We start from the raw sequence: 56,817 nt of genomic DNA, 5'->3' as shown, positions 1-56,817 counted from the left end.
CGGGTCGGCATCCTCATCTCCGGTCGCGGCTCGAACATGTCGGCGCTGATCGAGGCCGCCAAGGCCCCGGATTATCCGGCCGAGGTCGTCGGCGTGCTCTCTAACCGTGCCGCTGCGCCGGGCCTGGCTATCGCTGCCGCCGAAGGCATCGCAACGGCTTCGCTGGCACAGAGCAGGTTTCCCAGCCGCGAGATGTTCGAAGACGTCATGACCCAGACGCTTGAGAGCTGGGAAGTCGACATTGTCTGCCTGGCTGGTTTCATGCGCATCCTGGGAGACGAGTTCGTCAACCACTGGGCCGGGCGGATGATCAACATCCACCCCTCCCTCCTGCCGCTCTATAAGGGCTTGCATACCCACGAGCGGGCGTTGGCCGATGGCGCGACGATCCATGGCTGCACCGTGCATTTCGTCACGCCCGGCCTCGACGAAGGCGCGCCTATCCTCAAGGCCGAAGTACCGGTCCTGCCTGGGGATACGCCCGAAACGCTGGCTGCCCGCGTGTTGGTGGAAGAGCATCGGATCTATCCGGAAGCACTGAGGCTGCTGGCGTCGGGCGACGTCTAGCGACAAGCTTCCTCTGTTCGTGCCCATCACGAGAATTGATCGGCCCCATCGTCAAAATCGGTTCGACCTTTGTTCTCATGGGGCGTAGTTTTCCGGCTCAACCTGGGAGGCCGCCATGGCGCAACGCGACTGGTTTTGGATCATTTTCCTCGGCGCCATCTGGGGCTGTTCGTTCATCTTCAATGCTGTCCTGATTCGCGAGATCGGCCCGCTCTGGGTCACCTCGTTCCGCGTTGGCATTGGTGCGCTCGGCTGCTGGGCAGTCATGGTCGCGCTGCGCAAGCCCATTCCCCGTGATCCGGTGCTGTGGTTCAAGCTCGGCGCGTTGGGCGTCCTGGCCTATGCCATTCCCTTCGCGCTGTTCCCGCTGGCCCAGGCCAACCTCGCCAGCGGCGTGGCCGCCATCATCAACGCCCTGACCCCGATCATGACAGTGATCGTCAGCCACTTCTGGATCGGCGGCGAGAAGGCTACCCCCATCAAGAGTGCCGGCGTCGTGGTCGGATTTGCCGGTGCGGCGATCCTGGCCTCCCCCGCCCTCACCTCGGGCGGACAATCACAGCTCTGGGCCGTTGGCGCCTGCCTCCTGGCTACGCTCTGCTATGCCCTGACGCTCAACATCACCCGCAGCTTCAAGGCCGTCGAGCCCACGGCGCTCGCCGCTATTGCGCTGACCGGAGCAACTATCGTTGCTGTACCGGTCGCCTTCGCCACCGAAGGTACGCCGGTCATGCTGCGCATGGAAACCTGGCTGGCCGCGGCAGCCATTGGCCTGATCTCGACTGCCTTCACCTTTCAGATCATGTACCGGATCCTACCGCGCGTCGGCGCCACCAACTTCGCCACTACAACCTTCATCGCCCCGATCTCTGCCGTCATCCTCGGCGTCACCATCCTGCGTGAGACGGTCCTGCCGATCCAGATCCTGGGGATGTTCGTGATCTTCGCCGGGCTGCTGCTGATCGATGGCCGCATTGGCAAGCTCTGGCGCCGCGTCGCCGCCTGACGCGCCGGGTGGCAATCCACCTTGTCCCGGCGCGCCCGCTACCAAATGGCGGAACTGTCGGACGCGCCGTTCGTTCTGCTCGGACAAGGAGCGTCACCATGAATCAGCCCAGGCCAGATATCGACCCGCGTCCGATACCCGAGATCGTGCCGCAGCCTCAACCGACGCAGCCCGAGCCGACAAATCCGACGCCGCCATTCCCCCAGGAGCTTCCGGACACGCCCGAACCCGTTGAAGACCCGACGCCCGGCCAGCCCATGCCCGAACCCGGACCCGGCTCGGATCAGCCGCCGACAAGGGCTTGAGCCAGATCCGGCCGCAATTGCCGTCCCCGATACCGGGCGGGTTTGGTCAGCGGGCGTTGAGTTCCAGACACTTTTGCACACGACGCGCCAGGGTAAGTACGTCGCCATAGTCCAGCCCAACAGTTATTTCGGCACTGTTCGCGTGTGCCAATCCAATCGACTTCATCGTCGCTCGAATGGCAGAGTGGCCAGTGCTGTCGGTGGGCGAAACCTGCAGGCGAAGCCGTGAAGGCCCGAAGGCGTTCGTCAGGACGGCCTCATCGGCTTGCCCCGCCAGCAACGTCTCCAAGCCAACCACGAAGACGCGCAGATCTGCTGGCGGGAAAAACTCGTGAGCGGCGCCGGAAAAGTCTCCGGACGTCGCACGGCCACCGACCTGCGCTCCGTAAATGAACGGGTCTGGGTCCAGATAGAGCTCAAGCTCGGCACCAATGCCGCTGCATCGAAATTCAAGCCGACGGTGCTCGTCACTCAATGCCCAGTTTCTTCTTCATCAGGTCGCTCAGGGCCTGCGGGTTGGCCTTGCCGCCCGAGGCCTTCATGGCCTGGCCGACAAACCAGCCGATCATGGTCGGCTTGGCGATGACCTTGGCGACCTGGTCGGGATTGGCGGCGATGATTTCGTCGACGATCGCCTCGATCGCCCCCATATCGGTCACCTGCTTCATGCCGCGGCGCTCGACGATATCCGCCGGTTCACCCTCAGGCTCCTCGGCGATGATCACCTGCAGTAAGTCCTTGGCGCCCTTGGATGAAATCGTCCCGGATGCCACGAGGTCGACGATGCCGGCGATCTGGCCGGGCTTGAGGTGGGTTTCCCACACCGCCAGGCCCTGGCTGTTGGCATAGGCGGCGACGTCGGCATTGAGCATGTTCGCCACGGCCTTGCCGTCACGCTTGCTGCCGCCGAAGGCGACACAGGATTCGTAATAGTCGGCCGTCTCACGATCGAGGGTCAGCACCATGGCGTCGTAGGCGGTGACGCCATAATCCCTGACGAAGCGCGCCTTCTTCTCGTCCGGCAATTCGGGCAAGCCTGCCGCAAGATTGCTGATGAACTGCTCGTCGAATTCGAGCGGCAGCAGGTCAGGATCGGGGAAGTAGCGATAGTCATGCGCTTCTTCCTTGGAGCGCATCGAGCGCGTCTCGCCCGTCTTGGGATCGTAGAGGCGGGTTTCCTGGTCGATCGTGCCGCCGTCCTCCAGGATGTCGATCTGGCGACGGGCCTCGTATTCGATGGCCTGGCCGGCAAAGCGGATCGAGTTGACGTTCTTGATCTCGCAGCGTGTGCCGAACGCGCCGCCCGGCTTGCGCACCGAGACGTTGACGTCGGCGCGCATGGAGCCCTGCTCCATATTGCCATCGCAGGTGCCGAGGTAACGCAGGATGGTCCTGAGCTTGCCGAGATATTCCTTGGCCTCCTCGGACGAACGCAGGTCTGGCTTGCTGACGATCTCCATCAGCGCCACGCCGGAGCGGTTGAGGTCGACGAAGCTCATGTTGGGATGCTGGTCGTGGATCGACTTGCCGGCGTCCTGTTCCAGATGCAGACGCTCGATTCCGATCTCGATCTGCCCGTCGGGCATGTCGAGCAGCACCTTGCCCTCGCCCACGATGGGGTCCTTGAACTGGCTGATCTGGTAGCCCTGGGGCAGATCCGGGTAGAAGTAGTTCTTGCGGTCGAACACGCTGCGCTTGTTGATCTGCGCCTTGAGCCCGAGGCCCGTGCGCACCGCCTGCCGCACGCATTCCTCGTTGATCACAGGGAGCATGCCCGGCATTGCCGCGTCGACGAAGCTGACATTGGAATTGGGCGGATTGCCGAACTCGGTCGAGGACCCCGAAAACAGCTTGCTCTCTGAAGTCACCTGGGCGTGGACTTCCATGCCGATGATGACTTCCCAGTCACCGGTCGAGCCATGGATGAAGCTCTTGGGATTGGGCGTGCGCGTGTCGATAAGGGTCAATTGAGGGTCCTGCGAGGCAAGGCAAAAGGTAGGTATGTGATTACTTAGGCTGGGCCCGCGATGCAATGCCCAACCACCGCGCGCGTCACCCTCGGGCCTGACTTGCCCGGCGCTCAAAAAGTGAAGAGCCCTCGGGGTCAGGCCCTGATGTGACGATCGAGCATGCGGAGGTTTCGCTTCAATCCTCGTCGTCGAGATCGCCCTCGAAGGGCAGCAGGCGCTTTTCGAGATGCACGCTCATGAAGGGCTCATGCGCGGCGCGGCCGTCGGGCCGCAGCGCCAGGATGCGATAGCCCTGCTTTTCGTAGAAGCGCACGGCGCGGACATTGTCGGCCGGAGTTTCGAGTTGCACCCGGTCGGCGCCTTCGAGTTCCAGCATCGATTCCATGCGCCGCAGCAGCATCGAGCCCAGGCCATGGCCCTGCAATTCCGGCATGACGAAGAGGAATGGAATATAGGCCCGCCGCGCCGAGCGTGAGCACCAGGCGACGACGATACCGTCCACCTCGGCCACGATGATGCGGCTCAGCGTTTCGGCTACGGCCTGCGCCAGGCGGCGCTGTTCGGCCTGCTTGATGCCGGGTTGTTCGGTCAGGAGCGGGAAGATGCCGCTTTCCCAGGCGCGGTAGGCTATGTCGGCCAGCCTGCGGGCGTCTGCGGTCTCGGCCTTGCGAATGGAAATGCCTGCCATGGTGACCTCCTGCCCCCGCCTAGAGCGTTAGCTGCGGCGCCGCGCCGCGATGATGCCCTTCTCGTAATTGATGTTCCAATCGATCAGGGTCCGCCACACAAGTTCGGCCTGATCCTCGTCAAGATCAAGAGCCAAACTGCGGTCGCGGACTTTGGCAATAACGGCCTCGATGCGAGCCGGGTCGCGCGCCTCATGCGGATCGGTCTTGATCTGGGCCATGCGCGTCACATAGCGGTGGCGCTCGGCAAAAAGGGCCAGCAGCGCATGATCGATACGGTCGATTTCGGCGCGGACATCGTCCTTGGTTTCGCAGGCGTCAGGCGATTTCGTTGCGGTCACGGCAGGTTCCAGTCACGTTTGCTGTTGCTGGTTTGCACCGCTCCGGCGGCGATTTCAACCGCCTGTCTTGCGCAATTCGTCCAGTCGGCGCTATCAAACCGATATGTCTAGTCAGTCTGAAACCGCCTGAAGCCCCGTCCAACGGCGACGGGGCATGAATGAACCAGTCGACCGCCGCGCGTGACGCCGGTGATCGATATTGTTTGTTCGCGGGGTTCTGCCCCGCCCATAGGCGACAGACTTTTCCATGGATATCTCACGAGACGAACAGCGGGTGCTGCACGCCCTCGCTCAGGGCGGCCGTATCGCGCTGCTCAAGAACGAAGCCGGCAAGGTAACCGGGCTCGAATTCTTCAATCGCGATGGCTGGCTGATGACCAATTGCAGCCTGATGCTGTTCAGGAAGCTCAAGGCCAAGAAGGCGATCAAGAGCTCGGGCGGCCAACCCTACCGCATTACCAGGCGCGGTCTGGAGCTGGTGCGGAGCGAGTTTGATAATCGGTAGATGCTGACCTCTCCCTTGGGGGAGAGGTCGACCCTCTTGGGTCGGATGAGGGGGCCTACCAAGCACTCCACATCCGGTAGAAGGCCCCCTCACCCGGCGCTTCGCGCCGGCCTCTCCCCCAAAAGGAGAGGTGAAGAGGAGCCCGCTGCTAGTGCCGCGTTACCTCGCTCAGCGCGGCGGCGATGTGTTCCCATTCGCTGGCCACGCTTGATGTGGCGCGGCGCTTGCCGGCGCGGCGATACCAGTAATCGGCATTGCCCATGTCGGCTTCGATCCAGTGCATCAGTGCATGCACCCAGTCGAAAGCCTGCACGCCTTCCATGGCCTGGACGATGGTGTGCGCCTGTTCCCATTCGGGGCCGACGCGCAGCTCGCCCTTCTTGAGCCACCACAGCGCCTGCAGCGGCTTGCTCATGTCCTTGGGCGGCTCGGACCAATCGAGCGAGGTGAAGATGTCAGCGGCCATCGGAGAAACCCTTGTCGGCCCGGACGCCACGCGCGGCGACGTCACAACCAATTTCAATTTGTGCATTGGGGCCAAATAAGGCGGAATGCGGTGTGGATCAAGAGACTCTCGGCGATATGCGGAGTCCTAGAGTGCCTTGCTCAGGATCAAATCAACAAGGCTATCAATTATGAGGTCGCCGCAGACGTCGTCGGATACATAGCAATATGACACCATCCACCCGTTTCTCGGATCACTATGCGTCATGCTGTATGGGTGCTGCATCGGCTGCATAGCTTTGCCAAAGACCCAGGACGGGAGCGATGGGAAGTCCGCAGTAACACCGTCAACAAGCGTAGGATACTGAGATACGCAGGGAGCGCCCTCTAATTCGAATCTGGCTCCGACATAATAGTATGTAGTAGTCTTGCTTGCATCGATTAGGCGCGGCTGCCGGCCATCTATGATCTCATAGGTTTGCAGTCCTGCTTCTTCGAATTTCTGGCGGGTGACTTCTAAATAGTAGTCGGGATTGCTCGAGCAGATGACAATCTGCACGCCTAGTTCGTTCTCAGCCAGTACCGGGGTGCCGAGCGTCAGCGGGCTCAGCAGGCCAAATAGCCCGAAGAGTGTGCGAACTCGATATCTGGACTGAGCGTGACAAGCCACTACCACCACGCCTTGGGCGCAAAATCCCCGCCGGCGGCCTTCTCGATCACCCGCGCCGCCGCGAACAGCGTTTCCTCGTCGAACGGCTTGCCGATGAGCTGGAGGCCCAGCGGCAGCCCTGCCCCGTCCTTGCCGGCTGGCACGGCGATGCCCGGCAGGCCGGCCATGTTCACCGTCACCGTGAAGACGTCGTTGAGATACATGGCGACCGGATCGGCGGCCAAGGCCTCATCGCCAACGCCGAAGGCGGCCGATGGCGTCGCTGGGGTCAGGATGGCGTCGACGCCGGCATGGAAGGCGTCCTCGAAGTCCTTCTTGATCAGCGTGCGGACCTTCTGCGCCTTGACGTAATAGGCGTCGAAATAGCCGGCCGAGAGCACATAGGTGCCGATCATGATGCGGCGCTTCACCTCGCGGCCGAAGCCGGCGGCGCGGGTGAGCTCGTACATGTCGGTGATGTCCTTGCCGGACACGCGCAGGCCATACTTGACGCCGTCATAGCGGGCCAGGTTGGACGAGGCCTCGGCCGGCGCCACGATATAATAGGCCGGCAGGGCGTATTTGGTGTGCGGCAGGGAGATGTCCTTGACCGTGGCGCCCTCGGCCTTGAGCCATTCGAGCCCCTGCTGCCAGAGCTTTTCGATTTCCTGGGGCATGCCGTCCATGCGGTATTCGCGCGGGACGCCGATGGTCAGCCCTTTGACGCCACGCTCCACGGCAGCGGCAAAGTCCGGCACGGCCAGGTCGACGCTGGTCGAATCCTTGGGGTCGAAGCCCGACATGGAGGTCATCATGATCGCCGCGTCTTCCACGGTGCGGGCAATCGGGCCGGCCTGGTCGAGCGAGGAGGCAAAGGCCACCACGCCCCAGCGCGAGCAACGGCCATAGGTCGGCTTGATGCCGACAGTGCCGGTAAAGGCGGCCGGCTGGCGGATGGAGCCGCCGGTATCGGTGGCCGTGGCGCCGGCGCAGAGCCAGGCCGAGACCGCAGCGGCCGAGCCGCCCGACGAGCCGCCGGGCACCAGGTTGGCATTGCTGCCTTCGGCACGGAATGGGCTGATGACCGGGCCGTAATAGCTGGTCTCGTTGGACGAGCCCATGGCGAACTCGTCCATGTTGAGCTTGCCCAGCATGACGGCGCCATCGCGCCACAGATTGCTGGTGACAGTCGATTCGTATTCCGGCTTGAAGCCGTCGAGGATGTGGCTGGCCGCCTGGGTATGAACGCCCTTGGTGCCGAACAGGTCCTTGATGCCAAGCGGAATGCCTTCAAGCGTGCCGCCCTGCCCCTTTGCGAGCTTCTCGTCGCTGGCCCTGGCCATGTCGAGCGCCTGCTCCGGCGTCACTGCCACATAGGCGTTGAGCGCGGGATTGGCCTGCTCGATGGCCGTGAGGTAGGCGCCGGTCAGCTCGGTGGCAGTGAAGCTCTTGGCCTTGAGGCCCTTGCGGGCGTCGGCAAGGCTGAGTTTGGTCAGGTCAGTCAAGGGGGATCTCGCTCAGATTGTCGCAGCGGTGATAAATCGTGGTGCCCCCGGGATAGGGGCTGTCGGTGTCCGGCTCTACGCCATTGATCATCGAAAACATGGCATCGTTGCTGGACGAAACGCGGATGGCATTGTCATCGTGCGGCGCGATGGCCAGCATGTCGGGATAGAGGTCGCCGGGTATCTCGCAGACTGCCTCGACAAACAGCACCGGTGTATTGGGCCGGCTCTTGATGTCATAGAAATTGCAGTGAAATTCCATGGACTGGATGCCACTGGTAAAGCTCAGGCTCAGGAAGTCCATGTCCATCCAGGCATCGACGCCCTGCTTTTCCAACGCCTGGCACGCGGCCGGATCGCTGACATAGAGTTTGGTCTGGTCGATAACCATGTCTTCCTGCGCCAGGACGGGCGCGGCGAGCAGGAACAGGCCTGCGATCAGATGCGCCTTCATGCGTCCGTCTCCACCTTGAGGGGCATTTCGAAGAAGGCCGACCATTCGCTGTCGGGGTAGTCGAGGAATGGGCCACGGGTAACGAAGCCGCTCCGCGTATAGAGCCGGTGGGCTTCGGCCATGCCCGGGCCGGTGCCGGTTTCGAGCATCAGCACGGGCAGGCCCTTGTCGCGCGCCAGCGCCACGATGGCTTCCAGCAGCGCCGAGCCGATGCGCTTGCCGCGCACTTCGGGGTCGGTGAACATGCGCTTGACCTCGCCCAGCTCGGCCGAATGGACCTTGAGCGCGCCCATGCCGACCGCCCTGCCGGCCTCGTCCCGCGCCACGAACAGCGTGGTATCGGACCCGGCCATCTGTTCGACCGTCATCTTGAACTGGAATTCCAGCGGCGACAGCGGCAGCAGGTGGTCGTTGAGCTTGGCGACGAGGCCACGCACGTCGTCCTGCAATGGCGTCTCGATGGCGATGGAAACCGCCATTTACTCGACCACCTTGGGTACCATGAAGAAGTTGTCTTCGCTCAGCGGCGCATTGCTGACGATCTTGTCGGCATAGCCACCATCGGAAATTACGTCGTCGCGGCGGCGCAACGTCATAGGGGTCACCGACGTCATCGGCTCGACGCCCTCGACATTGATTTCATTGAGCTGCTCGACAAAACCCAAAATGGCGTTGAGCTCGGTCTGGTAGCTGGCCACTTCGCTCTCTTCGATGCGGATACGCGCCAGGCGCCCGATGCGCTTTACGGTTGCGGCGTCGACAGACATGGGAAACTCCAGAAACAGCGGCTCGTTTGCGGCCGTTATTAGCAACCGTCCGCTAGAAAAGACAATGAAAATGGCTGATGCGGCGGATCAGATTTCCAATGCCAGCCCGGCTTCAAGCGCGACCAGGCCGGTTCCGTCCAGCTGGCCGCGCAAAGCGGAGATGGCGCCGTCGACCGCGGTCTCGTCGCCGGCCAGCGCCAGGAGCCGCGGCGGCGTGTCGTCGAGGATGGCGCTACCCAACGCCGCAAGCCGTTCGCCGGGCCCGAACAGCGCCACCACGGCGCTTTCCGCCCAGCGGCCCAGGGGCGGCGCGACGGCGCTGACCAGCAGCAAGGGCGGCTCGCCAACGGCCTCCACCAGCACGGCCCCTGCCCCGACAGACCAGGCGTCGACACTTGCGGGGATGTCCGCTTCATCCAGCAGCCGTGGCGGCTTGCGCGGTTTCCAGTGCGCCGAGTCGATTGCCGGCAAGTCTGTGCCAAAGCCGGCAATCACCCGGTCGGCGCCCGAAACCAGTTCTGCCGGGTCGATTCCAACCGGCGCGTCGGCCGGGTCCAGCACCAGAATTGTGCCACCAATGTGGATGCGGATGGTCGTGCCGCCGAACCAGGTGAGTTTCACGGACGCCCACCTCCGGGCTTGAAGGTCAGTTCGATGCGCGACGCGCCCTCGATAAGTCGTTTGATCGAGGATCGGCTCAGCAGGAACCGGCCCAACCCGGCCAGCAGTGCAGACGGAACCAGCCGCAGGACGGGCGCCATGGCCTGCATCCGCGGCAGCCTCTGCGTAGCGTCGTTCTGCTGGGACTGGATCTTGCTCACTTCCGGTCGCCTCTCTGCCTCAAAGGCCTGTGCCGCCGAATCCAGTTCATCGGGCTTCGCGCCGCCCAGCAGGACCGGACCCAGGTGATTGGCCAGCGCAATCGAGTCGCGCAGCGCGATGTTGATACCCTGCGCCCCAACCGGCGACATCGGGTGCGCCGCATCGCCCATCAGCACCAGGCCGGGCACCGACCACTTTGGCAGCATGCCGCAGATCACATCGAGCAGGAACGGATCACTGACCTTGTCGCGTACCTTGCCGAACATGTCCGCCAGGGGCGGCGGCAGCACCGAAGCGAGGTGATCCTTCCAGTCGTCACCTTCCTGCCCCCGGAACTGCCGATAGCTGCCCTTGGCAATGATCCTGCCGATCTGCACGTGATTGTCTTCCGCCGGAAAGGCGAGCCCGAAATAGTCATCGAGCAGGAAGCCGTAGGCCTCGCCGGGCCCGAGGGGATCGGCGCGGGGCGTGCGGCACCACACCACGTCAAACTCCTGCTTCTGGCCCTCCAGCTCCAACCCCAGCCGCTTGCGCGCCACCGAATAGCGTCCGTCCGCGGCGATCACATAGTCGGCGCCGATATCGAAATCGCTGCCTTCGCCGGCCAGGCGCAAGCCCGTCACGCGGCCATCGGTAACTACCAGGTCACGCACGACGGTGCCGCGCAGCAGGGTGAAATTTGCGAAGGCGCCACAGCGTTCGGCCAGCATTTCCAGTAGCAGCGGCTGCGGCATCAGTCGGATGAGCTGCGCGTCCGCCGGCAATATCCTGCCCATGTCGAGGTTGAGGAACCGTTTGCCCCGGGCAAACATCTGAATGGTCCGGATCGGCTCGGATGGCAGCGCATCGAACGCTTCCCAAAGCCCTGCCTGCCGTATGGCCTCCATGCCACCCGGCGTCATGCCCTCGCCGCGGAACTCGCGCGAGAAATCGTGGTGCCGTTCGACCAGCGTTATCCTGATGCCCATCCGAGCCAGCAGATATGCCGTCAGCGCCCCCGCAGGCCCCGCACCGATGATCGCCACATGTGCCGGAACGGCATTGCTGCTCGACATGTCACACACCTGCCCCTATGAACCGGGCACCATAGCTATCCCCGGATCGCATCGATGCCAACCGAGTCGCCCGACGGTCCCCTGGCCGCTATCCCCGCCACCGGCAGGATCATGGCGCTCGATCTCGGCACCAAGACCATTGGCGTCGCGATCAGCGACGGCATGCGGTATTCGGCGACACCGCTCGAGACCATCAAGCGGACCAAGTTCACCCAGGATGCCGAGCGCATCATCCAGCTCATCGCCGAAAACCAGATCGCCGCCATCATCCTTGGCCTGCCGCTCAACATGGATGGCTCGGAAGGTCCGCGCGTCCAGTCCACCCGCGCCTTCGCCCGCAGCCTGGCGCAGAAGGTGGCCCTGCCCATTGCCTTCTGGGACGAGCGGCTTTCGACCAGCGCGGTTACGCGCATGATGATCGAAGCCGACCTGCGGCGCGATCGCCGGGCGGAGGTGGTCGACAAGCTGGCCGCCAGCTATATCCTGCAGGGTGCGCTGGACCGGCTACGCCGCTAGCTTGCGTACGCCACCTGGCGGAATGCCGAAAAACTGCTTGAACGCGCGCCCGAACGCCGCTTCTGACTGGTAGCCGGCCCGCCGCGCCACTGTTCCGACCGATTCCCGCGTTTCCAGCAGTTGCGCGCGGGCCAGGTGTAGCCGCCATTGGCTCAGGTATTGCGCCGCCGGCTGGCCCACCAGTTCGGTGAAGCGCGCCGAGAATGCCGAACGCGACATGCCGGCCTCGCCGGCCAGTTCGGCGATGCTCCAGTCCTGCTCCGGCCGCCGATGGATCAATGCCAGCGCCCTGCCGACCTGGCGATGGCGCAATGCGGCCAGCCAGCCAAGGTTGGCCTCCGGTGCCTCATCCAGCCAGGTCCGGATGGCCTGGATGACCAGGACGTCAGCGAGCCGAGTCATCACGGTCTCCCCGCCGGGTCGCATGGCACTTGCTTCGCGGGCAATCAGGCCCAGTGTGCTTTGCAGCCAGTGACCGCCATCGTCATTCCAGGCATCGAGCCGCAGCACGGGCGGAAGCAGACTCACCAGCCGCCGCGCCGCCACGTGGTCGAACTGCACCACGCCAGAGGTGGCCCGGGTCATCTCGCCGCCCCCGCCATGCCGCATGATCTCGTAGCGCTCGCTGATGCTCTCGACCGGGAGATCGAAAAGCGGAACGGCATGGGCATCAGGATTGCTCAGCAGACGGTAGCTCTTGCCATGCGGCAGCAGGATCATGCTGCCCTGCCCCACCAGCAGCGGTTCCTCCCCGTCCATGACCAGCCAGCCATGTCCAGAGGTCACGATGACGAACATCATGGACTCAACCAGTTCGGGCATGATGAGGCCCCAGGGTGCGGTCAACTCGGCGCGACAGTAGAGGGTGCCGGTGAGGCGCAGCATATGCAGGACCTCCCCCAAGGGGTCGGACAGCGGTGCAGGCTGGAAGTGGGAATCTCTCATAGGTACCTTCTAGCGCCTCAATGCCAGTACGTCCACGATGTTGGACGATCTGCATATTTTCACGGCTGAAGCGTCATTGATGATCTTGGGCTGCCATCACACCTTCTGATGCGTCGCAACACCACGCAACAGGACCAGCTTCATGAGCAACATTCTCGTCATCAACAGCACCGGAAAGATTGGCAGCCGCGTTGCCGCCCACCTGGCGGCCAAGGGACTCCCTTATCGCGGCGTGTCGCGCCGCACGGAAATCCCCTTCGATTGGCAAGACGAAAGGACCTGGCCGCAGGCCTTGGCCGGCGGCAAGTCCGCTTTCATTTCCTTCGTGCCTGATCTTGCGGCGCCGGGGGCGCTGGCGGTCATGCAACGCTTTGTCGCTGCGGCTCGGGATGCCGACCTGAGCAAGCTGGTTCTCCTCACCGGCCGGGGCGAGATCGGCGCCGTCGCCGCCGAGAATGCCGTGCGCGAATCCGGTCTCGGCTGGACCATCGTTCGCGCCGCCTGGTTCAATCAGAACTTCAGCGAAGGACACCTGCTCGAATCCGTACTGGAGGGCCACCTCTACATGCCCGCCGGCGACCGCAAGGAACCCTTCGTGGATGCTGAGGATATCGCCGAGGTCGCTACGGCCGCGTTGCTTGACGACCGCCACACCGGCCAGATCTATGACGTCACCGGCCCGGAACTCTTGAGCTTCGACGAGGTCGCGCAACGCCTCGCCGGGGCAACTCATCGTCCCCTCCAATATGTGCCGGTGACGCTCGAGGAGTTCCATGCCGGACTGCTGCAGACACTTGGGCAGGAATGGGCTGACCTCCTGCGCACCATTGCCGACGAGACACTCGACGGGCGCAATTCGTGGGTTGGGGACGGTGTGCAAAGGGCGCTCGACCGCGCCCCTCGCGATTTCCAGAGCTTCCTGCAGCAGGCCCTCGCTGCGGGCACCTGGACCGTACCCGCCGCGGCCGAGTGAGGCCACGACCCGCAAGCACCGACGGCCGGCCCCCCAGCCGGCCGTTGATTTCCTCCTCTTTGGGCTTGCCCCTGGCTCCCCCCTCCGCTAGACCGCAGCAAATGTCAGGGACGGGAGCGCATGGCACAAGCACGCGCGGCGAAAGCCTCAACCACCGCAGCCGGTTCGACCGGCGATTTTCCCCCTTTCAGCCAGCGCCACCTGCTTTCGATCGCCGATCTCCAGCAGCATGAGATCATCGATCTGCTGGACCGGGCCGAGCGCATGGTCCCGGTGTCGCGGCAGGAGCGGAAATCGCATCCGACGCTGTCAGGCAAGACCCAGATCAACCTGTTCTTCGAGCCCTCGACCCGTACCCAGGGGTCGTTCGAAATTGCCGGCAAGCGCCTGGGTGCGCTGGTGATGAACATGTCGGTCAAGTCGAGTTCGGTCAGCAAGGGCGAGACGCTGGTCGATACCGCGGCGACGCTTAATGCGATGCGGCCCGACGTCATCGTGGTGCGCCACTCGGCTGCCGGGGCGGTGGAACTGCTGAGCCAGAAGGTCGGTTGCGCCGTGATCAATGCCGGCGACGGGGCGCATGAGCATCCCACCCAGGCCCTGCTCGACGCCCTCACCATCCGCCGTCACAAGGGCCGCATTTCCGGGCTCACCGTGGCCATCTGCGGCGATATCGCCAATTCCCGCGTCGTCCGCTCCAACCTGCTGCTGCTGGGTGCGCTCAATGTGCGCACCCGTGTCATCGCGCCGCGCAACCTGCTCCCCGCGGGCATCGAGCACCTCGCGACCGAGGTGTTCACCGACATGCGCGAAGGCCTGAGGGATGTCGACGTGGTGATGATGCTGCGTTTGCAGCATGAGCGCGCCAATGGCCGCATGATCCCCTCGGTGCGCGAATACTACCACTTCTATGGCCTGGATGCCGAAAAGCTGGCCTTTGCCAGGCCCGACGCCATCGTCATGCATCCGGGGCCGATGAACCGGGGCGTCGAGATCGATCCCGCCATTGCCGATGGCCCTGCCTCCGTAATCACCGACCAGGTTGAGATGGGGGTCGCGGTGCGCATGGCGGTGCTCGATGCGCTCCTCCCGGCGAGGAATGACGCATGACCCGGGCACTACTTATCGAGAATGCCCGCATCGTCGACCCCGCCTCGGGCACGGACAGCAAGGGCGCGGTGCTGGTCGAAGACGGCTTCATCACCGAAGTCGCGCTGGGTGCGCCCGTGGGCGTGCCCGAGGGCGCCGAAGTCATCAACGCCAACGGGCTCATCCTGGCGCCGGGCCTGATCGACATGCGCGTCTTCACCGGCGAGCCCGGCAAGGAATACCGCGAAACCCTGCAATCGGCCGGTGAAGCTGCCGCGGCCGGCGGTGTCACCAGCTTCGTGATGATGCCCGATACCGCGCCGGTGGTGGACGATGGCGCATTGGTGGATTTTCTCATCCGCCGGGCCAAGGCGACCTCCAAGGTCAACGTTCTGCCTGCCGGCGCCATCACCAAGGGCCTTGCCGGCGAGGAGATGACCGAATTCGGCCTGCTCAAGGAGGCTGGCGCCGTCTGCCTCACCGATGGCCGGCATTCGATCCAGTCCACCGCCCTGCTTCGCACCGTCATGAGCTATGCCGCCAATTACGGCATGACGATCGTGCATCACGTCTCGGACAAGAGCCTCACCGGCGATGGCGTGATGAATGAGGGGCTGTTCGCCACCATTCTGGGGCTCAAGGGAATTCCGCGCGAGGCCGAGACCATTCCGCTGGCCCGCGACCTGCAACTGGCCGGGCTCACCGGCGTCAAATACCACGCCGCGCAGATTTCCTGCGCCGGGTCGGTCGAACTCGTTGCATCGGCCAAGAAGCGTAACACGTCAGTTACATCAGGGGTTTCCATCAACAACCTGGCGCTCAACGAGAATGACATCGGCCGGTACCGGAGCTTCTTCAAGCTGGGTACCCCCCTGCGCTCCGAGGATGACCGGCAGGCCGTGATCGAAGGGCTGCGCGACGGCACGATCGATACCATTCACTCCGATCACGACCCGCAGGATACCGAGGTCAAGCGCCAGCCCTTCGCCGAGGCGTCCGACGGCGCGATTGGCCTTGAAACGCTGCTGGCGGCGGCACTGCGCCTGGTGCATTCGGGCGATGTGGACCTGCTGACGGTGTTGCGCGCCATGACCAGCCGACCGGCCGAGATTCTCGGCCTGCCGAGCGGCCGCATCGCCAAGGGAGCGCCAGCCGACCTGATCCTGGTCGATCTCGACTATCCCTGGCAGGTGTCCGAGCGCGATCTTCGGTCGAGATCGCGCAATACCAGCTTTGAAGGCGCGCGGCTTGCTGGCAAGGTAATGCGAACCATCGTGGGCGGCCAAACCGTCCATACGCATGTGGAGGGCTGAGCCTTGGATGTTACCCTGATCTACGCCGCCATCATCGGCTATCTCTGCGGCTCGGTGCCTTTCGGCCTGCTGCTGACCCGCGCGGCTGGCCTTGGCGATATTCGCGCCATCGGCTCGGGCAATATCGGGGCCACCAATGTGTTGCGCACCGGCAATCGCTGGCTGGCGGCGGCAACGCTGGTGCTCGATGCCGCCAAGGCCGCGCTCCCCGTGCTGGTGGCGCGCTACTACTGGGGCGAGCAGGCGGCCATGGTCGCGGGCATCGGCGCCTTTGTCGGGCACTGCTTTCCGGTCTGGCTCGGTTTCAAGGGCGGCAAGGGCGTCGCGGTGATGATCGGGTCGCTACTGGCCCTGAGCTGGCCGGTGGGCCTGATCTTCTGTGCAGTCTGGCTGGTGATCGCCGTCACCCAGAAAATGAGCTCGCTGGCCGCCCTGACGGCGGCCGCTACCGCGCCGCTCTTTGCCTATGTGGTGGTCGGCGAATGGCTGGCGGCCACGGCGGCTGTCATGGCGCTACTGCTGTTCTTCCAGCACCGCCCCAATATCGTCCGGCTCATGCGCAACACCGAGCCCAAGATCGGCTCCGAAAAGAAGGCCGAGTAAGCCTTGGCGCCTCGCTCGGGTGCCGCCCTGACCGATGCGCAGCGCCTCGACTGGCTGCGGCTGCTGCGCACCGACAATGTCGGCCCCGCCACTTTCCGCCAATTGCTCAACCGCTTCGGCTCCGCCGGGGCGGCGCTCGAGGCCCTGCCCAGCCTGGTCAAGCGCAACGGCAAGCCCTTGCGCGTACCCACGAAGGCGGCGGCGGAGGACGAGCTTGCCGGCCTGTCGCGCTACGGTGCGCGGCTGGTCGCCAGCGTCGACCCGGACTATCCTGATCTCCTCAACTACATTCCCGCCGCGCCGCCACTGCTCACCATGGCCGGCGGGCAGAACCTCGACTGGCAGCGGACGGTAGGCGTCGTCGGCGCCCGCAACGCGTCTGCCGCAGGCATCAAGATGACGCGCATGCTGGCTGGCGACTTGGGCGAGCGCGGCTATACGGTGGTCTCAGGTCTGGCCCGGGGCATCGACACCGCGGCCCATAGGGCAACGCTGACATCAGGCACGGTCGCCGTCCTCGCTGGCGGGCTCGACAAGATCTATCCGGACGAGAACATCCCCCTGGCGCATGATATTCTCGACAATGGCGGCGCGCTGCTCACCGAAATGCCGCTGGGCTGGGAGCCACGAGCGCGCGACTTCCCCAAGCGTAACCGGCTGGTTTCCGGTCTCTCGCTGGGCATTGTCGTTGTTGAGGCCGCCAAGCGCAGCGGTTCGCTGATCACCGCGCGGCTGGCGCTCGAGCAGAATCGCGATGTCTTTGCCGTCCCCGGATCGCCGCTCGACCCGCGGGCCGAAGGCGGCAACGCCCTGATCCAGCAGGGCGCCAGACTCATCACCTGCGCCGAGGACATCATCGAAACCCTCGGCAGTGCCGACCCCAGCCGCACTGCTTTGTTCGACCGCGATTGGGAACCAGACCTGCTGCCCGATGCGCCACCGCCGAGCGAAGACGACAAGTCGCGCCTGCTCGCCGCCCTCACGGCGACGCCGATCGAGGTCGACGAACTGGTGCGCCAGTCGGGCCTCACCGTCTCCACCATGCAGATGCTGCTGCTCGAACTCGATCTGGCCGGCCAGATCGAGTGGTCGAGCGGGCAGCTGGTGGCGCTGAAATACTAGCGCCCCCCCTCGATATTGCGATTGCGCTGGCCGATGCCGCCGGCACCATAGGGATAGTCGCTCATCTCTGGCTTGCTCGCTTCGCTGAGCGTTGCGATCTCCTCACCCGTCAACTTCAGTGAGGCGGCGCCCAGGTTGTCCTTGAGCTGCTCCGTCGTCCGCGCGCCCAGGATCACCGAGGTCACCGCCGGCTGCGCCGACACCCAGGCGAGCGCTACCTGGGCCATGGTCACGCCGCGTGCCTTGGCGATATCCTCGACGGCCCCAATGACCTCCCAGGTCACCGACTTGGCATTGCGCTTTTCAAACGCCTCCATGCCGCGCGCCGGGTTTTCGCCCAGTCGCGTTGCCCCTGTCGGCATCTGGTCGCGCTTGTACTTGCCCGAGAGCCAGCCGCCACCGAGCGGCGACCATGGCAGCAGGCCAATATTTGCATCGAGCGACGCTGGCACGATCTCGTGCTCGATGTCGCGGACCAGGAGGTTATATTGCGGCTGCAGCGTGATCGGTGGCGTATAGCCGTTGGCCTTGGCGAGCCAGACGGCCTTGGTCAGCTGCCAGCCGAGGAAGTTGGAAAAGCCGTAATAGGCAATCTTGCCTGATCGAATCGAGTCGTCGAGAAAACGCAGCGTCTCTTCCAATGGCGTCAGCGCGTCGAAGGCGTGCATCTGGTAGAGGTCGATATGCTCGACCCCGAGCCGCTTCAGCGAGGCATCGAGCGCCTCACGCAGGTTCTTGCGCGACAGACCGAGATGGTTGGGCCCATCGCCCATCGGGAAGCGCCCCTTGGTGGTGATCACCAGGTCACGCAGGCCGGTCGGCTTGGTCTTGAGCCAGCGCCCGACGATCTCCTCGGACACGCCGGCGCTGTAGACATTGGCGGTGTCGATGAAATTGCCGCCGGCCGCGACATAATTGTCCATCAACCGGAACGAGGTGGCCTCGTCCGATTCCGCGCCGAATGTCATGGTGCCGAGGCAGTAGGCCGAAACGATTGCGCCGCTGTTGCCAAGCTTGCGATATTCCATATCAAAATCCTCCTGAGGCCCCAGGGATGCTCGGCGGACGGCGGCGCACACGGTGCGAACCGGTCAATCGGGGAGCAATGCACAGAATGGGGCAAAGCGCAGAACGCGCCCGGCTATTTCTGCACGTCTTGTATGGCAGTTGCAAGACCCTCGCCCCACTCGGAGGCCGCGCAAAAAATCCTCTCTCTAAGAGAGAGTGCGGGAGACCGCTCTTTGCCTACATTGACACCGCATCACGGCTTCACCATGTTGCGCCACTTCTCTTTGAGCGTTGCGGAACAGGTATTCCATGAAGGTCGTCGTCGTTGAAAGTCCGGCTAAAGCCAAGACAATCAACAAATATCTGGGCTCGGGCTATGAAGTCCTGGCCTCCTTCGGCCATGTCCGCGACCTGCCGGCCAAGGACGGTTCGGTGCGTCCCGATGAAGATTTTGCCATGTCCTGGGAGGTCGATACCGCCTCCAAGAAGCGTCTGGCGGACATCGCCAATGCCCTCAAGGGGGCCGACGGCCTGATCCTGGCGACTGACCCTGACCGCGAAGGCGAAGCCATTTCCTGGCACGTGCTTGATGTCCTCAAGGCCAAGAAGGCTATCAAGAAGGACATGAGCGTCCAGCGCGTGGTGTTCAACGCCATCACCAAGGACGCCGTCACTGCCGCGATGGCCAAGCCGCGCGAAATCGATATGCCGCTGGTGGATGCCTATCTCGCTCGCCGCGCGCTCGACTATCTCGTCGGCTTCACGCTCTCGCCCATCCTCTGGCGCAAGCTGCCGGGCTCCCGCTCGGCCGGCCGCGTGCAATCGGTGGCCTTGCGCCTGGTGTCCGACCGCGAAGCCGAGATCGAGAAGTTCAAGGCCGACGAATACTGGTCCGTCGAGGCCAAGCTGGCCCAATCCGGGAAGAGCTTCCTGGCCCGCTTGTTCTCGGTGGACGGCAAGAAGACCGACAAGCTCGACATCAAGACCGGTGAAAACGCCGCCGAGCTCAAGAAGCTGATCGAATCCGGCCAGTTCAACGTCAGCTCCGTCGACAAGAAGCCGACCAAGCGCAATCCCTATGCGCCCTTCACCACGTCGAGCCTGCAGCAGGACGCCTCGTCGCGCCTGGGCCTGTCGCCCAATCGCACCATGCAGATCGCCCAGCGCCTCTACGAAGACGGCCTCATCACCTATATGCGTACCGACGCCGTGCAGATGGCGCCCGAGGGCATCGCCATGGCCCGCTCGGTGATCGGCAAGTATTTCGGCGAGGAATACCTGCCGGAGAAGGCCCGCATCTACCAGACCAAGGCCAAGAACGCCCAGGAAGCGCACGAGGCCATCCGCCCGACCGACATGTTCAAGCGCCCCGAGCAACTCAGCCTCGATGCCGACCAGGCCAAGCTCTACGGCCTGATCTGGCGCCGGACGCTCGCCTCCCAGATGCGCTCCGCCGAGATCGATCGCACCACCGTCGACATTGCCGTCAACGTCCCCGGCCGCGCCGTCGAACTGCGCGCCGTCGGCTCGGTCGTCACCTTTCCGGGCTTCCTCAAGCTCTATGGAGTCGAGGTGAAGTCCGACGAGCCCGACGACGAGGACGAGGAAAGCCGCGAATTGCCGCCGCTCGCCGTCGGCGACAAGCCGGCCCTCCAGGCCGTCGAGATCGAGCAGCATTTCACCCAGCCGCCCAGCCGCTATACCGAGGCGAGCCTGATCAAGAAGATGGAAGAGCTCGGTATCGGCCGGCCTTCCACCTATGCGGCGACCCTCACCACGCTCAAGGACCGCGACTATGTCCGCCTTGAGGGCAAGGCGCTGCATCCCGAGGATCGCGGCCGCATCGTCACGGCCTTCCTCGAAAGCTTCTTCACCCGCTATGTCGAATATGGCTTCACTGCCGGCCTCGAAGAACAGCTCGACCAGGTCTCGGCCGGCGACCTCGATTACAAGACCGTGCTGCGCGATTTCTGGAAGGATTTCACGCACGCCACCGACGAGATCAAGGACCTTCGCGTTTCCGAGGTGCTTGATGCCCTCAACGAAATGCTCGCCAGCCGCATCTTCCCGCCCAAGGAAGATGGCTCCGATCCGCGCCGCTGCCCCACCTGCGGCACCGGCCAGCTCTCGCTGAAGCTTGGCAAGTTCGGCGCCTTTATCGGTTGCTCGAACTATCCTGAATGCAAGCACACCATGCAGCTCTCGGACGCGGCCAATGGCCAGTCCAGCGAAGCTGCCGCCGGGGACGGCGTGCTCGGCACCGATCCGGAGACGGGCGAGGAAGTCTTCGTCAAATCTGGCCGTTTCGGTCCCTATGTGCAGCTCGGCGATGGCAAGGAAGCCAAGCGCAGTTCCCTGCCCAAGGGCTGGGAGCCGGGAGCGCTGACCCTCGAAAAGGCGCTGCAACTGCTGAAGCTGCCGCGCGATGTGGGCCTGCACCCGGAAACCGGCCTGCCCATCGTTGCGGGCCTGGGTCGCTATGGTCCCTTCATTCTGCATGACGGCAAATATGCCAACCTGCCCGATGTCGAGGAGATCTTCACCGTCGGCATCAATCGCGCCGTCGACCTGATCGCGCAGAAGGCCGCTGGCGGCTTCAAGCGCGGCGGTGGCACTGCCGTGGCGGCCATCCAGACATTCGAGCACGACAACGGCCCCATCAGCGTCCGGGCCGGCCGCTACGGGCCCTATGTCAACCAGGGCAAGATCAACGCCACCATCCCCAAGGATGTGAAGCCCGAGGACGTGACAGTCGACCAGGCCGTGCAGTGGATAGCGGCCCGCGCCGAGGCCACCGGCACCAAGGTCAAGAAAGCCCCGGCCAAGAAGGCCGCCGCCAAGAAGCCGGCGGCCAAGACTACCGCTGCGAAAAAGCCCGCAGCAAAGAAAGCGGCGCCGAAAACGGTGAAGCCTGAAGACGTGCCGTTCTAGCCCCGAAGGCAACCACCACCACCACGTTCCCTCGGGCTTGACCCGAGGGCCACCCTCAACTGTGCACGATCAAGGGATAGAGATCATCCCACTCAGGGTTGTTCTCTTCGATCAGGGCATCCTTCCATGCCCCGCACCCAATGCTTGACGTTCCGCTCGCGCTGCATTGCGCGCCGGATATCCTGATGTTCCTCGAAATACACGAGCAAGTGGCAGTGGTGCTTCTTGGTAAAGCTCGGAACGACCTCGTTCTTGTGCTGCCAGATGCGCTGGACGAGCTTAGTCGTCGAGCCGACATAGATCGCCCCGTACTTCCTGTTCGCCATGATGTAGACCCATGCCGCCATGTGCCCATGTTGATGCGGCTAGCGGCCCTCGGGTCAAGCCCGAGGGAACGCGATGGTTGTTGGGTGAACTGTGGTTGTTGCGTGATGGTGTCAGATAGCGCTGCGTTCCCTCGGGCTTGACCCGAGGGCCGCTCTCCCGTCGCGCAAGGCGCCCTACCCCATCACCCGCTCGACCATCCCCAGCCAGTTCCCCATGGCGATCTTGCGCACCAGCGCCTCGCCATAACCCTTGTCCAGCAGGGCCTGCAGCAGTTTCTGAACGCCGGTGACGTCGCCAATTTCAGCCGGCATCATCGCCCCGTCGAAGTCCGATCCCAGCGCCACCCCATCCTCGCCCAGCGCTTCCACCAGCGCATCGACATGGCGCACCAGCACTTCCATTTCCGTGTCCGCAACGAACCTCCCGTCCGGCCGCAGGAAGCCGGTGGCATAGTTCAGTCCCACCATGCCGCCGCTGTCCCTGATGGCGGCGAGCTGCCAATCCACCAGGTTGCGCGCATGCGGGCAGATGGCGTGGACATTGGAATGCGTCGCCACCAGCGGATGCGTGCTGATAACTGCTACGTCCCGAAAGCCCGCCGCGTTGAGGTGGCTGAGGTCCAGCATGACGCCCATGGCGTTGCAGACCCGCACCAGCTCCTTGCCGGCAGCGCTCAGTCCCGGCCCGATGTCGGGATCGGCATTGAAGCGGAATGGCACCCCGGTCCCGAAGGCGTTGGCGCGGCTCCAGGTGATGCCGATGGAGCGCAGGCCCGCCGCGTATAGCAGGTCGAGCGAGCGGAAATCGGTATCGATCGCCTCGGCGCCCTCAATGTGGAAGATGGCCGCCAGCGTGTCCTTCTCCATTGCGGCCCGCAATTCGCCCGCATTTCGGCACACCGCCAGCGCCCCTACCCGCTCCAGGCGGAACAGCACCGACGCCATGCCATTTGTGGAGGCCAGCGCATCGGCGATCGCCAGCTGCGGCGGCAGGTTCGGGTCGAGCCCGCCATTGGTCACATTGGCCAGGCCCGTCTTGAGCGGCGGCGGGAACATGGCGAAGAAGCCACCCTTCATTCCCCCGGCCCGGGCGCGCGGCAGGTCGATGTGACCGTCCTTGCTGCCCTCGATGAACGGCCGCTCCTTGTCCGCCCCCGGCGCCTCCAGCAGGCGCAGCAGGGTGTCGTTGTGGCCGTCGAAGAAGGGGATGGTCATGAAAGGGTCCGGTAAGTGCGAGTCGTCCGGCCAAGGTAGCGGCACGTAGCCCGATGGGCCACCGACTCGACCAACATCCAGCAGGCCATCGGCTTAGAACTTTGCCTGGTCGCCGGGTGATGCCGCCCTCGGTTAGCCTGGGGGCGACAAGCATGGCTCCAGGAGGCTAGGGCACCCAGCCCGGACAGAAAGCATTGGTTTGCTTGATCCCGGCTGCGGCGTAGCTGTCACATATGCCCTTGGCATCGAATGCCGCACCACCCGGACGCATCACATAGTCGTCCGTGTTAAAGACTTGGCCAAGCTGGATGCCTGCTTTGCTCGCCAGCGACTGGATTGTGGTGGCGGCCTGGCTCAGCGGTGCGGGTGCGGATCGGCTGGTGGACAGGCCAAAGGGGTCGCCAGCAACCCATTGTCGCATGATGAACAGCAAATCGCGCTCCGGCACGCATTCCGTGCGCCCGGCCGGCAGACCGGTGACCGGATTGTAGCGATTGGACCCGAAGCGGAGGCAAATGTGGCGCTCGACCATGCCGTAATAGGCTTTGCCCTGCAGCACCTCGGCCGACGAGCTGTGCCAAAGATAGGCGTCGCCGGATGGACTGATGTACATGACCTGCGTGCCCTGAACCGGGTGTGCCAGCAGCATGGTCCGGGAGGGGGGACGCATTGGCGCGGCGATGGCTGAACTGACAAACAGCGTCAACGCGGAAAGGACAATGACAAGCAGGCGCATTTCGACACTCCAACGGCATGCGCCGAAAGAGCATGACCCGAGCGGCCTGACAATGCTCGTAACAAATGGAGCCAGCGTCATTTGCCGAACCGCGCTCCATCCCCTACATATCCACCAACATGAAAACTCCAAAAATCACCAAGAAACCCCGCAACACCTCCGGCCCCCGCCGCGCCACGACTCCGCGCGCCGCGGGGCTTCCCACCCGCGAGCAGCTGCTTGAGGCGCTGGCCCAGCAGTCGGACATCAAGGGCAAGCGGGACCTTGCCAAGGTGTTCGGCATCCGGGGCGACATGCGTCGCCCGTTCAAGGCCATGCTGGCCGAACTCGAGGGCGAAGGCGTTATCACGCGCACCCGCAAGGCGCTGCGCCGCACTGCCGCCCTGCCCCATGTCACCGTGCTCGACATCCCGTCCGATGCCGATCCGGATGATCTGCACGCCTATCCCGCGCAGTGGAACGAGGAGGAAGGCGACAAGCCCCGCGTCATCGTTCTGGGCGGCCGCGATGCCCGTGTCGTGCCAGCGCCGGGCGACCGGATCCTCGCCCGCATCGATGCCGGCGAGGGCGAGGTGCCGCACTACACCGCCAAGGCGATGAAAATCCTCGACAAGCCGCGCCGCGGCCAGATCGGCATCGTCCGCATGGACGAGGATGGCGCGCGTCTCATTCCGGTGGATCGCAAGCAGAAGGAAATGCGCATTCCGCTGGGCGACCTGCTCACGGCCGCCGATGGCGATCTCGTCGAAGTCGAGGTCAAGCTATCCGGCCGGCTGATGATTCCGCGCGCCAAGGTAACGTCGGTCATCGGCAATCCGATGTCCGAGGGTGCGGTCAGCCTTATCGCCATCCACAATCTCGAAATTCCCTACAACTTCCCCGCCTCGGTGATCCGCGAGGCCGAGGAGGCAAAGGAAGCCACGCTCAAGGGCCGCGAGGACTGGCGGGATATCCCGCTGATCACCATCGATCCGTCAGACGCCAAGGACCATGACGACGCCGTCTATGCCCAGCCGGATGAGGATCCGGCCAATGCGGGCGGACACGTGGTCTACGTCGCCATCGCCGATGTCTCGGCCTATGTGCGGCCGGGCACGGCGCTCGATCGCGAGGCCTATCTGCGCGGCAATTCTGTCTATTTTCCCGACCGCGTCGTGCCCATGCTGCCGGAACGGATTTCCAACGAGCTGTGCTCGCTCAAGGAGGGGGAGCCGCGCGCGTCCCTGGCCGTCCGCATGGTTATGGGCGCCGACGGCAAGAAGCGCAGCCACACGTTCCACCGCGTGCTGATGCGTTCGGCCGCCAAGCTCAGCTACCAGCAGGCACAGGCGGCCATCGATGGGCGGGCCGACGACAAGACCGGGCCGTTGCTCGAAACGATCCTGCGACCGCTCTGGGATGCGTATGAGGCCATGGCCAAGGCCCGCGACCACCGCGGTCCGCTCGATCTCGACCTGCCGGAGCGCAAGATCATCCTCGACGACAAGGGCATGGTGAAGGACATCCGGGTTCCGGAGCGCCTGGATGCCCATCGCCTCATCGAGGAAATGATGATTGCGGCCAATGTGGCCGCGGCCGAGACGCTCGAGCAGAAGAAGTCCGCCCTGCTCTACCGCGTGCATGACGAACCCTCGTCGGAAAAGCTCCAGGCGCTGCGCGATTTCCTCGGCTCGCTCGATATCTCGGTGAAGAAGTCGGACAGCGTGCGCGCCAGCGATTTCAACGGCATACTTGGCCAGGCGCGCCGCGCCGGCAATATCGAGCAGGTCTCGGAAATGGTGCTGCGCTCGCAGGCCCAAGCCGAGTATGCGCCTGACAATTACGGGCATTTTGGGCTCAATCTGGACCGCTATGCCCATTTTACCTCCCCCATCCGGCGCTATGCCGACCTGATCGTGCACCGGGCGCTGATCGCCGCGCTGGGCCTGGGGAATGACGGGCTCAGCGAGGCCGAGATGCTGCGCCTTGCAGGCATTGCCCAGCATATTTCGGCCACCGAGCGGCGGGCCATGATGGCCGAGCGCGAAACGGCCGATCGCCTGCTGGCGCAGTTTCTCGCCGCCCAGATCGGCGCCCGCTTCGAGGGGCATATTTCCGGCGTCACCCGCTCGGGTCTGTTCGTGCGCCTGCTCGAAACCGGCGCTGACGGGTTCATTCCGGCCTCAACTCTGGGCGCGGATTTCTACCGCTACACCGAGGACCAGCAGGCAATGATCGGGGATCGCACGGGGGAGAAATTCGCCCTGGGTGACCGGGTCAGCGTCCGCCTGGTCGAGGCGGCTCCCGTCGCCGGCGCCCTACGATTCGAGCTCCTGTCGGAGGGGACGCGCGGCAATCCGTCATCTGGCAGACGGAACCCAAAGCGCCCATCTGGGAGTTACGGTCCGAAGGGCCGAAGAAAAAGGTGATTTGATGGGTAGCAAGACACTTCCGGAGCGCAGCGTGGGACAGGCCATGTGGCGTGGCACGCTCTGTCGGTGTCCGCATTGCGGTAAGGGTCATATGTTCCGCGCCTATCTCAAGGTGGCCGAGGAATGCGACGTGTGTGGCGAGCCGCTCAACCTGCACCGCGCCGATGACTTCCCGCCCTATATCGCCATCATGATCGTCGGCCACCTGCTGGTCGGTCTCATGCTCCATCTGGACATGGTGTGGCATGTCGGCCCGCTGACCTATCTCTACACCATGGTCCCGCTGGGGGTCATCCTGCCCATACTCATGCTCCCATCGATCAAGGGGGCTATCGTGGGCCTGCAATGGGCCAACCATATGTATGGTTTCGGCACGGGGCAGCGAGACTGATCTGGCTTGACTTCCGGACCAAAATCCGTAGGTTGCGCCCAAATTCAAAGCGCCGCCATTTCGCGGCGCCTTATTATTTGTCGAGGACACTGCAATGGCCAAAGCCGCTTCCGTCAAGATCAAGCTCGTGTCGACGGCTGATACTGGCTACTACTACGTCACCAAGAAGAACGCCCGCACCCAGACCGAGAAGCTCTCGTACAACAAGTACGATCCGGTCGTGCGCAAGCATGTCGAGTTCAAGGAAGCCAAGATCAAGTAATCTGGCGCCTGCTCACACGCTAAAGACGCGAAAGCCCCGCATCGATGATGCGGGGCTTTTTGCTGCAGGCATGCATCCGGCCGATTTGCAGGCAAAGCACAAGAAATCTGCCGGCATGCTGGCGGTACGGTCGCGGCAAAACTGTGTGAAGAGAATAGGAGTGGCTGGTCCGGAGCGGCATGTCGAAGAGGCCACTCTGTCCGCATCCGGACCAACCGCCCTACGGGACTCAGGAGTTGCGGCGGACCTGAGAAAGCCGTAGGGAACCCTCGGTGACTGTCCCAAAATGGGTCACTCGCCTTGTTGAGGGCAACCTACGCTAAGGCCGGGGAAACTCAAGCAGAACCAGCCATTTGCTGCTGGTAAGCTTCTGTTAATTATAACGGATAACCCTAACGCATCCATTTACGCAGGATTGCGCAAGGGCGGCCGTTCCGGTCAGGCGGCGTCAAACACCACCCGGTTGCGTCCCTCGCGCTTGGCGCGATAGAGGGCGACGTCAGCCCGCTTGATCAGGGATTCCGGCGTATCGGCGGCGCTCTCGTTGAGGGTCACGCCCGCCGACACGGTCACTGATAGCGGCCGGCCCGCATTGACCTCGAAGCTGCGCTCGGCGATCGACTGCCGCACCCGCTCGGCCACCAGTTCGGCCTGGCCGAAATCGGTGTCGGGCATCAGCACGACGAATTCCTCGCCGCCGAATCTGCAAGCAAGATCGACGCCGCGGATATTGCGCTTCAGCCGCGCCGCGAATTCCTTGAGCACCGCATCGCCGATGTCGTGGCCATAGGTGTCGTTGACCGCCTTGAAGTGATCGATATCCAGGATCATCAGCGCCATGTCGCGTTCCTGGCTCTGGGCCTTGCCCAGCATGACCCCAAGATGGCGGTCGAAATAGCGCCGGTTGTAGAGGCCGGTCATGTCGTCGGTCACGGCCAGGGCCATGGTATTGTTGACACTTTGGCGCAGCTCCAGCGCGTAGCGCTGTCGGCGGATCTGCGTGCGGACGCGCGCGGCGAGCTCGTTGCGCTCCACCGGTCGGGAGATGAAGTCGTTGACGCCCAGATCGAGCGCCCGCACCACGCGGGGCTTGTCGGCGTCGTCGGCCATCAGGATGATCGGCAGGTTGCGCGCATGCTCCAGCGTGCGGATCTGCGAGCAAACCCGCAGCGGGTCGAAGTCGGTCAGCGCCATCGCGACGAGCGCCAGTTCGTAATTGGCGCCAGTGACCTGGAACACCGCATCGGCGGGCTGCAGCAGGATATCTACGTCGTGTTCGGGCGTGAGATAGTTCTTGATGCGCTCGGCGTGGCGCTGGTCGGTGTCGACGATGAGGATGGAGCCTGCCGCGGTGTTGATCTTGTCCATGGCCCGCATGGAATCCTCAATGGCGATCTGCTGGCCGGTCGTGGCGCGGGCGCGCAACTCATCGGTGAGCGACTTGAGGCGCACCAGGCTCTTGACGCGCGCCATCAGTTGCATGTCATCGACCGGCTTGGTCAGGAAATCGTCGGCGCCGACCTCCAGACCCTTGACGCGGTCGGAGGGCTGATCAAGGGCCGTAATCATCAGTACGGGAACATGCTGGGTCCTGGGGCTGGCCTTGAGCCGGCTGCAGACTTCGAACCCGTCCATATCGGGCATCATCACGTCGAGCAGGATGATGTCGACGTCAGAATTGTTGCAGATTTCAAGCGCTTGCGGGCCGGACGAGGCCGTTACGACTTCATAATACTCCGCCGTCAGCCGCGCTTCGAGCAGCCGGACATTGGTTGGAATGTCGTCAACGATCAGTACGCGTGCAGTCACTGGCTTAGCCCCGAAACCTGTCGCCGGCCGCTGGCGTCCCCCAGCGGCGTCGAGCGGGCTGATCAGGCAGGCAGTCTGGCTGGCTCTGCGCGGTCAGGCCGGTCCAATGTAGCGGGCAATAGTTTCCAGAAAGTGAGGCACGGAGATCGGCTTGCTGATGTAACCCTCGCAGCCGCCCTGCAAAATCCGCTCCTCGTCCCCCTTCATGGCGAAGGCCGTGACCGCGATGACGGGGATATGGGCCAGGTCATCATCGTCCTTGAGCCACTTGGTGACCACCAGCCCGGACACCTCCGGCAGTTGGATATCCATGAGGATGAGATCGGGATGGTGGGCGCGTGCGAGATCGAGTGCCTCCATGCCGTTACGGGTCTGGATGACGGCATATCCGCGCGATTCCAGCAGATCGTTGAAGAGCTTCATGTTGAGCTCGTTGTCCTCAACGATCATCACAGTCTTTGGCATCGATCTTTCTCCGCGCCGCTAAGGCGCTGGCGGCGCTTCGCTTTGCCGCCCGGTTCAGCTAACATTGAATCTCTTACAAAACACCAAATGAGGCCGGTGGTGCCGCGTTCCGAAAAAGCCGAGAGCTCCGCCGTTTCCCTGGCCGACGCCTGTCTCGGCTACCTTGCTGAAAACCCTGACGAACTCCTGGCCTTCATGCAGTTTGCCGGCCTTGACCCGGAGGCGCTTCGCCGCTCCGTCGGATCATCCCATCTCCAGCACGGCCTCATCGACTATTTTGCCTCAAACGAACCGATTCTGCTCGCCCTCTGCGCGAATTCGGGCATATCGCCCGAACAGTTCATGCGAGTCTGGCATCGGCTCAATCCGTCGGGGTAGAAGGTGGCCCTCGACTGGCTTTGCCGCGACTGCCTGAGCTTCGGCTCCAGTGCCACCGTTTCCGGCCGCTGCCCGGGCTGCGGTTCCCCTCGCCTGCGCAGCCACGAGGAGCTGTTCCAGCTCTCGATCGCCCATGTCGACTGCGACGCTTTCTACGCCTCGGTGGAGAAGCGGGACGATCCCAGCCTGCGTGACAAGCCACTGATTATCGGTGGTGGCACACGCGGCGTCGTCTCGACCTGCTGCTATATCGCCCGGCAGTCGGGGGTTCGCTCGGCCATGCCGATGTTCCAGGCGCGCAAGCTCTGCCCCGACGCCGTGATCATCAAGCCCGACATGGCCAAGTATGTCGGCGTCAGCCGGCAGATCCGTCAACATATGGACGCCCTGACCCCGCTGGTCGAACCGCTGTCCATCGATGAGGCCTTCCTCGACCTGTCCGGCACCCGGGCCCTGCACAAGGCACCGCCTGCACTGGTGCTGGCCCGCTTCGCCAGGACTATCGAGACCGAGCTCGGCATCACCATCTCGGTCGGGCTCAGCCACAACAAGTTCCTGGCTAAGGTCGCCTCCGATCTCGACAAGCCGCGGGGCTTTGCGGTCATCGGCAAGGCCGAGACCCTGTCGTTCCTGGCGCCGCGCCCGATCAGCCTGATCTATGGGGTCGGCAAGGTGTTCGCCGAGACTCTGCGCAAGGATGGTCTGGTCACCATCGGCCAGTTGCAGGATGAGCCGCCGGAAAACCTGATGCGCCGGTATGGCGAGACCGGTGCCCGGCTGGCTCGGCTGGCCCGGGGCGAGGACAGCCGGCGCATATCTCCGGATGGGGAGATGAAAACGATCTCGTCAGAAACCACATTCAATAACGATATCAGCGATCTGGATCAACTTTCTACAGAATTGCTCAATGTCACCGAGCGGCTGTCGGAGCGCCTCAAGGCCAAGAATGTCGTCGGTGACACGGTGACGCTGAAGCTCAAATCATCAGGTTTCCGCTTGCGCACGCGCGCCCGGCATTTGATGATCCCCACACAGCTGGCCAATGTGATTTATGAGACAGGCCGGTCGCTGCTGGAGCGCGAGGTCGATGGCACCGCTTTCCGGCTGATTGGAATCGGTGTCTCAGGTATCGATACGGCCGATGGCAGCGACCCGGCTGATTTGCTGGAGCCGGCCATCGCCCGCAAAGCGGCGGCCGAGCGTGCCATGGATCGCGTCCGCAATCGCTTCGGCCGCGAAGCGGTGGTACGGGGCAAGCTCTACCGACACAGGCCGGCGCCTATGCCGACAGAACCAGACGACGACCAGAACGAAGGCAAGACCAGATGACCAGTCCGATCGAGAAGCTCCGCGAGTATGGCTACGAACTGCCCGCCCCCAAGGCGCCCGTCGCCAACTATGTGCCGGTGGCGCGTAGCGGTAACATCCTTTACGTGTCGGGTCAGATTTCAAGCAACGAACATGGGGTCGTGACCGGCCTGCTCGGCGAAACCATGAATGTGGTCCAGGGCGGCAACGCTGCCGAGCTGGCGGCGCTCAACGTCCTCAGCCAGATCGTCCATATGGGCGGCGTGCCGCTCGAAGAGGTCAAGCGCCTGCTCAAGATCACCGTGCTGGTGGCATCCACGGCCGATTTCACCGAACAGCACTTGGTGGCCAACGGGGCGTCGAACCTGCTGGTCGGTGTGCTGGGCGACAAGGGCAAGCATGCCCGCGCGGCCTTTGGCGTAGCCTCCCTGCCCTTCGGCGCGGCGGTGGAGATCGAAGCGGTCGTCGAAGTCTAGCCGCTACACCAACGTCACATTCCGGTGCCATTGAGGCATCCCAACCGCGACGAGGGCCGCCATGACCGAACCCCTGTTTCCAAATCCGATCGCCCATCGCGGGCTGCATGACCGTGCCAAGGGCGTTATCGAAAACAGCGCCAGCGCCTTCGAGGCCGCCATTGCCGGCGGTTATGCCATCGAATGCGACATCCAGCTCAGCAGCGACGGCGTGCCGGTTGTCTTTCACGACGACGTCACCGAGCGCCTGCTGGGAAAGCCCGGTGCCATCGCCGATCGCGCGGTGAGCGACATTACCTCTTCCCGGCTCCTGGACAGTGCCGCGGGCGACTGCCCACAGCGGTTCACCGATTTCCTGGCCCAGATCGCCGGCCGGACGCTGCTGCAGATCGAGCTCAAGCACCAGCGTGATACGACCGGTACGCAGTTGCTGGCGCGGTCGGTGGCCGAAGCCCTCAAGACCTATGAAGGGCCGGTGACCATCGAGTCGTTCGATCCGCACCTGTTGACGGCGGTCCGCCAATTTGGTTTTGCCGGTCAACGCGGCATCATTACCTATGACTACGCCGATGAGAGCGAGAGCAGCACCCTCACTGCCGAACAGCGCTACACCCTGCGCCACCTCCTGCACTGGCATGAGACGCAGTTCGATTTCATCTCCTGCGCCAAGGATGCCCTCAACCTTCCTGCCATCGTGTTCTGGCGGGCCCTGGGAAAGCCGGTGACGGCCTGGACCATCCGATCGCAGGCGGAAGCCGATGCTGCATTCGCATTGTCGGATCAGGTGGTGTTCGAAGGATTTGCGCCCAAGGTGGCGTGACCTTGGCGCTCGAACCTTACAATCCCGGGCGAACCATCCTATTTCTACCAGACCTGTTGACCGCTGCCGGGACTTGCCTTGGCTGACCAGCCGACCCTTCGCGCCACCATTCATCCCAGCACGGCCAGCATCCCCGCGGCCGTGTGGAATTCGCTTGTCCCGTCGACCGGCGGACTGACGGATAATCCCTTTCTCGATCACGCATTCTTCGCGGCCCTGGAGGATTCCGGCTGCGCGACCAAGCGCACCGGCTGGCAGCCGCAGCACATTCTGCTCAGCGACGACAGCGGCCAGCCGCTGGGGCTGATGCCGCTGTTCCTCAAGTCCCATTCCATGGGCGAGTATGTCTTCGACCATGGCTGGGCCAATGCCCTGGAGCGGGCCGGCGGCAGCTATTATCCCAAGCTGCAATGCTCGGTACCGTTCACTCCGGTGACGGCGCCCAAGCTGTTGGTGCCATCAGGCGATCCCGCGATCAAACAGGCCCTGTTGTCGACCGCGCAGCAACTGGCCATCCAGCGCAACGCTTCGTCGGTCCATGCCACCTTTGTGCCCGGCGCCGAGGCCGACGAAATCGAATCGGATGGCTGGCTCAAACGTTTCGACACGCAGTTTCACTGGCACAATGAAGGCTTTGCCAGCTTCGACGATTTTCTTGAGACGCTGTCCTCGCGCAAGCGCAAGACCATCCGCAGGGAGCGGCGCGATGCACTGGCGGACGGGCTGACGGTCAAGTGGCTATCGGGCGCGGACCTGCGCGAGGAACACTGGGACGCCTTCTACGCGTTCTATGAGGATACCGGGGCCCGCAAATGGGGTCGGCCCTATCTCAACCGCGAGTTCTTCTCGCGGCTCAATGCCACGATGGCCGACCGGATCGTGCTGATGCTGGCCTATGATGGTCCCGAGGCCATTGCGGGCGCCATCAACTTCGTCGGCAAGGACCGCATCTTCGGCCGCAACTGGGGCTGTACGCGCGAGGTGCCGTTCCTGCATTTCGAACTCTGCTACTATCAAGCAATCGACTATGCGATTGCCCATAAGCTGGATGTGGTGGAGGCCGGCGCGCAGGGCGAGCACAAGCTGGCCCGCGGCTATGCGCCGGCGACCACCTATTCGGTGCACTGGATTGCCCATCCAGGCCTGCGCGATGCGGTCGCCGATTTCCTGGAGCGGGAGCGCGCCGCGGTCGAGGAGAACCAGGAGCTGCTCGAGCAGTTCACTCCCTTCCGCAAGGGCGAGCGGACGGACAGCTGAGCCGTAGCGCGATCGTCACTTCCCCCGCCGGTGCTTCCCCGTTAAGTAGGCAATATGATCTGGGATATAATTGTCTTCCTGCTGCAGGCAGCCCTCGCCTTCGTGGTGTCCACGGCCCTGTTCGACGCGCTGCATTGGATTCTGCACCGGTGGGAGCGGTCGACGATCCCGCTGCTGCGGACCTTCTCGTCCTGGCATTGGGTGCACCACAAGTTTCTTGGGCTCGATATGCAGATCAACCCGGCCTATGCGCGGGCCAATATCTGGTTTCACATCCTGCCTGAATATCTGACCTCGATAGCTGGAACGCTGGCGTTTCTGCTGGTATTCCCGTGGCCGCCCGTGGTCGCCGTCCTCGTCATCCGGACAATCATGTTGGTGATGACGCTGCGGGAGGAAGGGCTCGACTACAACCACATGTCGATGGACCGGGTGGGCGGCCAGCAGGGCCGGCTTTGGGTGGACAACAACTACCACGCCATGCACCACGTCTATCCCCACAACTTCTTCTCCTCCTTCGCCAATGTGTTCGATCTGGTTGCCGGCACCAGCTGTCAGATCGAGGGACGCCGGTTCCTGGTAACCGGCGCCAGCGGCGCCTTCGGTTCGGCCATGGTCGAAAAGCTCAGGGCACTGGGCGGGATCGTGGAGACTGCCAAGTCCGGTGTGGATTTTGCGCCGGGGGACCATGCAGCGATGCGTGAGAAGCTGGAGCGGGCGGATGTCCTGGTGCTGTCGCATGGCGCCAAGACCGACGACTGCTGGAACGCCAACAACGTCACCTTCCGCGAACTCACCGAGCTTTTCACCGACCTGGGCAAGACGCGGCTGGCCCCGCCCGAGGTCTGGGCACTGGGTTCAGAAGTCGAATTCCATGGCGATATGGGCATGGACGAGCTCAAGGCCTATTCAGCCTCCAAGCGGGCTTTTGCGCTGCGCGCCCGGGAATACTATCGGTCGGACGCCCTGATCTACCGGCATATCGTGCCGTCGTCGTTCACCTCGGCCATGGGCAAGGGCGCCATGAGCGCCGAGACTGCGGTGAGTGTCGCGCTGTTCATGATCCGCCGCGACTTCCGCTATGTCCCCGTCACCCTGACCGGGCTGGCGGTGCTGAACTATTTCCGTTTCCGATTCTTCCAGAGAGGCCGCCCGGACGACCTGCAGCCGGCGGAGTGAACCATGAGCTACGACCCATCCAACATTTTCGGCAAGATCCTGCGCAGCGAGATCCCCGCGCACAAGGTGTATGAGGATGACAGTGCCCTGGTGATGATGGACATCTTCCCGCAATCGCGCGGCCACACACTGGTCGTCCCCAAGGCGCCGTCACGCAACCTGCTCGATGCCGATCCCGCCGCGCTGGCAGCCGTGATGCCCCTGGTGCAGAAGGTCGCCAATGCCGTGAAACGGGCGACCAATGCGGACGGCATTCGGTTGGCCCAGTTCAACGAGGCGCCGGCGGGGCAGACGGTGTTCCATCTGCATTTCCACGTCATTCCGGTTTACGAGGGCACGCCGCTGGCCGCGCATGCGGGCGGCAAGGCCGATGATGCCGAACTGGCATCGTTGGCCAAGGCTATCTCCGAGGCGCTCTAGTGGTGCCTGCGGCTGCTGCCATGCATGGTCAGCGCCGCCACGATCGCCATGGTCCCAATGATCATCAGCAGGGTCATTGCCGTTCTCCTTGAGCAGGGAGAACTCACTATGCGCCCACGGGGTTCAATCACAAAGTGTGATCGACGACCAGCCCGCCCTTAAGTGTAACGATGCGATCGGCCCGCCGGGCCAGGTCGTGGTTGTGAGTGGCGATGAGGGCGGCAGCTCCCTCGTTCTTGATCAGGTTGGCCAGCGCGGCGAAGACCAGGTCGCTGGTTTCCGGATCGAGATTGCCGGTCGGCTCGTCGGCCAGGATGACCTTGGGATGATTGGCCGCGGCGCGGGCAATGGCAATGCGTTGCTGTTCGCCGCCCGACAGTTCGGCCGGGCGATGGCTGGCGCGCGGGGCGACGCCCAGCAGGTCAAGCAGTTCCAGCGAGCGCTTGTCGGCCTCGGCCGGCGACTTGCCGGCAATCAGCTGGGGCATTGAGACGTTTTCGAGAGCAGTGAATTCTGGCAGCAGGTGGTGGAACTGGTAGACGTAGCCCACCGTGGAGCGGCGCAGCTGCGTGCGCCCGCGATCACCCAGCCTGCTTGTCGGGATGCCCATGATGGCGACCTCGCCGCCCTGTGGGCTCTCCAACAGACCTGAAATGTGCAGCAGGGTTGATTTGCCGGCCCCCGAGGGCGCAACCAGGGCAACCAGCTCGCCGCTATGGACGGTCAGGTTTGCTGCGTCCAGCACGCGGATGATCTTGTCGCCCTGGCCGTAATGCCGGTGGACGTCGGTGAGAACCAGATGCGGCTCATTCATAGCGCAGGGCCTCGACCGGATCATATTGGGCGGCACGCCAGGCCGGATAGAGCGTGGCGAGGAAGCTCAGGCCCAGGGCCAGGCACACGACCACGGCGACCTCGACCGGATCGGTCTTGGAGGGCAGCGATGACAGGAAGAATATTTCGGGCGGGAAGATGGCCACGCCCAGGGTGTTGGACACGAAGGCCCGCAGCGTCTCGGCATTTGCCGCCACGACCAGGCCGAGAGCTACCCCGCTCAGCGTGCCGACGACACCAATCGTGGTGCCGGTGATGGAGAATATCCGCATGATCGAGCCGCGCGTGGCGCCCATGGTGCGCAGAACCGCGATGTCGGAGCCCTTGTCCTTCACCAGCATGATGAGGCTGGAGATGATGTTGAACGCGGCCACCAGGATGATCATCGAGAGGATGGTGAACATCACCACGCGCTCCACCTGCAGCGCCGAGAAGAAGGTCTCGTTGCGCTGCTGCCAATCGGTCAGGATCAGCGGCCGGCTCGACGGGTTCGCCTGCAGGCGCTCGCGCATAACCTTGGTATTGTCGGGGTCGTCGATGAAGATCTCGGCGGCGCTGGCCTGGCCGATCTTGTCATAGGCTGCCTCGATTTCCACATTGGTGGGCGGCGGGTCGAGGGGGCCCGTGGCCGGCGGCTCCATGCCGGGTTTCAGCACTTCCTCGATCAGGTTGAAATAGTCCTGTGCCGGCTCGAGCGGCATGTACATGAAGAAGCTGTCGAACTCGACCATGCCGAGGTCGAAGATGACGTTGACCGGATAGGACCGGATCTGCGGCGTAGAGCCAAAAGGCGTCATCGCTCCATCGGGATTGATGATCTGCACCTGGTCGCCAATGGATACGCCCAGCGTCTGGGCCAGCCGGTAGCCGATGGCCACGCCCTTGCCCTCGTCCCACTGATCCCAGCCGCCCTGATCGGCGCTGTTGTAGAGCAACTGGAGCTTCTTGAGATTTTCCTCGTCCATGCCGCGCACGGTGACGCCGGTGGAATTGCCCTTCCCCGAGGCCAAAACCTGGCCTTCGACGAAATAGACCGCAAAGCTCACGCCATCGACCTGCTCGAGCGCGGCCACCGTCTCCTTGTAGTCGGTGAATTCGCGTTCGATCGGATAGGCGGTGAAGTGGCCGTTGAGGCCCAGGATCTTGGTCAGCAGCTCGGCGCGGAAGCCGTTCATCACCGACATGACGACGATGAGCGTGGCAACGCCGATGGCCACGCCGACCATGGTGAGGCTGGCGATCACCGAGATGAACGCCTCCTTGCGGCGGGCGCGAAGGTAGCGCCCCGCGATCATCCACTCAAAGCGCGAAAAGGCGCGCGTGCCCTTGTTCAGCAGAGGCGGCGCCGTATCGGTCAAATGTCGGTCTTTCGCTGCGGTTCGATGAGGCCCTTGAGGCGTGCAACGGCGTCGGCGATCGGCAGGGTCTCGCGCTCGCCGGTCTTGCGGTGCTTGATTTCGGCTTCGCCGGCAGCCAGGCCGCGGGGGCCCAGGATGATCTGGTAGGGGATGCCGATAAGGTCGGCGGTGGTGAACTTGGCACCGGCGCCCTGGTCGCGATCGTCATAGAGCATGTCGAGGCCGGCTGCCGTCAACTCGTCATAGAGTTTGTTGCAGGCCACGTCGCAGGCCGCATCGCCGGCCTTGAGGTTGATCAGTACGGCCTCGAAGGGGGCCACCGAAACCGGCCAGATGATGCCGGCATCGTCATGGCTGGCCTCGATGATGGCGGGCACCACGCGGGTCAGGCCGATGCCGTAAGAGCCCATATGCACGATGGTTTCCTTGCCATCCTGGCCGGTGACGCTGGCCTTCATGGGTTCGGAATACTTGGTGCCGAAGTAGAAAATATGGCCGACTTCGATGCCGCGCGCAGAAACCCGCTTGTCCTCGGGAACGGCGGCTTCATAGTCGGCATGATCGACCATTTCCTCGGTCGCGGCATAGAGCGAGGTCCAGTCGTCGACGATCGGCTTCAGGTCGCCGCGGAAGTCGGTGTCCTTGCCGGGGATGGGCTTGTCCAGCAGGTCGCGATGGCAGAACACAGCGCTCTCACCGGTATCGGCAAGGATGATGAATTCGTGGCTGAGATCGCCGCCGATGGGCCCGGTATCGGCGCGCATCGGAATGGCAGTCAGGCCCATGCGGGCATAGGTGCGCAGGTAGGCCACGAACATGCGCTCGTAGGCCTTTACGGCTGCTTCCTTGGTGAGGTCGAAGGAATAAGCATCCTTCATCAGGAATTCGCGGCTGCGCATGGTGCCGAAGCGCGGACGCACCTCGTCACGGAACTTCCACTGGATGTGGTAAAGGTTCAGCGGCAGGTCTTTGTAGGATTTCACATAGGTCCGGAAGATGTCGGTGATCATCTCCTCATTGGTGGGACCATAGAGGAACTCGCGCTCGTGCCGATCCTCGATGCGCAGCATTTCCTTGCCATAGGCGTCGTAGCGGCCGGATTCGCGCCAGAGGTCGGCAGACTGGATGGTGGGCATCAGCAATTCGATCGCGCCGGAGCGGTTCTGCTCCTCCTCGATGATGCGCTGCACCTTCATCAGCACCTTGTAGCCCAGCGGCAGCCAGGAATAGAGGCCGGAGGCTTGCTGGCGGATCATGCCGGCACGCAGCATCAGGCGGTGCGAGACGATTTCTGCTTCCTTGGGAACGTCGCGCAGCACCGGCAAAAAGTAGCGAGACAGGCGCATGTGAACTCCCGAAAACGGCCGTCGACTCAAGGCTTTTGTTGATGCCCACTCAAATCCTACTCGTCCATCTGATGCAAGCATGGAAGGCATGCAGAATCTGCGTGACAGGGCGAAATCTTGTTGTTAGGGTCCCTCGCAATAACGCAAAGGCGGTCCAAAACCGCCGGACGTCGACAACGTCAAGGGAGGAGCGTTGGCAGCCGCTTCAGTAGCGTGCCTAAGACCAACGTATTGTCGAACAAACTCTTTTAGCGGGGCCATGTGCCCCGCTTTTTTGTTTCTGCTGGCGAAGGTAATGCCCAAATAGGCATTCAGGAGGCCTTGGCACATGGCTGACGGAGCCGATCTCAGACGCATGGCGCTCGCCCTACCCGGAACCACCGAGGCACCCCATTTCGACCGTGCCGCATTCAGGGTGGACCGTATTTTCGTGACACTGGATGCCGCTGGTCAAACGGCCAATTTCAAGTTCACGCCGGACGAGCAGGAATTCAAATGCCAGCTTGCCCCTGACGTGTTCACCCCGGTGGATAATGCGTGGGGACGCCAAGGCTGGACGACTGCTCGCCTGGCGGCGGCGACCCAAGATGATCTGCAGGCGGCGCTCGAAATGGCGCATGCGCATGCCATCAGCAAGGTGAAGCGGAAGCGCTAAGGGTTTCCAGCCTGACCGACTTCGCGACTATCCCGCTTGGTGGCGGTTCAACGGTTCCAGTAGTGGTGCAGCGTCTCGTTGGTGAGGCCCCAGAGCAGTAGCGCCGTAAGGGCAACGGCCAGACCGGTCGCGATCAGGGCCTTGCGCAGCAGGCGCGGCGTAACCGGTGCGCCCGGCTCGGTACCGGCGACGACTTCTCCCGCCTCATGCTGGCTGCGATTGCCGATGGGCAGCACGGCGACAAAGGTCAGCCACCAGATGACGAAGAAGACGGCAATGATGGAGCCGATCTGCATAAAACACATCCTGCAGCCACAAGCGGCCGAGCGTTGGTCGGCCTCGTGGTGCACTTGGCGCACCACGAGGCCGGGACAGTATAGTGCCACGCCCCATCCTTCGACAGGCTCGGGATGAGGCTATTGGTGAGGCACGTCGCCGCTATACCCGGTGCACGAAAACCGAGACGTTTGGCTTGCGGCCCCAATAGGCGTTGACCTCGTTGCGGATGGCTTTGAACAGGGCCGAGTTCAGCACTTCGGTATCGCTGCGTCGCTTGGGCGGCATGGATTTGAGCACGCCGGCAACGGTGTCCTCGACCAGTTCACTCAGCGACTCGTCTTCGGTCTCGGGCAGGCCCTCGATGACGAGATCGGGGCCCGAAACGACCTGGCCGCCACCATTGACGCAGAGGCTGACCACGACGTGGCCGCCAAAAGACAACCGGCGGCGACCTTTGACGCCGGATTCTTCGGGTGTGCAGAGCACGAGGCCATCGAGATAGAGTTCGCCGGTGCGCACCTCGGCCGGGAAGGCCAGGGGTTCTGGGAACAGCCGCACCAGGTCGCCGTTGCGCGTGTCGATGACGTTGGGAATGCCGGATTCGCGGCCAAGCTTGGCATGGGCCGTGAGGTGCACGGCTTCGCCGTGAACCGGTACCAGCACCTCGGGTTTGACCCAGTCGTAAAGCCGACGGAGTTCTTCACGGCGGGGGTGGCCGGTCACGTGGACGAGACCATCATTGGCGGTGATGACTTCGACGCCCTTGTCGATCAGCATATTCTGGATATCGATGACTTCGCGCTCGTTACCGGGAATGGCCCAGGACGAGAAGATCATGCGGTCGCCGGCATTGAGATCGATGACCGGATGTTCGCCGCGCGCGATGCGGGCGATGGCGGCGCGCGCCTCGCCCTGGCTGCCGGTGCAGATCAGCACGATCTTGTTGCGGGCAATGGTCTTGTAGGCGTCCTGGTCGAGCAGGGGCGGCAGGCCTTCGAGCATGCCCAGTTCACGGGCGATGCCGGTGATGCGATGCAGCGAGCGGCCCGACATCACCACCTGGCGTCCTGCCTTCTCGGCGGCACGAACGATAGAGATGACGCGACCGACATTTGACGCGAAGGTGGTGACGGCGACGCGATTGGGCGCCTCGGCGATCATCGCTGCCAGATTGGCGGCCACCTCAGCCTCGCTTGGGCTCTCGCCGTCCTTGAGCGCGTTGGTGGAGTCGCAGATCAGGGCGAGCGGCGTGGAACGGTCTTCGCCGATCTTCTGCAGGCGCGCCACGTCGGTGGGGGCGTTGCCTACCGGCGTCGGGTCAAGCTTCCAGTCGCCGGTATGCAGCACCCGCCCGATCGGCGTCGAGATCAGCAGCGCATTGGATTCAGGGATCGAGTGGGCGACGTTGATCGCCTCGATAGTGAAGGGGCCGATCTCGAAAGGCTTGCCCGGACGCATGATGGTGATGTCGACGTTTTCAACAATGCCATCCCCTGCCCGCTTGGCAGCCAGCATTGCCGCCGTGAACGGGGTGCAGAAGACGGGCTTTTCAAAGCCCGGCCAGAGGTCGAGCACGGCGCCATAATGGTCTTCGTGGGAGTGGGTGAGGATCAGCGCCAGCACGTCGTCGGCGCGTTCTTCGAGGAATTCGGGGTTGGCCATGATCAGCTCGATGCCCGGCAGGTCGGGCCCGCCGAAGGTCACGCCGCAATCGACCACGATCCACTTGCGCGAGCGCTCGGGGCCAAAGCCATAGGCGCCCATATTCATGCCGATTTCGCCGACGCCGCCGAGCGGCACGAAGACGAGTTCATCCCTTTGGTTTTTAGCCATGGGTCAGTTCAGTCCTTTCGAGCGCAGCGCCGGAGCGATCTTTGGTCGCCGGTCGCCTGCGCAGTAGTTTGTGGTCAGCTTCGGGCGCTGGCCGTTGCCCCAAAATGCACGTCGCCCGCGGTAATCGCGATGCGACGGTTGTCGTCGGCGCGGATGATCAATCGTCCGTCGTCGTCGATCGTTTCAAAAATCCCGCGCACGATGTCGCCGTGCTGGTTGACGGCCACTGGTGCGCCGATGCCGGCGGCGGAAGCGCGCCAGTGCTTGAGCACGTCGCCAATACCGCGGCCGTCGTTCCAGAGGCCGAAGGTTTCGACCCAGGCATCGCTCAACGCCTCGAACACATCCTCGGCGGCTCTGACAACGCCGAGGTCGGCCAGGCTGGTGGCCGGGTATGGCAGCCCCTGCGGCGCGGCCACCACATTGACGCCGAAGCCGATGGCTACCGCATGGCGGCCGTCCGGGAGCTTACTGGCCTCGAGCAGGATGCCGGCGAGCTTGGCGCCATCGGCCAGCACATCATTGGGCCACTTGAGCGCGATGCGGGAATGACCGCCAATCGCGTCGGCTCCGTCGATGCCGATCTTGACCAAGCCGTTCGGGAGGATGCTGGACAGCGCACGATTGAGGGACACACCGGCGACAAAGCCCAGCGTTGCCGCCAGGGTGGGCGCGGTCTCCGGAACTATCAAGAGCGTGGCAGCGAGATTGCCGTGCGGGCTCTCCCATTGACGACCGCGACGCCCCCTGCCCGAGGTCTGCTGGCGCGCCGCAAACCAGATGCCGCCCGGGTCGCCAGCGGTGGCCGCCTCGATAGCCTCGGAATTGGTCGACCCGATGCTGTCATAGCCGCGCAGCCGGTATCCGGCCGCGCGCGCTGTTGGCCCGAGGGCGAAGCTTGTCACCTAGAACAGGCTTCCGGCGGCAGTATGGGCGAAGGTGGCCAAGGGACTGCCGACGGTGAAGTAGTAGGTGACAACCAGGAAGCCGCTGACCGCCATGATGATATTGAGTTCGGCCGGCACGGCCTCGAATTTGGCGACGGGCTCGTCGAAATACATCACCTTCACGACCCGGAGATAGTAGAAGGCGCTGACCGCCGAAGCCAGCACGCCGATGACCGCCAGCACGTAGAGCTGCGCGTCGATCGCGGCCAGGAAGGCGTGCCACTTGGCGAAAAACCCGGCCAGCGGCGGCATGCCGATCAGCGAGAACATGATGATCGCCATGATGGCCGCGACGAACGGCCGGGCCTGGGCGGCGCCGCGAAGATCATCAATGTTCTCGACAAAGCCAGCCTCGGTGCGCAGTGACAGGATGCAGGCGAACAGCCCCACCGTCATCGCTACATAGATGGCCATGTAGATGGCGACGCCTTCGACGCCGACCTGCGTGCCCGAGGACAGGCTGACCAGCGCGAAACCGACATGGCCGATCGAGGAATAGGCGATGAGGCGCTTGATCGACTTCTGGCCGATGGCGGCGAAGGCGGCGAGAACCATGGAAGCGATGGACAGGAAGATGACGATCTGCTGCCAGTCGTGGGCAATACCCTGGAAGGTATCCATCACCAGCCGGACCATCAGGGCCATGGCCGCCACTTTGGGGCCCATGGCGAAGAAGGCGGTCACCGGGGTCGGCGCGCCTTCATAGACGTCGGGCGTCCACATGTGGAACGGCACGGCGGAGATCTTGAAGGCAATGCCGGCGAGCAGGAAGACCACGCCGAAGATCAGGCCGATCGAGCGACCTTCATTGGCAATGGCGAGCACGATTTCCTGAAGATTGGTATGGCCGGTAAAACCATAGATCAGCGACGCGCCATAGAGCAGCATGCCGGAGCTGAGGGCGCCCAGCACGAAATACTTGAGGCCGGCTTCGGTCGCCTTGCCATCGTCGCGCTTGATGGCGGCGAGAACATAGAGCGACAGCGACTGCAGCTCGAGGCCGACATAAAGGCTCATCAGGTCGTTGGCCGACACCATGGCCATCATGCCCAGCGTCGCGAGGAGCACCAGGATGGCATATTCGAACTTGTGGGTGCCCTGCTCCTCCGCATGGGGCAGCGCCAGCAGCAGCGAGAAGGCCGAGCCGCCCAGCACAAGCGCCTTCATAAAGCGGGCGAAACTGTCGGCGATGAAGACGCCGTTGAACAGCACGCCTTCTGCTGGTGCAAACAGGATCAGTGCAGCCACTGCGAGCAGCAGCAGCACCGAGGCGTAAGACACAAGGATCGAGCGTTCCTTGTTGATGACCACGCCCACCACGAGCAGCACAACGGCGCCTATGGCCAGGAGCATTTCCGGATAGGCAGGAGCCAGGCTCGCGAAATCGATAACGTCTGAGTTCACGGGACTCTCCTAGTGGGCAGCCGGTTCGGCGGCCGGCTCTTCAGTAGCGTGCTCGCCTTCGGCGGCAACCGGTTCGGCATGTTCCAGCGGCGCCTGGGCATCGGCCAGCGACACAGCCGGGTCGAGGCCGACCGAGGTTGCATAATGCGAGACGAGGTTGTCGACGGCAGCGGCGGTCGTGTCGAGGATCGGGGCGGGGTAGAAGCCGAACACGATGGTCAGCACGATCAGGGGATAAAGGATGATCTTTTCGCGCAGGTCGAGATCGAGGATGCCCTTGAGGCTGTCCTTGGTCAGTGCGCCGAAGATCACCCGGCGATAGAGCCAGAGCGCGTAGCCGGCTGAGAAGATCACGCCGAAAGCGGCGCCGAAGGCGGCCCAGGTATTGACCTGGAACACACCGATCATGGTCAGGAATTCGCCGACGAAGCCGGACGTGCCGGGCAGGCCGACATTGGCCATGGTGAAGACCATGAAGGCAAAGGCATAGCGCGGCATGCGCTCGACGAGGCCACCATAGGCCTCGATATCGCGGGTATGCATGCGGTCATAGATGACGCCGACGCAAAGGAAGAGCGCGCCCGAGACAATGCCGTGAGAGATCATCTGGAACATGGCGCCCTGGATGCCCAGCGCGTTGCCGGCAAAGATGCCCATGGTCACAAAGCCCATGTGGGCCACTGACGAATAGGCGATCAGCTTCTTGATATCGGTCTGCACCAGGGCAACCAGTGAGGTCACGATGATGGCGGCGACGGAGAGGAAGAAGATGATGTTGGCGAACTGTGCCGAGGCATCGGGGAACATGGGCAGGCTGAAGCGCAGGAAGCCGTAGCCGCCCAGTTTCAGCAGGATTGCGGCCAGGATCACCGAGCCGGCCGTTGGCGCCTGCACGTGCGCTTCCGGCAGCCAGCGATGGAACGGCCACATCGGCATCTTGACGGCGAGCGAGGCGAAGAACGCCCACCACAGCCAGGGCTGCCAGGATTCGGGGAATTCATGGGTCAGGAGCTTGGAAATGTCGGTCGTGCCGCCATTCCAGTACATGGCCATGATGGCCAGCAACATCAGCACCGAGCCGATGAAGGTATAGAAGAAGAACTTGTAGCTAGCCTGGATGCGAGCCGAACCGCCCCAGATGCCGATGATCAGGAACATCGGCAGCAGCGTGCCTTCGAAGAACACATAGAACATGGCCAGGTCGAGCGTGGTGAACACGCCGATCATCAGCGTCTCGAGGATCAGGAATACGATCATGTATTCCTTGACCTTGGTCTCGATGCTTTCCCAGCTGGCGAGGATGGCAAAGGGCATCAGCAGCGCCGTCAGTACCACGAACAGCACGGAGATGCCGTCGACGCCGACGCGATAGCCGATCGTGTCGCCGATCCAGGCGTAGTTGACCACGAACTGGAAGCCCGGGTCGGACGGATCGAAGGTCTGCCACATGGCCAGCGACAGCGCGAACACGACAATGGTCACGATCAGCGCCATCCAGCGGATGGCATTGAGCGAAGTCTTGGGCGTGAACAGCAGCACGATGGCGCCGACGAAGGGCAGCCAGGTGAGGACTGTGAGAATGGTATTGGAGAAGTTCATCAGATCAGTCCCCCGGCCGCAATGGCCCAGGTCAACAGCGCCGCGACGCCAATCAGCATGGCGAAGGCATAGTGGTAGACATAGCCCGACTGGAGCTTGGTGACCCAGGCGGTCACGTTCTGCACCCGGCGGACAAGACCCTCGGTGAGCTTGTCATCAATCAGCCAGTCATCGAAGCCCTTCCAGAAGGCGCGTCCGATCCACAAAGCCGGCTTGACGAAGATGAAGTTGTACAGCTCGTCGAAGTACCACTTGTTGAGCAGGAACTGGTAAAGCCCCGGATTGGTAGCCGCCAGCTTGCCCGGCAGGTCCGGACGGCGGATATACATGACATAGGCGGTCACGAAGCCGATGATCATGGCGACGGTCGCGCTCCACTTGACCCAGAGGGGCACGTGATGGGCGGCCTCGATGATCTCGTGATCAACGACGAGCGAGCCGGCGAAGAAGTGCTCGATATGCGCCACGTCGTGGAAGAACATGCCGTAGAATACCGCACCGGCCAGCACCGCACCGACTGCCAGCACATAGAGCGGCACCAGCATGACGTTGGGCGCTTCATGGGCGTGGTCATAGGCCGAGCCGTGATGGTGATCATCGTGGCCGTGGTCGTCGTGAGCCGCGTGATCGTCATGCGCGTGGTCGTCGTGGCCATGCGGTGCCGGGCGCGGCGAGCCGTGGAAGGTCAGGTGGATCAGGCGCCACGAGTAGAAGCTGGTGAACAGCGCCGCGACGACCAGCATCCAGAAGGCGAACATGCCAGTATTGCCGCCGACGGCATAGGCCGCCTCGATGATGGAGTCCTTGGAGAAGAAGCCGGCAAAGCCGAGCCATTCCGTGCCGGGAATACCGACGCCGGTCAGCGCCAGCGTGCCGATCATCATCATCGCATAGGTGATGGGGATCTTCTTGCGCAGGCCGCCCATGTTCCGCATGTCCTGCTCATGGTGCATGGCGTGGATGACCGCGCCGGCGCCCAGGAACAGTAGCGCCTTGAAGAAGGCGTGGGTGAACAGGTGGAAGATGCCGGCCGAATAGGCCCCTGCCCCGAGCGCCACGAACATGTAGCCGAGCTGCGAACAGGTCGAATAGGCGATGACGCGTTTGATGTCGTTCTGCACCAGGCCAACCGTGGCAGCGAAGAAGGCGGTGATGGCGCCGATGACCAGCACGACGGTGAGGGCAAAGGGTGAGGTCTCGAACAGCGGCGACAGGCGAGCCACCATGAACACGCCCGCAGTCACCATGGTCGCGGCATGGATGAGAGCCGACACAGGGGTCGGGCCTTCCATGGCGTCCGGCAGCCAGGTGTGCAGCAGGAACTGCGCCGACTTGCCCATGGCGCCCATGAACAGCAGCAGGCAGATAACGGTCATGGCATCGAGCTGCCACCCGAGGAACTGCATGACCGGCAGGCCAGTGGTCGAGAACTCGCCGGCAGCATGGAAGGCGCCGTCGAAATCGGCGTGACCGAGCACCATGAAGGCGCCAAAGATGCCGAGGGCGAAGCCGAAGTCGCCGACACGGTTGACGATGAAGGCCTTCATCGCGGCGGCCGTTGCCGAAGGGCGCGTGTACCAGAAGCCGATCAGCAGGTAGGACGCCAGGCCTACGCCTTCCCAGCCGAAGAACATCTGCAGGAAGTTGTCGGCCGTCACCAGCATCAGCATGGCGAAGGTGAAGAGCGACAGGTAGGCGAAGAAGCGGTTACGGTGCGGATCATCGGCCATGTAGCCGATGGAATAGACGTGCACGAGGCTCGAGACCGTGTTGACCACCACCAGCATGACGGCGGTCAGCGTATCGATGCGCAGCACCCAGCGCAGGTCCATGTCGCCGACCTGAATCCAGCGCATGACTTCCACTTTGACCACGGCTGTGTGGTCGACCACTTCAGCGCCCACCAGCCCGCCGCCAAAGGCGACCGGCAGGAAGACGACCCAGCTCAGCACGGCTGAGATGATCAGCAGGCCCGTGGTCAGATATTCGCTGGGGCGGTGACCGATGGTACGGCCCAGCAGCCCCGCGATCAGCGCACCGATGAGGGGCAGGAAAACAATCGCCTGATAGATCATAGCGGTGGCTTAGCCCTTCATGCTGCTGATGTCCTCAACCGCGATGGAGCCGCGGTTGCGGTAGAAAATGACAAGGATGGCAAGGCCGATGGCGGCCTCGGCGGCGGCGACGGTCAGGATCAGCAGCGCGAATATCTGCCCCTGCAGATCGTTGAGCGCGGCACTGAACGCCACCATGTTGAGGTTCACCGCCAGGAGGATCAGCTCGACCGACATCAGGATGACGATGACGTTCTTGCGGTTGATGAAGATGCCGAACACGCCGAGCGTGAACAGGATTGCTGCTACGGTCAGGTAGTGACCGAGCCCGATACCCAAGCCCATGTTTGCCTCCTACAACCCTTGACCGCTTTTGACTTTGACGACTTGCAGCGTTTCCGAAGCCCGACGAGCGACCTGATCGATCGGGTTCTGGCGCTTGACGTTGCTCTTGTGACGCAGGGTCAGCACGATGGCGCCGATCATGGCGACCAGCAACACGGCGCCCGCCCCCTGGAACAGGAAGATATAGCGCGTATAGAGCACCAGCCCGATCGCGGTCATGTTGTCGACCGTGCCGTCGATCGGCAGCGCCGACCCCGAGGCCGCCTCAGGCGAGATGACGAAGCTCCCCGCGAGCAGCAGCAGTTCGAGCAGCAGCACGAGTCCGACGACGACGCCGACTGGGGCATATTGCAGGAAGCCGCTGCGCATCGACGTGAAATCCACGTCGAGCATCATGACCACGAACAGGAACAGCACGGCCACGGCGCCCACATAGACCACGATCAGCAGCAGCGCCAGGAACTCGGCCCCGGCCAGCATGAACAGGCCAGAGGCGTTGAAGAAGGCCAGGATCAGGAACAGCACGGCATGCACCGGATTGCGCGCCGAAATGACCATCACGGCCGACACGATGGCAATCGCCGAGAACAGATAGAAGAAGAATAGTGGAAGGGTCATTGGCTCTTCCCTCTCAGCGATACGGCGCGTCGGCGCTGAGGTTGGCTGCGATTTCACGCTCCCAACGGTCGCCGTTGGCGAGGAGCTTTTCCTTGGAGAAGTAGAGCTCTTCACGCGTTTCGGTTGCGAATTCGAAGTTCGGGCCCTCGACGATGGCGTCGACCGGGCAGGCTTCCTGGCAGAAACCGCAATAGATGCACTTCACCATGTCGATGTCATAGCGCACCGTGCGGCGAGTGCCGTCATTCTGGCGCGGGCCGGCTTCGATGGTGATGGCCTGGGCCGGGCAGATGGCTTCGCACAGCTTGCAGGCGATGCAGCGCTCTTCCCCGTTGGGATAGCGACGCAAAGCATGTTCACCGCGGAAACGCGGGCTGACATGCCCCTTTTCGAAGGGGTAGTTGATGGTCGGCCGCGGCGAGAAGAAATACCGCATGGTCAGGCCAAAGGCCTTTACCAGCTCGGTGAGCAGTAGCGTGTTGACGAACTGGGTGGCGCGCATCAGGCCATCCCTCCATGCCAGCCCCAGCCGGTGAGCTGAAGAACGAATGCAACAATGATGACCATGGCCAGCGACAGCGGCAGGAACAGCTTCCAGCCAATGCGCATCAACTGGTCATAGCGGTAGCGCGGCACGATGGCCTTGGCCATGGCGAACATGAAGAACACCATGCTCACCTTGATGAAGAACCAGACGAGGCCCGGAATCCAGGTGAAGGGCGGCAGATCGATCGGCGAGGCCCAGCCACCCAGGAACAGGATGGTGGTCATGGCGCACATGAGTAGGATCGAAATGTACTCGCCCAGCATGAACAGCAGGTAGGGCGTGGCCGAATATTCGGTCATGAAGCCGGCAACCAGCTCGGATTCGCCTTCCACCAGGTCGAATGGCGGGCGGTTCGTCTCGGCGAGGGCCGAGATGTAGAACACCACGAACATCGGGAACAGCGGCAGCCAGAACCAGTTGAGGAACGATAGCCACGGCACGCCCAGGGTATGGGCAAGGCCCATTTCCTGCTGTGCGACGACGATATCCTGCAGGTTCAGCGAACCGACGCAGAGCAGGACGGTGATGATGACGAGGCCGATGGAGACTTCGTAGGACACCATCTGGGCGGCGGAACGAAGCGAACCGAGGAACGGATACTTCGAGTTGGACGCCCAGCCGCCGATGATGACGCCATAGACGCCGAGCGATGAGATCGCCAGCAGGTAGAGGATGCCCAGATTGACATTGCCGATGGCAAGGCCAGCGTCCACCGGGATGACGGCCCAGCCGGCCAGCGCCAGCGTCGCCGTGATCAATGGCGCCAGCAGGAACAGCACCTTGTCGGCGCCGCCCGGAATGACGGCTTCCTTGAGGGCAAATTTCAGCAGGTCGGCGAAGCTCTGCAGCAGGCCGAACGGACCCACGACGTTGGGGCCACGGCGCAATTGCACGGCGGCCCAGATCTTGCGGTCCGCCAGCAGGATGAAGGCGGTGAAGATCAGCAGGCCAACCAGCAACAGCAGGGCCTTGTAGATCAGGCCAACCTGCACGCCCCAGCCAAGGACCGGGATGCCGAGCAGGTAGTCTAGTGCGGAGAGAATAAAGTCCATTGTTCTCCCCTACTCCGCGGCCTGGCGCAGGCCGGCGGCCGTGGCGGCGCATTCGCCCATGACGGCGGAGGCGCGGGCGATCGGATTGCTGAGATAGAAGTCCTTGACGGCCGAGCCGTATGGCGCCGACTTGGTCTTGATGGCTGCCTTGGCGAGCTTGGCAATATCGGCGACCGAACCGGGCGCGATCTGGTCGATGCGGGCCAGATGCGGGAATTCCGCATAGATGGCAGCGCGGAGCTGCGTCAGCGAATTGAACGGTAGCGGCTTGCCAAGAGCACCCGACAGGGCGCGGATGATCGACCAGTCTTCCTTGGCATCACCCGGCGGGAACACGGCGCGGTTGGTCACCTGGACGCGGCCCTCGGTATTGACATAAGTGCCGGACTTTTCGGTGTAGGTCGCGCCCGGTAGGATGACGTCGGCGCGGTGCGCACCTGCATCGCCGTGGCTGCCGATATAAACGACGAAGGCCTTGCCCATGGCAGAGGTGTCGTATTCATCGGCGCCGAGCAGGAACAGCACATCGAGCTCGCCCTTGCCGGCCAGGCCGATCTGGTCGGCCGAGCAGACGCCACCGTCATGCGGCACGAAGCCGATGTCGATGCCGCCGACGCGGCTGGCCGCATTGTGCAGTAGCGCGAAGCCGTTCCAGCCTTCTGCCACATTGGGGCCGGTCGCCAGCTTGGCGGCCAGGGCAATGGTGTCGCGGCCGGCCTGCTTGCCCAGCGTCGCATGCGACACAGCTCCTTCGCCGACGATGATCAGCGGATTCTTCGCGTTGGCCAGGATTTCGCCGAATGAGCCCTTGCCGGCGGCCAGGTCGGCCAGCGACTCGAAGCCTTCGCCGAGATAGCTGTAGGCATAGGTCAGGTCAGCCTTTTCGCCGATGACGGCGATCGGCAGGCCCTTGGCGCGCCAGGTCTTGCGGATGCGTGCGTTGACGAGCGACGCTTCCCGGCGCGGATTGGCGCCAATGATGACGATGGCGTCGGCCTGCTCGATGCCCGCAATGGTCGGGTTAAAGATATAGGCCGAGCGCGGCATGGACGGGTCGATGCCCGACATGGCCGGACGCACGTCGGTCATGCCAGAGCCGACCGAAGCCAGCAGGGCCTTGAGCGCGTACATCTCTTCGACAGCGGCCAGGTCACCGGCGATCGCGCCGACCTTGTTGCCGGCCTTCTTCATGCGCGCCGCGACGGCAGCGAGTGCCTCGTCCCAGCTTACAGGTTGCAGCTTGCCGGACTTGCGCACATAGGGGCGGTCGAGCCGTTGGCTCTTGAGGCCGTCCCAGATGAAGCGGGTCTTGTCGGAAATCCACTCTTCGTTGATGGCCTCGTTGATGCGCGGCAGGATGCGCATCACTTCGCGGCCGCGGCTATCAACGCGGATATTGGAGCCTACCGCATCCATCACGTCGATGGATTCGGTCTTGGTCAATTCCCACGGACGGGCGTTGAAAGCATAAGGCTTGCTGGTCAGCGCGCCGACCGGGCAGAGGTCGATGACGTTGCCCTGCAGCTCGCTGGTCAGCGCCTGCTCGAGATAGGTGGTGATCTCGGCATCCTCGCCACGACCCAACAGCCCCATCTCGGCAATGCCGGCGACTTCGGTGGTGAAGCGGACGCAACGCGTGCAGTGGATGCAGCGGTTCATCGAGGTCTTGACCAGCGGGCCAATATACTTGTCCTCGACGGCGCGCTTGTTCTCGGCGAAGCGGTTCTTGTCCACGCCATAGGCCATGGCCTGGTCCTGCAGATCGCATTCGCCGCCCTGATCGCAGATCGGGCAATCGAGCGGGTGGTTGATCAGCAGGAATTCCATCACGCCCTCGCGGGCCTTCTTGACCATCGGCGTGTTGGTGAACATTTCGGGCGGCTCGCCATTGGGGCCGGGACGCAGGTCCTTGACCGCCATGGCGCAGCTGGCCTGCGGCTTGGGTGGGCCACCTTTCACCTCGACCAGGCACATGCGGCAGTTGCCGGCCACCGACAGGCGCTCGTGGTAGCAGAAGCGCGGAATCTCGGCGCCCGCTGCCTCGGCCGCCTGCATCAGCGTGTAGTAGTCCGGGACTTCGACGAGTACGCCGTCGACTTTGATATTTGCCATCAGCCCTACTCCGCCGCGATCGACGGCACGGCGCCGTCGCTGGTGGACGAATATGTATACTGGTCGATCCGCTCTTCGATGACGTGGCGGAAGTTGCGGATCAGCCCCTGGATCGGCCACGCGGCGGCGTCGCCAAGCGCGCAGATGGTGTGGCCCTCGATCTGCTTGGTGACCTCGAACAACATGTCGATCTCGCGCTTCTGGGCGCGGCCTTCGACCATGCGTTCCATGACGCGCATCATCCAGCCGGTGCCTTCACGGCACGGCGTGCACTGGCCGCAGCTCTCATGCTTGTAGAAAGCCGACAGACGCCAGATGGCCTTGATGATGTCGGTCTGCTTGTCCATGACGATCACGGCAGCGGTGCCGAGCGAAGAACCCACTTCGCGCAGGCCGTCGAAATCCATGACCGCGTGACGGATCTTCTCGCCCGGAACGCAGGGAACCGAGGCGCCGCCGGGGATTACCGCCAGCAGGTTATCCCAGCCGCCGCGGATACCGCCGCAATGCTTCTCGATGATCTCCTCGAAGGTGACGCCCATGGCCTCTTCGAAGGTCGCCGGCTTGTTCACGTGGCCGGAGACGCACATCAGCTTGGTGCCGGTATTGTTGGCGCGGCCGATGGAGGCGAACCAGGCGCCCGAACGGCGCAGGATTTCGGGGACGACGGCAATCGACTCGACGTTGTTGACGGTCGTCGGGTTGCCATAGACGCCCATGCCGGCCGGGAATGGCGGCTTGAGGCGCGGCTGGCCCTTCTTGCCTTCCAGCGATTCCATCAGTGCGGTTTCTTCGCCGCAGATATAGGCGCCGGCGCCGTGGTGGACGATGATGTCCAGGTCCCAGCCGTGGATGTTGTCCTTGCCGATCAGCTTGGCTTCATAAGCCTGCTCGACGGCGGCCTCAAGGCGTTGGCGCTCGCGGATGAACTCGCCACGGACATAGATGAAGGCCAGATGCGCATCCATGGCGCGGGCAGCAAGCAGGCAGCCTTCTACCAGATGGTGCGGATCATGCCGCAAGATATCCCGGTCCTTGCATGTGCCAGGCTCGGACTCGTCGGCATTGACCAGGAGGTAATGCGGACGGCCATCATTGACCTTGGGCATGAAGGTCCATTTGAGCGCAGTCGGGCAACCGGCGCCGCCGCGGCCACGCAGGCCCGAGGCCTTGACCTCGTTGGTGATCCAGTCACGACCGGCGTCGATGAACTCCTTGGTGCCCACCCAGGCGCCGCGCGAACGAGCGCCCTCGAGCGTCCAGTCGCCCTGGCCGTAGAGATTGGTGAAAATGCGGTCCTTGTCAGCGAGCACTCTTCATACTCCTAACGCGGCTTCTTGCCGAAGACGCGGATATATTCGGCCTCGCCACCCCGGGCGAGAGCTTCGGCCTGAGCCAGCCAGTTGTCACGCGAAACGCGCCCCCTGAAGCTCAGCGAGTCCTCGACCTTGGCGATGTCGTCGGGCGTGAACGCGGCGACCTGGCTCCACTTGGTGATGCCAAGCGCGTTGAGGCGGCCTTCAAGCACCGGACCAACGCCCGAAATCAGCTTGAGATCGTCGGGCGCACCTGAAGGCGCAGCAAACAGCGGCGCGCTACCACCCTTCTCCGCAGCCGGGTTCACCTCTTTGGGGTTCGCCTTGGGCGCGATGATGGTGCGCACCTTCTTGGTGCCGGTACCAGCGGCGCCATCAGCCGGTTCGGTAGCCGTCGGCTTAGCCGGTGCCTTGCCACCATCAACCTTGGCCGCGTCGGACTCGGCGCCCGTTGCATCTTCGCGCATTGCCTTGTTGGGCTTGCCATTGGCCTTCGCCGACGCATTGGCTGCCTTGCGCTCGCCTTCGGCCTTGGCCTCGGAAACCTTGGCGCTTGCCGGTGTACCCTTTAGCGCCGGAGCGTTTTCCGCTGCCACGTCCTTGGGCTTTCCAGCCGTTGTTGGCGTTGTCGCGGCCGGGGCCGCAGCGGCGGGAGCCGGTGCAGCCGGAGCTTCGGGTGCCGGAGGCGGCACGAACTTGGTCCGCGTGGCGCTGGGCTTTTCCACCAGCGTGGTGCGGCCACCTTCGGCCGAGGAATAGAGCCGCTCGATCTGCGGGCCCGGCTTGATGGTCGCGCCATTGCCGGCGGCGAAGGCATCGACGATTTCCTCGAAACGCTCGGGCGTCAGGTCTTCATATGTGTCGTGATAGATCGTCACCATCGGCGCGTTGACGCAGGCGCCGGCGCATTCGACCTCTTCCCAGCTCATGGTGCCATCGGCATTGAGATGGTGCGGATCGTGGTGGATCTTGGACTTGCAGATATCGAGGAGCTTCTCTGCCCCGCGCAGCATGCAGGGGGTCGTGCCGCAGACCTGGATATGGGCACGCGAGCCGACAGGCTGCAGCTGGAACTGAGTGTAGAAGGTCGCCACTTCCAGCACGCGGATATAGGCCATGCCCAGCATGTCCGCGATCGTCTCTATCGTGGCGCGGCTGACCCAGCCGTCCTGATCCTGGGCGCGCATGAGCAGCGGGATGACGGCAGACTGCTGACGGCCGGACGGGTAGAGCCCGATCTTCCATTCCGCCCATTTGGCGTTTTCAGCGGTAAAGGCGAACGATGCCGGTTGAACCGACTCATCCGCAAGGCGACGCGCAACCATCAGCGATCAACCTCTCCGAACACGATATCGAGCGAGCCAAGGATGGCCGATACGTCGGCCAGCATGTGGCCACGGCACAGGAAATCCATGGCTGACAGATGCGCAAAACCCGGCGCGCGGATCTTGCAGCGATAGGGCTTGTTGGTGCCGTCACTGACCAGATAAACGCCGAACTCGCCCTTGGGCGCTTCCACGGCGGCGTAGACCTCACCAGCGGGGACCTTGTAGCCCTCGGTATAGAGCTTGAAGTGATGGATGAGTGCCTCCATCGACTTCTTCATCTCGCCGCGCTTGGGCGGAACGACCTTGCCGTCGAGCGAGGAGACCGGGCCCTTGCCATCGGCGGCGTTCAGCTTGGCCACGCATTGCTGCATGATGTAGGTCGACTGCTTCATCTCTTCCATGCGGATGAGGTAGCGGTCGTAGCAGTCGCCATTCTTGCCGATCGGGATGTCGAAATCCATCTCGGCATAGCATTCGTAGGGCTGGCTCTTGCGCAGGTCCCAGGCAGCGCCCGAACCGCGCACCATCACGCCCGAAAAGCCCATATTCCAGGCGTCTTCGAGCTTCACCACGCCGATATCGACATTGCGCTGCTTGAAGATGCGTTTCTCGGTCAGGAGCGTATCGAGGTCGACGAGGAATTTCAGGAATTCGCCGCAGAAGGACTCGATATCGTCGACCAGCGCCTGCGGCAGGTCCTGGTGCACGCCGCCGGGACGGAAATAGGCCGCATGCATGCGCGCGCCGGAAGCGCGCTCATAGAAGATCATCAGCTTTTCGCGCCACTCAAAGCCCCAGACCGGCGGCGTCAGCGCGCCGACGTCCATGGCCTGGGTGGTAACGTTCATCAGGTGGGCCAGGAGGCGTCCGATTTCCGAATAGAGCACCCGAATGAGCTGCCCACGGCGTGGCACTTCGAGGCCCAGCAGCTTCTCGACGGCCAGGGCAAAGGCATGCTCCTGGTTCATCGGCGCCACATAGTCGAGGCGGTCGAAATACGGCACGGCCTGCAGATAGGTCTTGGATTCGATCAGCTTCTCGGTGCCGCGATGCAGCAGGCCGATATGCGGATCGACGCGCTCAACGATTTCGCCGTCGAGCTCAAGAATCAGACGCAGCACACCGTGCGCCGACGGGTGCACGGGGCCAAAGTTGATCGTGAAATTGCGGACTTCGGCTTCAACGGTCATTGCTTGGCCTTCTCGTCACCGGGGAGCACGTAATCGGTACCTTCCCAGGGCGACAGATAGTCGAACGAACGATATTCCTGCATCAGCTTGACCGGCTCATAGACGACGCGCTTGCGGCTTTCGTCATAGCGCACTTCCACAAAACCAGTGGTCGGGAAGTCCTTGCGCAGCGGATGACCGTCAAAGCCATAGTCGGTGAGAATGCGGCGCAGGTCGCCATGGCCCGAGAACAGGATGCCATAGAGATCATAGGCTTCGCGCTCGAACCATTCAGCGCCCTTGAACACGCCGGTGATGCTGGGAACGGGCGTGACATCGTCCGTCATGACCTTCACGCGAACGCGCTGGTTCAGGTATGGGCTCATGAAGTGGTAGACGACGTCGAAGCGCTCGTCGCGCGCCGGATAGTCGGCGCCGCAGACATCGACGAAACTGACAAAGCGGCAGCGTGGGTCATCGCGCAGGAACGTGGCGATCGCCACGATTGCGTCCTTTTCCGCGGTCAGAGTCAGCTCGCCAAAAGCGACTTCCTGCGACAGGATCGCCGGGCCGATGGCGCGCGCAATATGCTCGCCAAGGTCCACAAGCGGATCGACCTGGGTTACTTCATCCATTCTGGCTGACCCTAGCGTTCGATGGTGCCGGTGCGGCGGATTTTCTTTTGCAGCAACAGGATGCCGTAAAGAAGCGCTTCAGCGGTGGGCGGGCAGCCCGGAACGTAAATATCCACCGGCAACACGCGGTCACAGCCGCGCACGACCGAATAGGAATAGTGATAGTAGCCGCCGCCATTGGCGCAGCTACCCATGGAAATGACGTAGCGCGGCTCCGGCATCTGGTCGTAGACCTTGCGCAGCGCCGGAGCCATCTTGTTGGTCAGCGTACCGGCAACGATCAGCACGTCGGACTGGCGCGGCGAGGCGCGCGGGGCCGTGCCGAAGCGCTCGATATCGTAGCGCGGCATCGACATC

At 63.3% G+C, this 56,817-nt stretch carries 59 protein-coding genes (1 of these 59 only partly in view); 21 read left to right on the top strand and 38 right to left on the bottom strand.

The window, feature by feature from the left end:
- Positions 1–567, top strand: the 3' portion of a protein-coding gene (purN, locus tag IH615_RS03480; protein ID WP_291359832.1) for a phosphoribosylglycinamide formyltransferase. Its footprint begins 12 nt before the window's first position; the window shows 567 of its 579 coding nt (coding positions 13–579); the start codon falls outside the window, past its left edge; it ends in the stop codon at positions 565–567.
- Between the two features lie 115 nt (positions 568–682).
- Positions 683–1,573: a DMT family transporter gene (locus IH615_RS03475; RefSeq protein ID WP_291359831.1), complete on the top strand. Its 891-nt coding sequence runs from the start codon at positions 683–685 to the stop codon at positions 1,571–1,573.
- 351 nt (positions 1,574–1,924) lie between these two features.
- Here IH615_RS03475 and IH615_RS03470 read toward each other — a convergent pair whose 3' ends face one another.
- From IH615_RS03470 to IH615_RS03455, 4 genes are all read right to left on the bottom strand, one after another.
- A complete protein-coding gene (locus IH615_RS03470; protein ID WP_291359830.1) occupies positions 1,925–2,353 on the bottom strand; it encodes a hypothetical protein in 429 nt (142 codons plus the stop codon).
- Positions 2,346–3,845: an Asp-tRNA(Asn)/Glu-tRNA(Gln) amidotransferase subunit GatB gene (gene gatB, locus IH615_RS03465; RefSeq protein WP_291359829.1), complete on the bottom strand. Its 1,500-nt coding sequence runs from the start codon at positions 3,843–3,845 to the stop codon at positions 2,346–2,348. The genes IH615_RS03470 and gatB overlap by 8 nt, the downstream gene beginning before the upstream one ends.
- Positions 3,846–4,023: 178 nt before the next feature.
- Positions 4,024–4,536 (bottom strand): GNAT family N-acetyltransferase, encoded by a 513-nt coding sequence (locus IH615_RS03460; protein WP_291359828.1) that lies wholly within the window; start codon positions 4,534–4,536, stop codon positions 4,024–4,026.
- Between the two features lie 27 nt (positions 4,537–4,563).
- A complete protein-coding gene (locus IH615_RS03455) occupies positions 4,564–4,875 on the bottom strand; it encodes a chorismate mutase (protein WP_291359826.1) in 312 nt (103 codons plus the stop codon).
- A 247-nt stretch (positions 4,876–5,122) separates the two neighbouring features.
- Between IH615_RS03455 and IH615_RS03450 the strand changes: the two genes are divergently transcribed.
- Positions 5,123–5,380 (top strand): YjhX family toxin, encoded by a 258-nt coding sequence (locus IH615_RS03450; RefSeq protein ID WP_291359824.1) that lies wholly within the window; start codon positions 5,123–5,125, stop codon positions 5,378–5,380.
- Positions 5,381–5,528: 148 nt separating this feature from the next.
- On the opposite strand, the gene IH615_RS03445 is transcribed toward IH615_RS03450, so the two are convergent.
- From IH615_RS03445 to IH615_RS03410, 8 genes are all read right to left on the bottom strand, one after another.
- Complete coding sequence (locus IH615_RS03445) at positions 5,529–5,846, bottom strand: hypothetical protein (RefSeq protein ID WP_291359822.1); 318 nt, start codon at positions 5,844–5,846, stop codon at positions 5,529–5,531.
- A gap of 126 nt (positions 5,847–5,972) precedes the next feature.
- Positions 5,973–6,383, bottom strand: a complete 411-nt coding sequence (locus IH615_RS03440; RefSeq protein WP_291359820.1) for a hypothetical protein — start codon at positions 6,381–6,383, stop codon at positions 5,973–5,975.
- A 110-nt stretch (positions 6,384–6,493) separates the two neighbouring features.
- Positions 6,494–7,978, bottom strand: a complete 1,485-nt coding sequence (gene gatA, locus IH615_RS03435; protein ID WP_291359818.1) for an Asp-tRNA(Asn)/Glu-tRNA(Gln) amidotransferase subunit GatA — start codon at positions 7,976–7,978, stop codon at positions 6,494–6,496.
- A complete protein-coding gene (locus IH615_RS03430) occupies positions 7,971–8,432 on the bottom strand; it encodes a hypothetical protein (protein WP_291359817.1) in 462 nt (153 codons plus the stop codon). Before IH615_RS03430 ends, gatA begins: the two co-directional genes overlap by 8 nt.
- A complete protein-coding gene (locus tag IH615_RS03425) occupies positions 8,429–8,911 on the bottom strand; it encodes a GNAT family N-acetyltransferase (protein ID WP_291359815.1) in 483 nt (160 codons plus the stop codon). The genes IH615_RS03430 and IH615_RS03425 overlap by 4 nt, the downstream gene beginning before the upstream one ends.
- Positions 8,912–9,199, bottom strand: a complete 288-nt coding sequence (gatC, locus tag IH615_RS03420; RefSeq protein ID WP_291359813.1) for an Asp-tRNA(Asn)/Glu-tRNA(Gln) amidotransferase subunit GatC — start codon at positions 9,197–9,199, stop codon at positions 8,912–8,914.
- Positions 9,200–9,286: 87 nt separating this feature from the next.
- Positions 9,287–9,820 (bottom strand): hypothetical protein, encoded by a 534-nt coding sequence (locus IH615_RS03415; RefSeq protein ID WP_291359811.1) that lies wholly within the window; start codon positions 9,818–9,820, stop codon positions 9,287–9,289.
- A complete protein-coding gene (locus tag IH615_RS03410; protein WP_291359809.1) occupies positions 9,817–11,076 on the bottom strand; it encodes an FAD-dependent oxidoreductase in 1,260 nt (419 codons plus the stop codon). The genes IH615_RS03415 and IH615_RS03410 overlap by 4 nt, the downstream gene beginning before the upstream one ends.
- Positions 11,077–11,130: 54 nt before the next feature.
- On the opposite strand from IH615_RS03410, the gene ruvX reads away from it, so the two are divergent.
- Positions 11,131–11,592 (top strand): Holliday junction resolvase RuvX, encoded by a 462-nt coding sequence (gene ruvX / locus IH615_RS03405; RefSeq protein ID WP_291359806.1) that lies wholly within the window; start codon positions 11,131–11,133, stop codon positions 11,590–11,592.
- On the opposite strand, the gene IH615_RS03400 is transcribed toward ruvX, so the two are convergent.
- Positions 11,581–12,537 carry an AraC family transcriptional regulator gene (locus IH615_RS03400; RefSeq protein WP_291359805.1) on the bottom strand — a complete coding sequence of 319 codons (957 nt, stop codon included), beginning with the start codon at positions 12,535–12,537 and terminating at the stop codon, positions 11,581–11,583. The two genes, ruvX and IH615_RS03400, sit on opposite strands and share 12 nt — an antisense overlap.
- A gap of 142 nt (positions 12,538–12,679) precedes the next feature.
- Between IH615_RS03400 and IH615_RS03395 the strand changes: the two genes are divergently transcribed.
- From IH615_RS03395 to dprA, 5 genes are all read left to right on the top strand, one after another.
- Entirely contained in the window at positions 12,680–13,510 is an 831-nt protein-coding gene (locus tag IH615_RS03395; protein WP_291359803.1) for an NmrA family NAD(P)-binding protein, read from the top strand.
- Between the two features lie 120 nt (positions 13,511–13,630).
- Positions 13,631–14,620, top strand: coding sequence for an aspartate carbamoyltransferase catalytic subunit (locus IH615_RS03390; RefSeq protein ID WP_291359801.1), 990 nt, complete (start codon positions 13,631–13,633; stop codon positions 14,618–14,620).
- Positions 14,617–15,912: a dihydroorotase gene (pyrC, locus tag IH615_RS03385; protein ID WP_291359800.1), complete on the top strand. Its 1,296-nt coding sequence runs from the start codon at positions 14,617–14,619 to the stop codon at positions 15,910–15,912. Before IH615_RS03390 ends, pyrC begins: the two co-directional genes overlap by 4 nt.
- Positions 15,913–15,915: 3 nt before the next feature.
- A complete protein-coding gene (plsY, locus tag IH615_RS03380) occupies positions 15,916–16,515 on the top strand; it encodes a glycerol-3-phosphate 1-O-acyltransferase PlsY (RefSeq protein WP_291359799.1) in 600 nt (199 codons plus the stop codon).
- A gap of 3 nt (positions 16,516–16,518) precedes the next feature.
- Positions 16,519–17,637 (top strand): DNA-processing protein DprA, encoded by a 1,119-nt coding sequence (gene dprA / locus IH615_RS03375; RefSeq protein WP_291359797.1) that lies wholly within the window; start codon positions 16,519–16,521, stop codon positions 17,635–17,637.
- On the opposite strand, the gene IH615_RS03370 is transcribed toward dprA, so the two are convergent.
- Positions 17,634–18,665: an aldo/keto reductase gene (locus IH615_RS03370; protein WP_291359796.1), complete on the bottom strand. Its 1,032-nt coding sequence runs from the start codon at positions 18,663–18,665 to the stop codon at positions 17,634–17,636. The two genes, dprA and IH615_RS03370, sit on opposite strands and share 4 nt — an antisense overlap.
- A 289-nt stretch (positions 18,666–18,954) precedes the next feature.
- Here IH615_RS03370 and topA point away from each other — a divergent pair, with 289 nt between their 5' ends.
- Positions 18,955–21,576: a type I DNA topoisomerase gene (gene topA / locus IH615_RS03365; RefSeq protein ID WP_291359795.1), complete on the top strand. Its 2,622-nt coding sequence runs from the start codon at positions 18,955–18,957 to the stop codon at positions 21,574–21,576.
- A gap of 92 nt (positions 21,577–21,668) precedes the next feature.
- Here the strand turns inward: topA and IH615_RS03360 are convergent, their stop codons facing one another.
- The 3 genes from IH615_RS03360 to IH615_RS03350 form a co-directional block, all read right to left on the bottom strand.
- Complete coding sequence (locus IH615_RS03360) at positions 21,669–21,902, bottom strand: GIY-YIG nuclease family protein (RefSeq protein ID WP_366484708.1); 234 nt, start codon at positions 21,900–21,902, stop codon at positions 21,669–21,671.
- A gap of 174 nt (positions 21,903–22,076) precedes the next feature.
- Positions 22,077–23,117, bottom strand: coding sequence for a dipeptidase (locus IH615_RS03355; RefSeq protein ID WP_291359793.1), 1,041 nt, complete (start codon positions 23,115–23,117; stop codon positions 22,077–22,079).
- Positions 23,118–23,283: 166 nt separating this feature from the next.
- Complete coding sequence (locus IH615_RS03350) at positions 23,284–23,853, bottom strand: hypothetical protein (protein ID WP_291359791.1); 570 nt, start codon at positions 23,851–23,853, stop codon at positions 23,284–23,286.
- 119 nt (positions 23,854–23,972) lie between these two features.
- Between IH615_RS03350 and rnr the strand changes: the two genes are divergently transcribed.
- From rnr to rpmG, 3 genes are all read left to right on the top strand, one after another.
- Entirely contained in the window at positions 23,973–26,261 is a 2,289-nt protein-coding gene (rnr, locus tag IH615_RS03345; RefSeq protein WP_291359789.1) for a ribonuclease R, read from the top strand.
- A 4-nt stretch (positions 26,262–26,265) separates the two neighbouring features.
- Complete coding sequence (locus IH615_RS03340; protein WP_291359787.1) at positions 26,266–26,655, top strand: DUF983 domain-containing protein; 390 nt, start codon at positions 26,266–26,268, stop codon at positions 26,653–26,655.
- Between the two features lie 94 nt (positions 26,656–26,749).
- Positions 26,750–26,917 carry a 50S ribosomal protein L33 gene (rpmG, locus tag IH615_RS03335; protein WP_056233989.1) on the top strand — a complete coding sequence of 56 codons (168 nt, stop codon included), beginning with the start codon at positions 26,750–26,752 and terminating at the stop codon, positions 26,915–26,917.
- A gap of 438 nt (positions 26,918–27,355) precedes the next feature.
- On the opposite strand, the gene IH615_RS03330 is transcribed toward rpmG, so the two are convergent.
- Together IH615_RS03330 and IH615_RS03325 are read right to left on the bottom strand one after the other, a co-directional pair.
- Complete coding sequence (locus tag IH615_RS03330; RefSeq protein WP_291359785.1) at positions 27,356–28,726, bottom strand: PleD family two-component system response regulator; 1,371 nt, start codon at positions 28,724–28,726, stop codon at positions 27,356–27,358.
- A 93-nt stretch (positions 28,727–28,819) separates the two neighbouring features.
- On the bottom strand, positions 28,820–29,191 hold the full coding sequence (locus IH615_RS03325; RefSeq protein ID WP_056233995.1) for a response regulator: 372 nt from the start codon (positions 29,189–29,191) through the stop codon (positions 28,820–28,822).
- Between the two features lie 87 nt (positions 29,192–29,278).
- On the opposite strand from IH615_RS03325, the gene IH615_RS03320 reads away from it, so the two are divergent.
- The 7 genes from IH615_RS03320 to IH615_RS03290 all read left to right on the top strand — a co-directional run bounded on the left by IH615_RS03320 (position 29,279) and on the right by IH615_RS03290 (position 35,029).
- Positions 29,279–29,569 carry a DUF3572 family protein gene (locus tag IH615_RS03320; protein WP_291359780.1) on the top strand — a complete coding sequence of 97 codons (291 nt, stop codon included), beginning with the start codon at positions 29,279–29,281 and terminating at the stop codon, positions 29,567–29,569.
- 3 nt (positions 29,570–29,572) lie between these two features.
- Positions 29,573–30,898, top strand: coding sequence for a DNA polymerase IV (locus IH615_RS03315; RefSeq protein ID WP_291359779.1), 1,326 nt, complete (start codon positions 29,573–29,575; stop codon positions 30,896–30,898).
- On the top strand, positions 30,895–31,353 hold the full coding sequence (locus tag IH615_RS03310; RefSeq protein ID WP_291359778.1) for a RidA family protein: 459 nt from the start codon (positions 30,895–30,897) through the stop codon (positions 31,351–31,353). The genes IH615_RS03315 and IH615_RS03310 overlap by 4 nt, the downstream gene beginning before the upstream one ends.
- Before the next feature lie 61 nt (positions 31,354–31,414).
- Complete coding sequence (locus IH615_RS03305) at positions 31,415–32,173, top strand: glycerophosphodiester phosphodiesterase family protein (protein WP_291359777.1); 759 nt, start codon at positions 31,415–31,417, stop codon at positions 32,171–32,173.
- 129 nt (positions 32,174–32,302) lie between these two features.
- Positions 32,303–33,430 carry a GNAT family N-acetyltransferase gene (locus tag IH615_RS03300; RefSeq protein WP_291359841.1) on the top strand — a complete coding sequence of 376 codons (1,128 nt, stop codon included), beginning with the start codon at positions 32,303–32,305 and terminating at the stop codon, positions 33,428–33,430.
- A gap of 54 nt (positions 33,431–33,484) precedes the next feature.
- Positions 33,485–34,609 carry a hypothetical protein gene (locus tag IH615_RS03295; protein WP_291359776.1) on the top strand — a complete coding sequence of 375 codons (1,125 nt, stop codon included), beginning with the start codon at positions 33,485–33,487 and terminating at the stop codon, positions 34,607–34,609.
- A gap of 3 nt (positions 34,610–34,612) precedes the next feature.
- The gene (locus tag IH615_RS03290) at positions 34,613–35,029 is read left to right on the top strand and encodes an HIT family protein (protein ID WP_291359775.1); all 417 of its coding nucleotides are present in this window, start codon (positions 34,613–34,615) and stop codon (positions 35,027–35,029) included.
- A 127-nt stretch (positions 35,030–35,156) separates the two neighbouring features.
- Here IH615_RS03290 and IH615_RS03285 read toward each other — a convergent pair whose 3' ends face one another.
- Genes IH615_RS03285 through proS form a run of 3 tightly spaced genes read right to left on the bottom strand, consistent with a single transcriptional unit; the run spans position 35,157 to position 38,567 of the window.
- Positions 35,157–35,843 carry an ABC transporter ATP-binding protein gene (locus IH615_RS03285; RefSeq protein WP_291359773.1) on the bottom strand — a complete coding sequence of 229 codons (687 nt, stop codon included), beginning with the start codon at positions 35,841–35,843 and terminating at the stop codon, positions 35,157–35,159.
- On the bottom strand, positions 35,836–37,158 hold the full coding sequence (locus IH615_RS03280) for an ABC transporter permease (protein WP_291359839.1): 1,323 nt from the start codon (positions 37,156–37,158) through the stop codon (positions 35,836–35,838). Before IH615_RS03280 ends, IH615_RS03285 begins: the two co-directional genes overlap by 8 nt.
- 59 nt (positions 37,159–37,217) lie before the next feature.
- On the bottom strand, positions 37,218–38,567 hold the full coding sequence (proS, locus tag IH615_RS03275) for a proline--tRNA ligase (protein ID WP_291359772.1): 1,350 nt from the start codon (positions 38,565–38,567) through the stop codon (positions 37,218–37,220).
- A 328-nt stretch (positions 38,568–38,895) separates the two neighbouring features.
- Here proS and IH615_RS03270 point away from each other — a divergent pair, with 328 nt between their 5' ends.
- Positions 38,896–39,222 carry an MmcQ/YjbR family DNA-binding protein gene (locus IH615_RS03270; RefSeq protein WP_291359770.1) on the top strand — a complete coding sequence of 109 codons (327 nt, stop codon included), beginning with the start codon at positions 38,896–38,898 and terminating at the stop codon, positions 39,220–39,222.
- Between the two features lie 47 nt (positions 39,223–39,269).
- On the opposite strand, the gene IH615_RS03265 is transcribed toward IH615_RS03270, so the two are convergent.
- The 16 genes from IH615_RS03265 to nuoB form a co-directional block, all read right to left on the bottom strand.
- On the bottom strand, positions 39,270–39,518 hold the full coding sequence (locus IH615_RS03265; protein ID WP_291359768.1) for a DUF1467 family protein: 249 nt from the start codon (positions 39,516–39,518) through the stop codon (positions 39,270–39,272).
- Positions 39,519–39,660: 142 nt separating this feature from the next.
- Positions 39,661–41,334 (bottom strand): ribonuclease J, encoded by a 1,674-nt coding sequence (locus IH615_RS03260; protein ID WP_291359767.1) that lies wholly within the window; start codon positions 41,332–41,334, stop codon positions 39,661–39,663.
- A gap of 74 nt (positions 41,335–41,408) precedes the next feature.
- On the bottom strand, positions 41,409–42,239 hold the full coding sequence (locus IH615_RS03255; protein WP_291359766.1) for a biotin--[acetyl-CoA-carboxylase] ligase: 831 nt from the start codon (positions 42,237–42,239) through the stop codon (positions 41,409–41,411).
- Complete coding sequence (gene nuoN, locus IH615_RS03250) at positions 42,240–43,685, bottom strand: NADH-quinone oxidoreductase subunit NuoN (RefSeq protein WP_291359765.1); 1,446 nt, start codon at positions 43,683–43,685, stop codon at positions 42,240–42,242.
- A gap of 9 nt (positions 43,686–43,694) precedes the next feature.
- The gene (locus IH615_RS03245; RefSeq protein ID WP_291359763.1) at positions 43,695–45,284 is read right to left on the bottom strand and encodes an NADH-quinone oxidoreductase subunit M; all 1,590 of its coding nucleotides are present in this window, start codon (positions 45,282–45,284) and stop codon (positions 43,695–43,697) included.
- Entirely contained in the window at positions 45,284–47,359 is a 2,076-nt protein-coding gene (nuoL, locus tag IH615_RS03240) for an NADH-quinone oxidoreductase subunit L (protein ID WP_291359762.1), read from the bottom strand. Before nuoL ends, IH615_RS03245 begins: the two co-directional genes overlap by 1 nt.
- 9 nt (positions 47,360–47,368) lie before the next feature.
- Positions 47,369–47,677: an NADH-quinone oxidoreductase subunit NuoK gene (nuoK, locus tag IH615_RS03235; RefSeq protein WP_291359837.1), complete on the bottom strand. Its 309-nt coding sequence runs from the start codon at positions 47,675–47,677 to the stop codon at positions 47,369–47,371.
- 15 nt (positions 47,678–47,692) lie between these two features.
- Complete coding sequence (locus IH615_RS03230) at positions 47,693–48,301, bottom strand: NADH-quinone oxidoreductase subunit J (RefSeq protein ID WP_291359761.1); 609 nt, start codon at positions 48,299–48,301, stop codon at positions 47,693–47,695.
- A 13-nt stretch (positions 48,302–48,314) separates the two neighbouring features.
- Positions 48,315–48,803, bottom strand: coding sequence for an NADH-quinone oxidoreductase subunit NuoI (gene nuoI, locus IH615_RS03225; protein ID WP_291359759.1), 489 nt, complete (start codon positions 48,801–48,803; stop codon positions 48,315–48,317).
- Positions 48,803–49,900, bottom strand: a complete 1,098-nt coding sequence (gene nuoH, locus IH615_RS03220; protein ID WP_291359757.1) for an NADH-quinone oxidoreductase subunit NuoH — start codon at positions 49,898–49,900, stop codon at positions 48,803–48,805. The genes nuoI and nuoH overlap by 1 nt, the downstream gene beginning before the upstream one ends.
- 9 nt (positions 49,901–49,909) lie before the next feature.
- A complete protein-coding gene (nuoG, locus tag IH615_RS03215; RefSeq protein ID WP_291359755.1) occupies positions 49,910–52,012 on the bottom strand; it encodes an NADH-quinone oxidoreductase subunit NuoG in 2,103 nt (700 codons plus the stop codon).
- 5 nt (positions 52,013–52,017) lie between these two features.
- A complete protein-coding gene (gene nuoF, locus IH615_RS03210) occupies positions 52,018–53,325 on the bottom strand; it encodes an NADH-quinone oxidoreductase subunit NuoF (protein ID WP_291359753.1) in 1,308 nt (435 codons plus the stop codon).
- A gap of 11 nt (positions 53,326–53,336) precedes the next feature.
- Positions 53,337–54,653 carry an NADH-quinone oxidoreductase subunit NuoE gene (gene nuoE / locus IH615_RS03205; RefSeq protein WP_291359751.1) on the bottom strand — a complete coding sequence of 439 codons (1,317 nt, stop codon included), beginning with the start codon at positions 54,651–54,653 and terminating at the stop codon, positions 53,337–53,339.
- On the bottom strand, positions 54,653–55,846 hold the full coding sequence (locus IH615_RS03200) for an NADH-quinone oxidoreductase subunit D (protein WP_291359749.1): 1,194 nt from the start codon (positions 55,844–55,846) through the stop codon (positions 54,653–54,655). The genes nuoE and IH615_RS03200 overlap by 1 nt, the downstream gene beginning before the upstream one ends.
- Positions 55,843–56,460, bottom strand: a complete 618-nt coding sequence (locus tag IH615_RS03195; protein ID WP_291359748.1) for an NADH-quinone oxidoreductase subunit C — start codon at positions 56,458–56,460, stop codon at positions 55,843–55,845. Before IH615_RS03195 ends, IH615_RS03200 begins: the two co-directional genes overlap by 4 nt.
- Before the next feature lie 11 nt (positions 56,461–56,471).
- Positions 56,472–56,817, bottom strand: a 346-nt coding sequence (nuoB, locus tag IH615_RS03190; RefSeq protein ID WP_291359747.1) for an NADH-quinone oxidoreductase subunit NuoB, incomplete at its 5' end; no start/stop codon positions are given.

Origin of the sequence: Devosia sp. (genome assembly GCF_014860165.1) — a bacterium.
GTDB lineage: Bacteria > Pseudomonadota > Alphaproteobacteria > Rhizobiales > Devosiaceae > Devosia.
The sequence above is the reverse complement of the archived record's forward strand: the minus strand, read 5'-3'. Positions and strand labels throughout refer to the sequence as shown.

Coding starts and splice junctions, on each gene's coding strand:
- IH615_RS03285 (WP_291359773.1), bottom strand. CDS start 35,843: ATGAATGAGCCGCATCTGGTTCTCACCGACGTCCACCGGCATTACGGC.
- nuoH (WP_291359757.1), bottom strand. CDS start 49,900: ATGGACTTTATTCTCTCCGCACTAGACTACCTGCTCGGCATCCCGGTC.
- IH615_RS03410 (WP_291359809.1), bottom strand. CDS start 11,076: ATGTCGAGCAGCAATGCCGTTCCGGCACATGTGGCGATCATCGGTGCG.
- IH615_RS03475 (WP_291359831.1), top strand. CDS start 683: ATGGCGCAACGCGACTGGTTTTGGATCATTTTCCTCGGCGCCATCTGG.
- IH615_RS03460 (WP_291359828.1), bottom strand. CDS start 4,536: ATGGCAGGCATTTCCATTCGCAAGGCCGAGACCGCAGACGCCCGCAGG.
- IH615_RS03265 (WP_291359768.1), bottom strand. CDS start 39,518: ATGCAGATCGGCTCCATCATTGCCGTCTTCTTCGTCATCTGGTGGCTG.
- IH615_RS03270 (WP_291359770.1), top strand. CDS start 38,896: ATGGCTGACGGAGCCGATCTCAGACGCATGGCGCTCGCCCTACCCGGA.
- IH615_RS03395 (WP_291359803.1), top strand. CDS start 12,680: ATGAGCAACATTCTCGTCATCAACAGCACCGGAAAGATTGGCAGCCGC.
- nuoE (WP_291359751.1), bottom strand. CDS start 54,653: ATGGTTGCGCGTCGCCTTGCGGATGAGTCGGTTCAACCGGCATCGTTC.
- ruvX (WP_291359806.1), top strand. CDS start 11,131: ATGCCAACCGAGTCGCCCGACGGTCCCCTGGCCGCTATCCCCGCCACC.
- topA (WP_291359795.1), top strand. CDS start 18,955: ATGAAGGTCGTCGTCGTTGAAAGTCCGGCTAAAGCCAAGACAATCAAC.
- IH615_RS03320 (WP_291359780.1), top strand. CDS start 29,279: ATGAGGCCGGTGGTGCCGCGTTCCGAAAAAGCCGAGAGCTCCGCCGTT.
- IH615_RS03355 (WP_291359793.1), bottom strand. CDS start 23,117: ATGACCATCCCCTTCTTCGACGGCCACAACGACACCCTGCTGCGCCTG.
- IH615_RS03340 (WP_291359787.1), top strand. CDS start 26,266: ATGGGTAGCAAGACACTTCCGGAGCGCAGCGTGGGACAGGCCATGTGG.
- IH615_RS03245 (WP_291359763.1), bottom strand. CDS start 45,284: ATGAACTTCTCCAATACCATTCTCACAGTCCTCACCTGGCTGCCCTTC.
- IH615_RS03400 (WP_291359805.1), bottom strand. CDS start 12,537: ATGAGAGATTCCCACTTCCAGCCTGCACCGCTGTCCGACCCCTTGGGG.
- IH615_RS03430 (WP_291359817.1), bottom strand. CDS start 8,432: ATGAAGGCGCATCTGATCGCAGGCCTGTTCCTGCTCGCCGCGCCCGTC.
- rpmG (WP_056233989.1), top strand. CDS start 26,750: ATGGCCAAAGCCGCTTCCGTCAAGATCAAGCTCGTGTCGACGGCTGAT.
- nuoG (WP_291359755.1), bottom strand. CDS start 52,012: ATGGCAAATATCAAAGTCGACGGCGTACTCGTCGAAGTCCCGGACTAC.
- nuoI (WP_291359759.1), bottom strand. CDS start 48,803: ATGCGCGCCACCCAGTTCGTCAACACGCTACTGCTCACCGAGCTGGTA.
- IH615_RS03295 (WP_291359776.1), top strand. CDS start 33,485: ATGATCTGGGATATAATTGTCTTCCTGCTGCAGGCAGCCCTCGCCTTC.
- rnr (WP_291359789.1), top strand. CDS start 23,973: ATGAAAACTCCAAAAATCACCAAGAAACCCCGCAACACCTCCGGCCCC.
- IH615_RS03450 (WP_291359824.1), top strand. CDS start 5,123: ATGGATATCTCACGAGACGAACAGCGGGTGCTGCACGCCCTCGCTCAG.
- IH615_RS03280 (WP_291359839.1), bottom strand. CDS start 37,158: ATGATCGCGGGGCGCTACCTTCGCGCCCGCCGCAAGGAGGCGTTCATC.
- IH615_RS03305 (WP_291359777.1), top strand. CDS start 31,415: ATGACCGAACCCCTGTTTCCAAATCCGATCGCCCATCGCGGGCTGCAT.
- gatC (WP_291359813.1), bottom strand. CDS start 9,199: ATGTCTGTCGACGCCGCAACCGTAAAGCGCATCGGGCGCCTGGCGCGT.
- nuoL (WP_291359762.1), bottom strand. CDS start 47,359: ATGATCTATCAGGCGATTGTTTTCCTGCCCCTCATCGGTGCGCTGATC.
- IH615_RS03290 (WP_291359775.1), top strand. CDS start 34,613: ATGAGCTACGACCCATCCAACATTTTCGGCAAGATCCTGCGCAGCGAG.
- IH615_RS03200 (WP_291359749.1), bottom strand. CDS start 55,846: ATGACCGTTGAAGCCGAAGTCCGCAATTTCACGATCAACTTTGGCCCC.
- IH615_RS03310 (WP_291359778.1), top strand. CDS start 30,895: ATGACCAGTCCGATCGAGAAGCTCCGCGAGTATGGCTACGAACTGCCC.
- IH615_RS03445 (WP_291359822.1), bottom strand. CDS start 5,846: ATGGCCGCTGACATCTTCACCTCGCTCGATTGGTCCGAGCCGCCCAAG.
- IH615_RS03325 (WP_056233995.1), bottom strand. CDS start 29,191: ATGCCAAAGACTGTGATGATCGTTGAGGACAACGAGCTCAACATGAAG.
- IH615_RS03260 (WP_291359767.1), bottom strand. CDS start 41,334: ATGGCTAAAAACCAAAGGGATGAACTCGTCTTCGTGCCGCTCGGCGGC.
- IH615_RS03230 (WP_291359761.1), bottom strand. CDS start 48,301: ATGACCCTTCCACTATTCTTCTTCTATCTGTTCTCGGCGATTGCCATC.
- pyrC (WP_291359800.1), top strand. CDS start 14,617: ATGACCCGGGCACTACTTATCGAGAATGCCCGCATCGTCGACCCCGCC.
- IH615_RS03350 (WP_291359791.1), bottom strand. CDS start 23,853: ATGCGCCTGCTTGTCATTGTCCTTTCCGCGTTGACGCTGTTTGTCAGT.
- IH615_RS03370 (WP_291359796.1), bottom strand. CDS start 18,665: ATGGAATATCGCAAGCTTGGCAACAGCGGCGCAATCGTTTCGGCCTAC.
- IH615_RS03425 (WP_291359815.1), bottom strand. CDS start 8,911: ATGGCGGTTTCCATCGCCATCGAGACGCCATTGCAGGACGACGTGCGT.
- proS (WP_291359772.1), bottom strand. CDS start 38,567: ATGCGCCTGTCTCGCTACTTTTTGCCGGTGCTGCGCGACGTTCCCAAG.
- IH615_RS03195 (WP_291359748.1), bottom strand. CDS start 56,460: ATGGATGAAGTAACCCAGGTCGATCCGCTTGTGGACCTTGGCGAGCAT.
- IH615_RS03360 (WP_366484708.1), bottom strand. CDS start 21,902: ATGGCGAACAGGAAGTACGGGGCGATCTATGTCGGCTCGACGACTAAG.
- IH615_RS03390 (WP_291359801.1), top strand. CDS start 13,631: ATGGCACAAGCACGCGCGGCGAAAGCCTCAACCACCGCAGCCGGTTCG.